Origin of the sequence: Apilactobacillus xinyiensis, from assembly GCF_019656235.1 — a bacterium.
GTDB lineage: Bacteria > Bacillota > Bacilli > Lactobacillales > Lactobacillaceae > Apilactobacillus > Apilactobacillus xinyiensis.
In genome coordinates this window covers 1-43,635 of sequence record NZ_BPLL01000012.1, presented here as the reverse complement: position 1 = coordinate 43,635, position 43,635 = coordinate 1, and the positions used below count along the sequence as shown (strand labels likewise).

The following is a 43,635-nucleotide window of genomic DNA, read 5'->3' as shown; positions in this document are numbered from 1 at the left end:
TTCCGGCATAGCTCAGTTGGTAGAGCACCTGACTGTTAATCAGGTTGTCGACGGTTCGAGCCCGCCTGCCGGAGTTATGTTTATAAAAGTGCTGACTTGTATAAGTTAGCACTTTTATAGTATTCAATTGCCGGCTTAGCTCAGTTGGTAGAGCATCGGTATCGTAAACCGAGGGTCACAGGTTCAAGTCCTGCAGCCGGCATAAATTATAAAAGCACTCATATTTTTAATATGAGTGCTTTTATTTTAATCTATTTATTATCAAATTGATAACAAATTAAAATGAGCGTATAATCATAATGTAATTGTATTAAAATGATTATTGTTTGGAGGAAATTTGTTTGGGTAAAGATTCTAAAAAAATGGATAGCTCATTCTTTGGTCAACCACAGGGTCTATCTACTTTATTTTTCACAGAAATGTGGGAAAGATTTAGTTATTATGGAATGAGAGCCATTCTCATTTACTATATGTATTATTCTATTAAAGATGGTGGACTAGGATTTAGTCAAGCCAACGCATTATCTATTATGTCAATATATGGTTCTTTAGTTTATTTATCTTCCGTTTTTGGTGGTTATTTAAGTGATAGAATTTTTGGAAGTAGAAAAACTGTTTTCTATGGAGGAATCTTGATAATGTTAGGGCATATAGCATTATCAATTCCAATGGGTGGAATTACACTGTTTATGTCGATAGTACTTATAACTTTTGGTACTGGTTTATTAAAGCCTAATGTTTCAGATATGGTGGGTGATTTATATTCTAAAACCGATCGACGAAGAGATTCTGGTTTCACTATCTTTGTGTTTGGAATTAACTTAGGATCTTTAGTTTCGCCTTGGTTAGTAGGAAGTCTAGGTTTACAAGTTAATTTTCATTTAGGATTTTCATTAGCTGCGGTTGGCATGTTTTTTGGCTTAGTTCAATATTATGTTGAAGGTAAAAAAACATTAAGTGCTGATAGTATGTATCCAAGTAATCCTTTAGAGCCTAGTGATTTAAAAAAATTGTTTATTAGATGCTTAATTGGACTATTTGGTTTTGGATTAGTATTAGGTTTAATGTTTGTGATGGGATCACTTAATATTGATAATTTTATAACCTTACTAAGTATAATTGCTATTTTAACACCTATAGTTTACTTCATTACCATGTTAACAAGTAGTAAGGTAAATAGTGTTGAAAAATCTAGAGTTTGGGCATACATACCATTATTTATAGCTGCAGTAGTTTTTTGGGCCATAGAAGAACAGGGTGCTGTTGTTCTTGCAATGTTTGCTGGAACACAAACAAAAAATGATATTTTCTTAAGCAAAGGTTTAATTATATCTATTTTGTTAGTTCTTGCAGTTATGATTTTAATTGGCTATGTTTATGGAAATAAACGAGTTCAGAATAAAAAAGTTTTTAATTTAAGTTTATCTATACCTTTTATAGTTTTAGTATTGAGTTCATTGTTTATTGGACTACAAAGCAAAAGCATTTTTCATATTAATATTTTGCCTTCTTGGTATCAATCCTTGAATCCTTTATTTATAATGATATACACACCAATTTTTGCGTTTATATGGAATAAGTTAAAAGATTCTCAACCTAGTTCACCTTCAAAATTTGTAATGGGTATGATCATATCAGGTCTATCTTACTTATTTATGGTAATACCAGTTTCATTGTTTGGAACTAGTAAAGTTAGTCCTTTTTGGTTAATAGGTAGTTGGGCAATCATTGAAATTGCTGAGATGTTAATTTCTCCAATTGGACTTTCTGTAACCACTAAATTGGCACCTAAAGCTTTCTCATCTCAAATGATGAGTATGTGGTTTTTAGCAGATGCAGCTGCTCAAGCTATTAACTCTCAAATCGTAAAATATTATACTGGTAATGAAGTTAAATATTTTGCGTTTGTTGGATTGTTTGCAATTGTATTTGGATTAATTTTAATTTTATTTGTTAAACCAGTTAAACGTTTAATGAAAGGTGTAAATTAATAAAAAAAATAATTTATAATTATAAAAAAATGTTGACAATCTATTAATTATATTATATTATATTATTTGTTGATTGGTTGTTAGTTAATTCAAGTAAATAAATTAATTAAAAAAACTTCTTGACAAAAAACAATTTGATATGTATAATATTTAATTGTTAATTCGTTATAATTATGAATTATTTCGGAGGGGTAGCGAAGTCTGGCTAAACGCGGCGGACTGTAAATCCGCTCCTTCGGGTTCGGTGGTTCGAATCCACTCCCCTCCATTATTATTGGGCTATGGCCAAGTGGTAAGGCAACAGGTTTTGATCCTGTCATGCGCTGGTTCGAACCCAGCTAGCCCAACTAAATAAAAGCTGATTAATTGTTTACAGTTAATCAGCTTTTTTATTAACAAAATTTATGGAGATGTTATTATGAATATAGGTTTTATTGGCGTTGGTAACATGGCTAAAGCAATTATAAAGGGTATGGTTGCTTCAAAATCTTTTGATAGTAAGAATATATTTGTTCACAGTAGAAATAAGCAAAAATATGAAAAATTTGCAAATGAATATAATTTAACATCAGTTGATAATAATGTTGAAGTTGTAGATAAAAGTGATTTTGTATTTCTAGCTGTCACTCCTAATGCTGTACAAGATATTTTATCGGAAGTTAGAGAACATCTTAGCAATGATAAAGTTTTGATTTCAATTGTTTCTGGATTAACAATTGATAGATTGGAAGAACTTACTAGTTATGATCAACCAATTTTAAGAACTTTGCCTAATATCAATTCTTCAATTTGTGAAGGCTTAACAGTTTACAAAAATAATAAAAACTTATCTGGCGATTTAAGAGATAAAAGTATTGAAATTTTGAATAGTTTTGGAAGTTCTTTAGAATTACCTGAAACTAATTTTGATATTGCAGGTATTTTGGGTGGTTGTACCCCAGCATATGCTTATTTATTTGTTGATTCTTTAAGCAGAGTAGGAGTAAAATATGGTTTAACTAAAGACCAAGCTACTAAAATAGCGGCTAAAGCTGTTTTAGGTTCTTCTAAAATGGTTATGGAATCAGATGAAACTCCATATAGTTTAATTGATGATGTTTGTTCACCTGGTGGAGACACTATTAAAGGACTTCTTTCCATGGAAGAACATGGTTTTCAAAAATCTATAACTAAGGGAATAGATTCTATAATTAAAGATGATTAATTTCAGTTAAGGAGCTTTTCAATGGGTGTGCCAATTTATATTAAAATACACAATTCAATCAGAAAAAAAGTTGAAAATGGTGAATGGAATGTTGGCAGTCGTCTTCCATCTGAAAGAAAGCTCGCTGTTAAGTTTGGAGTTAGTAGAATGACATTACGTCAAGCTATCCAAACATTAGTAGATGAAGGCATTTTAGAACAACGTGTGGGTTCAGGTACATTTGTATCTAATCAAAAAGTTCAAGAAAAGATGTCTGGCATTACTAGCTTTACTGATATAATGATTAGTCAAGGTAAAAATCCATCTAGTAAAACTATTTCATATCATACGCTTGAACCTTCTTTAAGCGAGATGGAAAAATTAAAAATAAATCAAGACGATAAAGTTCTTAGAATGGAAAGAATTCGTTATGGTGACGATATTCCAATATGTTTTGAAGTTGCAACGATTCCTAGTAAGTTTATTAGAGGATTAAGTAAAAAAGATGTTACTAGTTCTTTATATGGGGCTTTGGAACAAAAGAAGAGTTTAGTGCCTATTAAAGCTAAACAAACGGTGTCAGCTAAATTAGCGTCTGAACAGATTTCTGATTATTTAGATATTAAAAAGGGCGATCCCATTTTATTACTTAGACAGGTAACTTCTTTTCATAATAATCAACCATTTGAATATGTTAGAACTCAATATGTTAGTGAGCGATTTGAATTTTATCTAGAAAAATAAAAAAGATTGTAATTTATAAATTACAATCTTTTTTGTTTTTTAATTAATCTCAAAAATTTAGGGATAGCTATCATTCTACCAATACGGCTGGGTTGTTTAATTAATCTATATAGCCATTCTATATGGTGATTTATCCAAAACTGAGGTGCTCGCTTAACTTCTCCTGATAAAACATCAAAACTTCCACCTAGTCCAATCCATATACCATTATTAACTTCTCTATATTTATTAATAAAATATTCTTGCTTAGGAGATCCAAGTGCTATGAATACCATATCTGAATTTGATTTTTGAATTGACTTAGCTACTTTGAGTTCATCTTTAAAATAGCCATCTTGAATTCCAGCTATTTTTAAATTAGGATAAGTTTTTTTAATGACATCTTTCATTTTGCTCATTATTGCTGGTTTAGCGCCAACAAAGTAAGCTGACTTGTGATTTTTGTTGCCCCAATCAAGCATATGCAAAAAGATATCATATCCAGATATTCTTTCTTTCATGGGAAGATCTAACATTTTAGCACCTTTCACAATTCCGATACCATCTGGAACTACAAAATCAGCTTGCTTTACTATTTCTAAAAACGACTCATCTTGATAAGCATTAAGAGCTATTTCAGGATTAGCAGTTACTATAAAAGTGTTTTGTCTGTTACTAGCTTTAATTTCTATTTCTTTACAGAAATTATTAAAAGAATTATTGTAGAAATCGATTCCTAAAATCTTACTTGTATTACTCATTTTATTTCCTTTCAATATGATTATTTATTTAATTAATGATAAAATAAAAGACAATAAAAAGCGATACATTAGGAGGAATTAATTATCTTGAGTTCGTCTAACTGTGATAATTTAACAATGCATACTGATGCTTATGAAATTAATATGATGCAAACTTATTTTGAAAAGGGAATTCAAAATAGGCGTGCGGTTTTTGAAATGTTTTTTAGAAAAATGCCTTTTGAAAATGGTTACGCAATATTTGCCGGTTTAGAACGAGTTATTAATTATGTTCAAAATCTTAATTTTACAGATGAAGATATTGAATTTTTGCGTTCAACTGGTAACTATTCAGAAAAATTTTTGCAATATTTGCATGATTTTACTTTTAATGGAAATATTAAGTCGGCTTTAGAAGGAGAGTTAGTTTTTAATAACGAGCCTATTATGCAAATTGAAGGGACTGTTGCCGAATGTCAATTGATTGAGACAGCATTACTTAATATGGTTAATTATCAAACTCTAATTGCAACTAAGGCTTCTAGAATTAGAATGGCTGCTAATAATGACCCACTCTTGGAATTTGGTAGTCGTCGTGCCCAAGAAACATCAGCTGCTATTTGGGGAACTCGTGCAGCTTACATTGGTGGATTTGATTCAACTTCAAATGTATTAGCTGGTAAAAAGTTTGGCATTCCAATTAGTGGAACGCATGCGCATTCATTAGTAGAATTGTATGGGGATGACTATGATGCGTTTAAAGCTTATGCAGAAACACATAAGGAGTGTGTTTTTTTAGTTGATACTTACGACACTATTAAAAGTGGCGTACCGAGTGCCATTAAAGTTGCAAATGAGATGGGTGATAAAATCCATTTTGCAGGAGTTAGAATTGATTCTGGTGATATGGCATACTTATCTAAACGAGTTAGAGAAATGCTAGATAATGCAGGATATAAAGATGCTAAAATAATTGCTTCTAATGATTTAGATGAAAAAACAATTACTAGTTTGAAAATGCAGGACGCTAAAATTGACGTATGGGGCGTCGGAACTCAAGTCATTACAGCATTTGACCAACCAGCTTTAGGAGCTGTATATAAGATGGTTTCTGTGGAAAATAAAGACGGTCAAATGATTGATACCATCAAAATATCTAACAACGCTGAAAAAGTATCTACTCCTGGTAAAAAGCAAGTTTGGCGTATTACTGAAAGTGCAGATGGAAAATCTGAAGGCGATTATATTGCCTTAAGTGATGAAAATCCACAAAATCAAGATAGTATATACATGTTCCATCCACAATTTACTTATATCAACAAAACTATTACTGATTTTGAAGCTAAACCGTTATTGAAAGATATTTTTGAAAACGGAAAATTAGTATACCAACAGCCACAATTATCTGAAATTAAAAAGTATTCAGCTAATGCATTAGCTTCATTGTGGCCAGAGTACAAGCGTGAATTAAATCCACAAGATTATCCAGTCGATTTATCTCAAAAATGTTGGGATAACAAAATGGCTATCATTAAAAAAGTGCATAAATTTATTCAAAATTTGGATTATTAAAGAGATGATTAAAATGCGTAAATTACAAAAAGAAATTATTGAAACTCTAAAAGTTAAACCAGAAATAGATGCAAAAACTGAAATTCGCAATAGTATTGATTTTTTAAAAAGTTATCTTAAGAAAAATAGCTTTTTAAAATCTTTAGTGCTAGGCATTTCTGGGGGACAAGATTCAACTTTAGTTGGAAAATTATCACAAATGGCAATTCAAGAATTAAGGGATGAAACTGGCGATAATGATTATAAATTTATTGCTGTACGTTTACCTTATGGAACTCAAGCAGATGAATCAGATGCCATGGATGCCATTTCATTTATGCAAGCTGATAAAGTTTTAAGAGTTGACATTAAACCGATGGCTGATGCTGCTGTTAAAGCTTTAGAAGTAGCTGGTGAAAATATTTCTGATTTCAACAAAGGGAATATAAAAGCTCGTGAACGTATGATAGTTCAATATGCAGTAGCAGGTGAAGAAAAAGGGGCTGTTTTAGGTACTGATCATGCTGCTGAAGCTATTACAGGTTTTTATACCAAGTATGGTGATGGTGCAGCTGATATTACCCCAATTTGGCGTTTAGATAAACGTCAAGGCAAGGAAATGCTGGAAGTGTTAAATGCACCTAAACATCTTTATCAAAAGACTCCTACAGCTGATTTAGAAGATGATAGACCAGCTTTACCAGATGAAGTAGCTCTTGGTGTTACTTATGATGACATTGATAATTACCTAGAGGGTAGAGAAATAGCTAATGATTCAGCAGAGAAAATAGAAAATTGGTATATTAAAACTGAGCATAAACGTCATTTACCAATCAATATTTACGACGATTTTTGGAAATAATCGTTTGATGCAAGCAATTTTATTGCTTGCATTTTTCATTTTTATAGTCTTATTTTACGTAATTTATTTAAATAACTATGAAAGAAATGATTGCATGACTGATGAGCAGCTTAATGAACTTGTAAAAAAAATATCTATAAAGTATTTTGATAGAAAATTTTTACATAAAGCTTTTTTTAATTATCGACTTAAGACTACTGGAGGTAGATATAATTTAAAATCACATTGTATTGATATAAACCCAAAAATTTTAGAAAAGTATTCTTATGATATATTATTAGGGGTTATTAAACATGAACTATGCCATTACCACTTACACCTTTTAGGATATTCAGGACGTCATAATACCAAAAAGTTTATTGATTTATTGAACCAAGTAGAAGGTATCCGATATGTACCCATCTTAGAACGTCAAAAAAATTTAAAATATGTTTGTCAAAAATGTGGTTGTGTTTATATTAGACATAGAAAGATTAATTCTTTAAAATATGTATGTAGTAAATGCCACGGTAATATAAAATTATCATGACAAATGGAGATGAAAAAATTGGGCAAGATTATTGTTCGCATTCCAGCTACTTCGGCCAATTTAGGTCCAGGAGTTAATTCAATTGGAATTGCTTTGAAATTATATTATACCGTTATTGTTGAAGAACCCACTAGTGAGTGGCGAGTTAATCATGCTTTAGGTGAAAATATTCCACATGATGAAAATAATTTGATTGTAAAAACTATTTTAAAAGTAAATCATAATATAAAACCACATCAATTAACTGTTATGTCAGATATACCAGTAATGCATGGTTTAGGATCAAGTACAACAGCGATTGTTGCCGGAATAAAAATTGCTAATGCTTTAGGTAAAATGAACTTATCATTAGATGAGCAAATAAACATAGGCTCTCGTATGGAAAAACATTCTAATAATATTGCTTCAGCTATTTTAGGTGATTTAACTATTTCTACTTTTGATGGCAATTTAGCCACAACGGTAAAAACTACAATTCCTAAAAATATTAAAGCCTTGATTTCCATTAAAAATAGTGACGTTTATGAACAATTATCCCATAACGATGACAAAATTAGCTATAGAGATGCTGTAAATGCCAGCAGCTTTTCAAATGTTTTCGTAGCTGCAATTATGTCAAATGAATGGAGTAAGGCTACATCTATGATGGAATTGGATCACTTTTACAAATACATTTCATCAGATGATGGAAATAGCCTAAACTTAATTAGAAAGATTGCACATCGGGTAGGAGTACACAGTACTTACCTTAGTGGCTTTGGCTCTACAGTCGTTACTTTAGGTACAGAATCTGAACTTAATCAAATTAGAGATGCTTTAAGTGATCAAGATTTTCAAGGTAGTTTAAGAATTATAGATGTTGCTAGCGATGGTGCTCAGGTGAGAGGCGAATAAATTAATAATTATATTATTGCCAATACAAATTAAATTTGTTATTATATAATTACAGTACGTAATGCGGCTATGGCGGAATTGGCAGACGCGCAAGATTAAGGATCTTGTCGGGAATTATCTCGGTGGAAGTTCGAATCTTCTTGGCCGCATAAAAAAGACTTCTAAAACTAATGTTTTAGAAGTCTTTTTTATTTTAACTATAATCAATAAAAAACAGCCTAAGTAGCTGATATAACTACTTAGGCTGTTTTTTTAATATGCATTTTGACTGCTATAAGCATTAGAAGAGCTATATCCATTAGAATTGGTTGAAGAAGAACCATTATTACTACCATTTCCATTATCATCGGTTTGATTTTGAGCTTCTGATAATGAACTGAATGTGTTTAGTCCTAAACTACCTCTAATGTTATTGGTTATTTTTAGTAATTCATCATCTGAAGGAACTTCATAATCAATTCCATCAAAAACAGCATTTTGTCCTTGTAGCGTTTCTGATTTGATATGATGTGTAGCGTTTCCATAACGTTCTCTAATAGCTAACATGTCATTGAATTTCATATCAGTTTTTAGATTTCCAGAAATAGAATTCAATATTTCTTTATATCTTGGTAATGAAGAAATATTCATACCCTTCATAACTAGTTTTTGAAGAACTTCTCTTTGACGCGCTTGGCGTCCATAATCTCCCAAAGGATCATCGTGGCGCATACGAGAATAATCTAAAGCTTGTTTTCCATTTAATAATACTTTTTGTCCTTTAACCACATTTGCAGCTCCATAATGGAAAGTTAACTTAGGATTAACCTCGACACCACCAACAGCATTAACCATTTTTTCTAAACCACCCATGTTTACAATTGCATAGAAATCAATAGGGACGTTTAATAAGTTTTGTACAGTTTGTACAGCTGATGATGGCCCTCCAATTGTATAAGCAGCATTGATTTTTTCATATGGTTGAGAATCACCAGGAACAGTTACTTTAGTATCTCTAGGAATACTAGTTAAATGAATAGTTTCTTTTTTAGGATTTACAGTCGCTAAAATTAAAGTATCAGTTCTACCAGTATCATGTCTTCCTAAAGCTCCAGTATCAGTTCCTAGCAATAAGATTGATAGAGGCTTGTTTTGAGATATAACATTTGAAACATTTCTAAGTTTATTTGTATCTCCAGCTTCATAGGCTTTGTTAAAAGTTTTTTCAGCTTTTTGATAAGCACCATAACCTTTGAACAATCCAAATACAATTGCAGCTAGTACAATAAAAAATATAATCCATAATGCTTTATGGTTACGTTTCTTATAGTGTGTGGAATTACTTCGCTTAGTTATATTATTCTTATCATTATTTTGATTTTGCATATACATTCCTCGTTCTTATTTATATATTGTATGTACTTTAATACAATAATAACAGTAAAGTACGTTATGTTATAATTCAAATGCTACTAACTTTATTATTATATATCAATAAAAAATAATATTATTTATTCTTTTTTTAATTATAACAAATATTTAGTAGCTTTCAGATACACTATATTATCATTTTTTTATTATTTTTGCACAATTTTATTTGGAAAAGGAGATTTTTTATTTTGCGAAAAACTTTTTTATACATAATAATTTCAACCTTTATGTTTAGTTCTATGGAAATAGCACTTAAAAGTGCAGGTGGTGCTTTCAATCCCATTCAGTTAAATTTAATTCGTTTTTTTATAGGTGGATTAGTCTTAATTCCATTTACCCTTAGTGATCATGCTAAAATTGGCTTTAAGATAAAGAATATACTAATTTTTATGTTAACTGGATTTTTATGTGTTGTTGTAAGTATGACGCTTTTTCAATTTGCAGTCGTGTATGATAAGGCATCTACCGTAGCGGTGTTGTTTAGCTGCAATCCTATTTTTGCTATTTTATTTGCACTTTTAATTCTAAGAGAAAAGATTACTAGAGTTAGTTTTATATCACTTGTTGTATCGGTTATTGGTTTGCTAGTAATTGTTAATCCGGTTAATTTAACTAATCCGTTAGGACTTTCATTGGCAATTGGTTCAGCGATAACGTTTGGACTTTATAGTATTGTTACTAGATGGGGTTCTTTCGTGACAGGATATAGTGGCTTAAAAATGACTTGTTATACTTTTCTAATAGGTTCAATTGAACTACTTATACTAATTTCATTGTCACATGTTCCATTTATATCCAATAAAATGGCTTCAATTAATTGGTTGAAAGATTTTGCTAGTATGCCCATAATACAAAATGTTAATTTGAATTATTTTTGGATTCTATTTTTTGTTAGTGTATGTGTCACAGGTGGGGGATTTGCTTTTTATTTCTTAGCTATGGACCTGTCTGGAGTTTCAATGGCATCATTAGTATTTTTCATTAAACCAGGATTGGCCCCCATTTTAGCTATGATATTGATTGGTGAGCATATTACTTTAAATACAATCATTGGAATAATTATAATTCTAATTGGTTCTGTAATTACTTTTGTTGGTAATCAAATTGAAACTAAAAATTCTGGAATGAAGGCATAAAAACAATTAAAGAAGATGATAAGTTGGTTAAGCTAGTTATTATGCGTCATGGACAAAGTTTGGCTAATAAAAATAATATATTTACTGGTTGGAATGATGTTCCTTTAACTAATGCTGGAGAAGAACAAGCTCACTTAGCTGGGCAGAAATTATTTTCTGAAAATTTACATTTTTCAGATGTGCACACATCGCTTTTACTAAGAGCAATTAAGACAGCTAATATTGTTTTGGAAGAAATTAATCAATTATATATTGATGAGCACAAGTCATGGCGTTTAAATGAAAGACATTATGGAGCCTTACGTGGTAAAAATAAACAATTAATAAAAGAAAAATACGGTATTGAAAAGTTTAATACTTGGCGACGAGGTTTTTATGGTTTACCACCACTATTGAATCCTTCAGATGCTATTTTTAATTATTGTAACTGTGGGATATTAGAACCGTTAGGCGAAAGCTTATCAATGGCCTATAAAAGGTTAATTCCATATTGGGTTAATTATATAGCTCCTAATCTAATCAATAATAAGAATCAGTTAGTAGTAGCTCATGGATCTACTTTACGAGTTTTAATTAAATTTTTAGAAAAAATTTCTGATGATGAACTTAATGCAGTTGAAGTACCTAATGCTCAACCTATAATTTATACATTGAATAGTCGAATGGAGATAATAGATAAAAAAATAATATAGCAAAGTAAAAAAGCGTGGATATTAATCCACGCTTTTTACTGCTTGATAAACTACAGATACAATTATAAATTATTTTTCGTTAAATGCCAAAGTTCCCATTGGATCCCAAGGGTCTAAAACGACTGGCTTTTCGCTTTGTGCCTTTTGTAGAGCATCTGATAAATATTTTTTATTGATAACAACTTGGTATGCAAATTTCTTAAACCATGAATGACTCATTACAAAATATCCTTTAGTACCAACTTTGTTACCCCAACTGTTTTCAACTTTCCATTTAGTTGGTTGACCATCAACAATGTCCACACCAGTTAATACCATAGCGTGGTCCATAACACTTTGACCATAGTCAAGTTGTTCAGCTTTAGTTAATGATAAATCTACGTCAAATAGTTCATCTTCCACAAATAAGTTATCATCTAAGATACCGTTTTTGCGATCTGATTTTTGGACAACATCGCTACCAAACCAAACACTTTCACCGTTTTCAAGTTGTTTAACTGCTAATTTAGTAAATTCATCAATGTCTAAGTTTAAATGTTTTACTTGTCTGCCATCGACAACATTTCCTAACATTTCGACAGTGTATGTCTTGTTGTATGGTTTGTCATCGGTAGGTGAGTTGATAATTGAAACATAGTCATCTAAATTAACATTAACGTATTTATCAAAGAATGATTTTGGAGTTAAATTTTTGTCAATGTGATAGTTTTTATCTTTATCACGATATTCAAAATTAAATTCCTTAACTGGTTCACCTAGAGAATAAACTAGCATACGGTAGATTTCATTAAGCATTTCATCTTTTTTAGCTGAAATTGCTGATTCATTTTCATTATCTGCAACCATTTTTCTCAAAATAGAAGCATCTTTTCTTAATTTTAAGTTTAAAACAGCGTTTAATGAGCTTGAGTCACTGCTGTTGGCAGTTTCTGGCATAGCAGCTTTAGGTGCTACTCCATACTTATTGACAATGGCACACAACATATCCCATTGACCACCATCTTGTTGAGGTGTTTCCATTAACCAAGCAACTTTTCTAGAAGTAAGAGGTTGATCAGCAGTTTTTAAAACATTTTCTAAAAACCAATTTGATTTTTCAAATTTATCCCAGAAGAAAGTATAACTTTGTGATAATTCAAAGTCGCCTTTAATGTTAAACACATCAGCCAAGTGGTGTCTCATTGTGTTTAAAGCGGCGAAAATCCAACAACGGCCACTACGTTTTTGGTTAGCAACTTCACCAGTATCTAATTCTACTGAAAATACGGGATCCATTTTTCCTTGAGCTTTTAAGTCGGTTGCTGCATTTGAAATTCCATCATTACTAATGGATCTTTGCATTACCTTAGCTTCTTTTCTTTCGTTAAGATTATTTTGATATTTTTGTACATCATCTAAACTAATACTTTTTCCCATGAAAATTCCTCCCTTATTATTTTAATATTGTACATCATATTTCTAATATTACCAACCAAAAAAGCACCTTAGTATAGATATACTAGGTGCTTTTTTATTAGAAAAAAATTAAAATTATCTTGCTTTGAAAGTTTTTGGACCTTCACTAGTACCAGCAATTACAACATCAACAATGTCTAAAAATAGACCGTGTTCTACAATCCCAGTCATATTGTTCAATACTTTTTCTAGTTGATGGGGATGTTCAATATATCCTAAATTTAAATCAATAATGTAGTTATCAGCATGTGTTAAAACGTGCTGGCCCTTTGCGTTAGTTCTAAACTTAGGATTAAATCCCATTGAATCTAATCTTTTTAGTAAATGTGTACTTCCGTAAGGAGTAACTTCTAAGGGAAGTGGAAAAGAGCCTAAATTTTTAGCCATTTTGGTGTCATCAACGATCCATAAATTTTTATCAGAATTAATTGCAACAATTTTTTCTCGTAAATGAGCAATTCCGCCACCCTTAATTCCTTGGAAATTTTCGTCGATTTGGTCTGCTCCATCGATAGTTAAATCAATATGGTCAACATCATCAATACTTCTAACTTCAATTCCTAAGTCGCGAGCTCTTTTAGCTGAACGGTTAGAAGTGGGAACACCAATTATTCTTAAATTTTCATTTACAACTCTTGCACCCAGTGCATCTAAAAGATATTTAACAGTGGAACCAGTGCCTAAACCAACGGTCATTCCATCTTGTATATATTTAACAGCCTCTTGACCAGCTATTTTTTTCATTGATTCTTTATCCATAGCATAAATTTCTCCTCTATATATTTTAAATACTCTGAGTGTGTTATAAATTAAATGTTAGACATAGTATAAATAAATTCGTTAATTTAGTATAATCCTTAATAATTAAAACATATATTTAAACCCATTACTATAATTTTCTATGCTTAATAAGTGTTTGTCAAATAAAAAAACGTATTTATGTAGCATGATATTTGTTTTAAAATAGCATATGATATTATTAAAATTTATTTTAGGATGTGGATTATGAAACGTGGATTTGAAATAGTTTCAAAGTATAAAGATAAAAACATTAATTTACCTCGCAGAGCAACTCAACAATCTGCTGGTTATGATTTTGAGAGTGCAAGTGATTTCGTCTTGCCTTCAATTTGGAAGTTAGGATTTTTAAAAGTTTTATGGGCTTTAAAACATGAAAAATCAATTTCTAATGATAATATGGAAAAAGCTCACCAAATTATAAAACCTTTGCTGGTGCCTACAGGTATAAAGGCATATATGCAATCTGATGAAGTATTGATTATTGCTAATCGTTCTAGTGGACCACTTAAGAGAAATATGATTTTACCTAATGGAATTGGAGTTATTGATGCTGATTATTATAATAACGAAAAAAATGAAGGTGAAATTTATATTCAGTTAATGAATTTTGGCTTAACTGATCGAAAAATAAAAAAAGGTGAACGTATAGGACAAGGTATATTTATGCCATTTTTAACTGTAGACAATGAAGATGCTATCACAACAAAACGTAATGGTGGTTTTGGATCTTCAGGAAAATAATAAGGGGGAATTTAATTGGCAAAATTAAAGACCCAATTTGTTTGTCAAGATTGTGGATATATTTCACCAAAATATTTAGGGCGTTGTCCTAATTGTTCAAAGTGGAATACATTTGTAGAAGAAAAAGTACAAAGTACTAGTAGTAAAACACGCGTTAGTAGTTTTAACTCAGCTAGCAATAGTAATCATACCAAGCCAGAACTAATTGGTGAAATAAAAGCACAAGATGAACCTAGAATAGAAACTGAATCTGAAGAATTTAACCGCGTATTGGGTGGTGGTGTCGTTCCGAGTTCACTAGTTTTAATTGGTGGTGACCCGGGGATTGGTAAATCAACACTGCTATTACAAATTTCAGGACAATTAAGTCAAAGAAAACAAAAGGTATTATATGTTTCAGGCGAAGAAAGTGCTAATCAAATTAAAATGCGAGCTGATCGCCTAATAGTGGACAACTCACAGGTTTATATTTATCCAGAAACTGATATGCAGTTGATTCGTTCAGCTATTAACGATATTAATCCGGATATTGTAGTTGTTGATTCAATTCAAACCATTCAAGAACCAGAAGTAGATTCAAATGTCGGTTCCATTGGACAAGTAAGGGCGATTACAGCGGAATTAATGAATATAGCTAAAAGTAATGGAATTACAGTATTTGTAGTTGGCCATGTTACTAAAGGTGGAGCTATTGCTGGTCCAAAAACTTTAGAACATATGGTTGATACAGTTTTATATTTTGAAGGTGATATGCATCATTCATATCGTATTTTACGTGCCGTAAAAAATCGTTTTGGTTCTACTGATGAGCTAGGAATATTTGAAATGCGTGGTGAAGGGTTAAAAGAAGTATCTAATCCTTCGGAAGTGTTTTTAGAAGAACGTTTAAAAAATGCTACCGGTTCAGCAATTGTGGTCTCTATGGAGGGAACTCGACCGATTTTAGTTGAAATTCAAGCGCTAATCACACAGTCAGTATTTGGTAATGCGCAAAGAACTGCAACTGGACTGGATCGTAACCGGGTTGCTCTATTAATGGCAGTTTTAGAAAAAAGAGCAGGTTTAATGTTGCAAAATCAAGACGCTTATTTAAAAGCTGCAGGTGGTGTAAAATTGAATGAGCCAGCAATTGATTTAGCAATTGCGGTAAGTATAGCTTCTAGTTATAAAAACATAGGCACTAATGCAACTGATTGCTATATTGGTGAGATTGGTTTGACCGGTGAAATTAGAAGAGTTAGTCGAATCGAATCTAGGGTAGCTGAAGCAAAAAAATTAGGCTTTAAAAGAGTATTGTTGCCTAAAAATAATTTAAATGGATGGAATTATCCTAAAGATATTGAAATTGTAGGAGTTTCTACATTATCTGAAGCTCTAAAAATTGCAATAGGATAGAAAGGAGTTCAAATGGGAATGAAATCTTTAAATCGAACCAGAATTATTCAATCTATTTTAACCATAATTGGTGGAGCCATTGGAATTGTTTATCTACCTGACCTTTGGTTTGTAGTCAATTTTTACAACGTAAAATTTTTAAATAATATTTTTACTGACTTTATCTTAGGATGTTTAATTTTTCTAGGACTATCATTTTTATTAACAAATCAGATTAAAAATATGTTAGACCGAACAGAAAAATATCTTTCAAGAAAAAGTCCATTATATTTATTAATGGGTGTAATTGGAATGATATTGGGATTAGTTTTAGCAATTTTAGTTTCTATCGTTTTATTTAGATCCCAGACATTCTTAATTAACACTATTATTCCAATTGTTTTAATGCTTTTCTTAGGATATTTTGGATTTATTTTGGGAACTACTAGAATTAATGATTGGGGTAAACTTTTTCATTTTAGTATTAAACGTAATAATTCTAGTAGTAGCTCAAATGTTAAAAATAATAACTATAAAATATTGGATACTAATATTTTAATTGATGGGCGTATTTATGATTTAGTAAAAACTGGTTTTTTGGAAGGAACATTAGTAGTTCCAAACTTCGTTTTATATGAATTGCAATATATTGCTGATTCTAGTGATAGTGTTAAACGTGTTAGAGGACGTAGAGGACTCGACATCTTAAATAAATTGCAAAGTGAAAAAATTATGCCGATTGAAATGTATGATAAAGATTACAAACAAATATCTGAAGTAGACAGTAAACTAATTCAACTGGCTAAGGACATTAATGGGGTAATCGTTACTAATGATTACAACCTAAATAAGGTTATTTCATTTCAAAAAGTTAATGTTTTGAACATTAACGTATTATCTAATGCTCTAAAACAAAAAGTTTTACCTGGTGAATCTATGCAAGTTACTGTAGTTAAAAAGGGAACTGAAAGAAGACAAGGAGTGGCCTACTTAGATGACGGAACTATGGTGGTTGTCGAAGAAGGTCGTGATCATATGAATCAATTATTAAATGTTACAGTTACTAGTGCCCTACAAACTGATGCTGGTAAAATGATATTTGCTAAAATTGATAAATAATAGTTTGTGAGCACTTTATTTTTACTTTTTTTCATTGTAAACTTATATTGATATTAAAGATTAAATTTTATTATAAAGAGGAGAATACGCATTGGCTAAGAACTCTATTCGTGTTAGATATGCACCAAGTCCTACAGGACATTTACATATCGGTAACGCAAGAACTGCTATTTTTAATTACTTATTTGCAAGACATAATAAGGGAAAGTTCATAATTCGTATAGAAGATACCGATACTAAACGAAATGTAGCTGATGGTGAAAAAAGTCAACTAGATAATCTAAAATGGTTAGGTTTAGATTGGGATGAAGGTCCAGATAAGCCTGGTGAATATGGACCATATAGACAATCTGAAAGAAAATCTATTTACACTCCATTAATTCAAAAGTTATTAGATGAAGATAAAGCTTACTACTCATACCGTACAGAAGAAGAATTAACTGCTGATCGTGAAGAACAACGTGCACGCGGCGTTATGCCTCATTATGAATATGAATATGCTGGTATGACTGATGAAGAAATTAAACAATCAATGGCTGAATCGGAAGCTAAAGGTTTAAAACCAGTTATTCGTTTTAGAGTACCTAAAAATACTGAATATGCATGGGATGATATTGTAAAAGGACATGTTTCCTTTAACTCAGATACCATCGGTGGTGACTTTGTCATTGTTAAACGTGATGGAATGCCTACTTATAATTTTGCGGTTATTGTTGATGACCACGAAATGAAAATATCACATGTTTTCCGTGGTGATGACCATGTTGCTAATACACCTAAACAATTAATGATGTATGAAGCATTTGGTTGGGAAGCTCCTAAATTTGGTCATATGAGTTTAATCACTAGTGCTGATACTGGTAAAAAATTGAGTAAACGTGATGAATCAATTATTCAATTTATTGAACAATATAGAGACTTAGGATACTTACCAGATGCAATGTTTAACTTTATTACATTACTAGGTTGGTCTCCAAAGGGTGAAGATGAAATCTTCTCTAAACAACAATTTATCAAGATGTATGATGAAAACCGTTTGAGTAAGTCACCTGCTAATTTTGATAATAAAAAATTAGAATGGATCAATAATCAATATGTTAAATCTAGTGATGAAGATGTAGTTATGGATTTAGCATTACGTCAATTGATTGCTAAGGGTAACTTACCTAAACAACCTGATGCTAAAACAATTGAATGGGCACGTAAGTTAATTAATGTTTATAAACAACAAATGAGCTACATGGCTCAAATTAATGAAATGGCCAGTGTTTTCTTTAATGAACCAGAACAAATAGATGGTGAATCCTTAGAAGAAATTAATAATGATACTGCTCCAGTAGTTCTAAAAGAATTTGCTGAACGTATTAGTAAAATTGACATTTTTGATAAGGTAGAAATCCTAAGCACTATTAAATCTATTCAAAAAGATACCGGTATTAAAGGTCGTAAATTATGGATGCCAATTAGAATTGCGGTAACTCATGAAATGCATGGACCAGAACTACCAGAATCAATTGAATTAATTGGTAGAGAAAAAGCTTTAGAACATATTGATCAAACTTTAAAGCAAATTAATAAATAATAATTTATAAATATGGTAATTGGACTGGTTAATTATGGCCAGTCCTTTTATTATTGCTTAAAATAAATATTCAAATTATGATAAAATAAAGTGAATTGTAACATTAACAGAATTAGAGGTGCCCAATTTGCTACGTATATATAATACATTAACTAGAAAAAAAGAAACTTTTGAACCAATTCATCAAAGAATTGTTAATATGTATGTTTGTGGGCCCACAGTCTACAACTATATTCATATTGGTAATGCCAGAAGTGTTGTCGCATTTGATACTATTAGAAAATATTTGGAATATTGTGGATATCAAGTAAACTATGTTTCTAATTTTACCGATGTAGACGATAAAATTATAAAAGCTGCTAATGAACAAGGTACTGATGTTAAGACTTTAACTGATAAATACATTGATGCTTATAATGAAGATGTTAAAGCCTTGAATGTGGAACCAGCTACTAAAAACCCTAAAGCTACTGATAACATTGAAGATATTATTAAATTTATTCAAGTGCTTATTAAAGATGGCTTTGCATATGAAAATAGTGGAAATGTTTACTATCGCGCTAGAAAATTTAAATCTTATGGATTATTAGCTCATGAAAGTATTGATGATTTAGAATCTGGAGCTAGTGAACATGTTAATGATGCCGAGCTTGCTTTAAAAGAAGATCCTATTGATTTCGTTTTATGGAAACCCGCCAAACCAGGTGAAATTTCTTGGTCATCTCCTTGGGGTAAAGGTCGTCCTGGATGGCATATTGAATGCTCGGTAATGGCTACTAAATATTTAGGCAGTACGATTGATATCCATGGTGGTGGTGAAGATTTGGAATTTCCACATCATGAAAATGAACGTGCGCAAAGTGAAGCTAAAACTGGTGAACCTTTTGTTAAGTATTGGATGCATAATGGATTTGTAACTGTTGGTGATGAAAACGAAAAAATGAGTAAATCCCTTGGCAATTTCGTAACCGTACATGAACTGGTTAAGAAAGTAGATCCACAAGTAATTAGGTTCTTAATGTCAACCACTCAGTACCGTCGACCTATTCAATATAATCAAAAAAATTTAGAAGTAGCATCTAATAATTTGAAAAAAATTCAAACTGCATATAATAATTTATCATATCGTTTGAATAATGCTGATGAGTTTAATGATCCTAAAATAGATCAAGAGATAAGACAAATCCAAGCAGACTTTCAAGATGCTATGGATGATGATTTTAATGTTCAAAATGGAATTGCTAAAGTTTATGAACTGGCAAAGTTGGGTAACGTTTATTCAGAAAGAGAATATGTATTCAAAGATACTATAAATTTAATTTTGAAAAAGTTATCTAATATGGCTAGTATTTTTGGGGTTAAATTACAATTAGAAACTTTAAATGACGCGAAAATTGAAAGTCTGATTGAAGAACGTAATAATGCACGTAAAGAACGTAATTTTGCACGTAGTGACGAGATTAGAGAAGACTTGAAATCAAAGGGAATAATTCTTGAAGATACAGCTCAAGGAACTCGCTTCAGAAGGGAATAATCAATGATAAAAGAACAAGAAGTTGACTATAATCAACTAAATGCAATTGCTTTAGCTTATTTAGGCGATTCTATATATGAAGTATATGTTAGAAAACATTTGTTAGGGATTGGTTTAACTAAACCTAATCATTTACAAAAAACGGCCCGTAAATATGTTTCGGCAAAAGCACAAGCTGCACTAATTGATTTGATGTTAAATGACGATAAATTATCTGCAGATGAAATATCAGTCTTTAAACGCGGTCGTAACGCTAAAAGTTATACACATGCTAAGAATACTAGTGTAATTACTTATCGTATATCTACTGGTTTTGAGGCTTTAATGGGTTATTTATCATTAAGCCATCAACAAGAACGTTTAGATGAATTATGTGATTGGTGTATTGAACAAATAGATGCAGGGAGAACTAAATATGAAAAATAGTGATCAAAGTGATTTTATAATTGGTCGTCATCCGGTAGTATCAGCATTACGTGGAAAGCAAGAAATAAATAAAGTTTTCTTGCAAAATGGTATAAAAAAAGATGAAAAATCTATTTCAGAAATAATTAAATTAGCCAAGCAAAAAAGGTTAGTTATTTCAGTAGTACCTAAACAAAAGCTAGACTTGTTATCTGATAATCAAAATCATCAAGGAGTAGTATTATCAGTTTCTCCATACAACTATGCTAGTTTAGAAGATATCTTTGAGAACGCTAAAAAGAGAGAAGAAGCGCCTTTCTTCTTGATTTTAGATAACATTGAAGATCCTCATAATTTAGGTTCCATTATTAGAACTGCTGATGCTAGTGGAGTTAATGGGGTAATAATTCCTAAACATCGAGCTGTAGGAATTACTTCAACAGTAGCTAAGACATCTGCCGGAGCAATTGAAAGAGTACCTGTAGTGAGAGTTACTAATTTAATTAACACGGTAAAATATTTAAAAGAAAATGGTGTCTGGATTTTTGGTACTGATATGAACGGAACTGATTATCGTAGATGGGATGGTAAAGGAGCATCAGCCATCGTTATTGGAAATGAAGGAAAAGGCATATCACCCTTGCTTAAAAAGAATGTTGATCAAATGTTAACCATTCCAATGGTAGGAGAGCTTCAAAGTTTAAACGCAAGTGTTGCAGCTAGCCTATTAATGTACCAAGGTTATAGTTCTAGACACCCACTATAGTTAGGTGGTGTGTATCTTTGAAAAAACAATTATTAGTTATTGATGGATATAATGTAATTGGAAACTGGCCCAATTTAAACCAAATGAAACTAGAAAATCGTTTAGCTGATGCACGTGATGAACTGTTAAAAGAAATTTCCGAATACAAAAAGTATCGGGAGTTAAATGTAATTGTTATTTTTGACGCTATGTATGTACCAGGTTTGTCTAAAAAAGATAAACATTATAATTTAGATATTATTTGGACTAGCAAAAATGAAACTGCTGATTCTTATATAGAGGCATTTGTTAGAAAAAAGCAATCTCGTTTTTTACAAGTTATCGTGGTAACCTCTGATCAAGCTGAACAGTGGACTGTGTTTTCTGCTGGTGCTTTAAGATTACCAGCAAGAGAATTATTGCGTGATATAAAACGAGCTAAAACCGAAATAAAACATGAGGTTAAAAGTTATAAAAATCAGATTAAAGCGATAAGAAATACAATTACACCTGACCAAATGATGATTTTAGAAAAGTTAAGAGATGACTTATCAAAGTAATTTATAAATATATTTATACAAATAAATTGGTATATATAAATTGTTGACATCTAGAACGTATGTTCGCTTGAATGAGTATGCTTATTCATTTAATTTATAGCCTTATAACAATTTATGAGGTGAATGATGTACTATAAAAGCGATTCCTACTTACAAGATTTAGAACTAATAAGAAAAATTAACTCTCGTGATGAATGTGCAGTAAGAGAACTATTTGTTAAATATAAACCGTTAGTAAATAAACTTTGGAAAACTTATTATTTACATAACATTGATATTGATGATTGGTTTCAGGAAGCAACATTAGTAATGTTAAATTCTGTGCAAAAATATGATTGTGAAAAAATGATTAACTTTGGCGTGTTTTTCAAAATGGGGCTTAAAAATAAATGCTTTGATATGATACGTAAAAGTAATGCTCAAAAAAGAGTCCCAATTTCGATGCAAACATCTTTTAATAGTGATGAACAATTTTTGTCAGATACGATTGCTGATAGTTTAGCGGTGTGTCCGGAAGAACGATTAATCTTGCAAGAAAAATTTATTAGATTAATTTCAGTTTGTTCAGAATTTGAAAAAAACATTTTAATTGCATTATTTAATCGAAAAAGATTTTCTGAAATTGCTTTAGAACAGCATTGTGATGAATCTAAAGTTAATAACGCTTTTGAAAGATGCCGAGTAAAATTTAATAAATTGACGTTTTGAGTATTTTAATGGTAATATTTTGATGATTAGGTGGGTAATTTTATGGCTCAACAAAAAATAGTTTTGGCATGTTCTAAATGTGGTTCTAGAAACTACAATACGTCTGCTAAAACAGATAGAGAAAAACGTTTTGCTATAAAAAAGTTTTGTAAAAAGTGTGGAGAATCTACTTTACATTTGGAAACAAAATGATTTTAAAGGAGAAATGAAATGAAATTATTTGGATTTTTTAGAAATGTTAAATCTGAAATGAAAAAAGTTGTTTGGCCAAATGCTAAACAAACTAAAACTGATACATCTACTGTTATAGGTATGTCAATTATGTTTGCAATCTTTTTTGCAGTTGTTGACTTCTTAGTTCAATACGCATTGCACTTAGTTTAATATTGATAAATATAATAAATTAATATAATATGTAGTTACAGACATAGGAACTTCGTTAATTACGAAGTTTTTTTATTTTGGATTTTAAAGGGGAGTAAATGACATAATGGTAGAATCAAATGAAAAACAATGGTATGTAATTCATACTTATTCAGGATATGAAAATAAAGTTAAAATGAACCTAGAATCTAGAAAAGAATCTATGGGTATGCAAGATTACATTTTTAGCGTTGTAGTTCCTGAAACTGAAGAACATGAAGTTAAAAATGGTAAAGATAAAGTTAAAATGGATAAAACTTTTCCTGGATATGTATTAGTTGAAATGGTAATGACTGATCAAGCATGGTACATTGTTAGAAATACACCTGGAGTTACTGGTTTTATTGGTTCACATGGTCAAGGGAGTAAACCAACTCCATTATTACCAGATGAAGTAGAACTTATTTTAAGTCGTTTAGGTGTTGCTAAAAAACGTCAAAAATTAGATGCTGAAGTAGGTGACTCTGTTACAGTTACTGAAGGTGCATTTGCTGGTTTAGTTGGTAAAATTACCGAAAAGAATGATGAAAAAGGTAAGCTAAAAGTAATTGTTGATATGTTTGGTAGAGAAACAAGTGCAGAACTAGATTTTGATCAAGTTCAAACAATTCAATAAAATGGTTGTGCATTTTAATATAAAATGATATATTATATTAGTATGTTTGTGCATACTAAGTGGGAGGAGAAATATTAATCTCCAATTTTTACCACACACAGACTTAAGGAGGTATATCTCGTGGCTAAAAAAGTAGCTAACGTAGTTAAATTACAAATCCCTGCGGCTAAAGCAACACCCGCTCCTCCAGTTGGACCTGCATTGGGTCAAGCTGGTATTAACATTATGGGATTTACAAAAGAATTTAATGCTCGTACTGCAGATCAAGCAGGAATGCTTATCCCAGTTGTAATTACCGTATACGAAGATCGTTCATTTGATTTCATTACTAAGACACCACCTGCTTCAATTCTATTGAAGAAGGCTGCCGGTGTAGAACATGGTTCCGGTGAACCTAACACTAAGAAGGTTGCTAGTGTAACTAAAGACCAAGTTAAGGAAATTGCCGAAACTAAAATGAAAGATCTAAACGCAGCTGATGTTGAAGCCGCAATGCGTATGATCGAAGGTACTGCACGTAGTATGGGATTCACTGTTGAAGGTTAATCTTATATTTTTCTAAAGTAGTACCATAATGTACGTTTCTCGTACATTATGTGGGAGGTTTATCCGTTACAACCACAATTGCAAGGAGGAAAAAACACAGATGGCTCAAAAAAGAGGTAAAAAATACCAAGATGCTCTTAAACAAGTAGACCGTACAAAGGAATACTCTGTTGAAGAAGCAGTTGAACTAGTAAAAAAAATTGATTACGCTAAGTTTGATTCAACTGTAGAAGTTGTTTTTAACTTAAACGTTGATACTAAACAAGCTGACCAACAATTACGTGGTGCCGTTGTTTTACCAAATGGTACAGGTAAAGACCAAAAGGTAATTGTTTTTGCTAAAGGTGACAAAGCCAAAGAAGCAGAAGCAGCCGGTGCGGATGTTGTTGGTGAAGCAGATTTAGCTCAAAAAATCCAAGATGGATGGTTAGACTTTGACGTTGCTGTTGCAACTCCAGACATGATGGCTCAAGTTGGACGTTTAGGACGTGTACTTGGACCAAAAGGTTTAATGCCTAACCCTAAGACTGGAACAGTAACTATGGATGTAGCTAAAGCTGTTTCAGATTCAAAATCAGGTAAGGTTACTTACCGTACTGACCGTGATGGTAACGTTGCAGTTATCATTGGTAAATCATCATTTGATGCTGACAAATTAGTTGGTAACTTCAAAGCAATTGAAGAATTGATTGTTAAGAATCGTCCAGCTTCAGTACGTGGTACTTACATTTCTAACTTATCAATCTCTACAACATTTGGCCCTGGGGTTAAAGTTGCTTTAGATTCATTTTAGAGATAATTGATTAAACTTGGAATTTAATTAATATAAAAATCCCTAATTGACCATATTAAAATTATATGGTAAATTAATACTGCTAATTAAATATGCGATTTAGTCTACCTAAGACTCAGGTGAGTTTACTCTTAATATCCTGACGAGGAGAATTTTTAAAGTTCTCTCTATGTTTTGGTAGGCATAGGGATTTTTTATTAAATCCCAAAAAATTTGGGAGGTGAAACTAATGCCAAAAAAAGATGTAATTGATGCTAAAGCAAAAAAAGTTGATGTAGTTACTAAACAATTCGAAGAAGCTGTTTCAGCTATTGTTGTTAACTACCGTGGTTTAAGTGTTGCCGAAGTAACTGATTTACGTAAACAATTGCGTGATGCAGGTGTTCAATTCAGTGTTATTAAAAACAACATTGTAAAACGTGCTGCTGATGCAACTGGTTACGAAGGTCTTGACGAAGTATTCAGTGGTCCTACTGCTGTTGCTTTCTCAAACGAAGACCCTGTTGCTCCTGCAAAGATCTTAAAGAAATTTGCTGATAATACTGATGCCGTTGAAATCAAGGGTGGTATTATCGAAGACAAGATTGCTACATTGGATGAAATTAATACATTCGCTACATTACCTAGTCGTGAAGAATTACTTTCAACTCTTGCAAACATCTTACAAGACCCTGTCCGCAAGTTTGCTCTTGCTGTTAAGGCTGTTTCAGAAAAAGATAACGATGGCGATGCTGCCTAAATAAAAAATTATTCCAAATTGGAGGAAATTAAAATGGCTTTTGATAAAGATAACATTATTGAACAAATTAAAGACGCTTCAATTACTGACTTAAACGACTTAGTTAAGGCAATTGAAGAAGAATTCGACGTTTCAGCTGCAGCTGCTGCTCCAGTTGCTGGTGGTGCTGATGCAGGTGCTGCTAAAGATTCATTCACTGTTGAATTAACAGCTTCAGGTGACCAAAAGGTTAAAGCAATCAAGGTTGTTCGTGAAATCACTGGTTTAGGATTAAAAGATTCTAAAGACCTTGTTGACAAAGCACCTTCAGTTATCAAAGAAGACGTTAAAGAAGACGAAGCTAACGACATCAAAGAAAAACTTGAAGCAGTTGGCGCAACTGTTACAGTTAAATAATTGTAACTTTAAAAAAGGTATGTGGCTATTTAGCTACATGCCTTTTTTCTTTTGTTTTAAGTATTAGTTCAATGGGTTGTTTATTACAATGTAAATTGAGATAATTAAACTATTATTTAAATACATGGAGGATGTTATTTTGAAAGCTTTATTTCAAAAAATATGGGATTTTTTTAATAGACATATAAATGTCTTTAAAGTTCTATTTGTTATATTTGTTTTAGGAATTGTAATCCATGTTGGCATTAGTGAGGGAAGCGAGATTAGCGGGCCTAAAATGGCTAAAAGTTTTGCTACTCAAACTCCATTATCACTAATAAGTATGACTATATTAGGTTTCATAGCCGTAACGCCAATGTTGATTTACGACTTCACGATTGTTGACTTTTTACCAGGTAAATTTAGCCCTTGGTATATAGTTAAAACTGGTTGGATAACTAACACTTTAACTAATATTGCTGGATTTGGCGGAGTTTTAGGAGCTAGTTTAAGAGCTAATTTTTATAGCAAAAATGCTAATCGTAAACAGATTTTATATGCTATATCAAAAATTGTAATATTTTTAGAAGCTGGTCTTTCTAGTTATTGTTGGATTGCCTTAATTATGATGTGGATTTTCGGTTTTGGAGCCAACAGTAATGACTGGTGGTGGTGGTTTGTATTATTAGCAGGTGGATTATATTTTCCAATTTTATTTATTTTCATTCGTAAAACAAACACCGATTTTTTCAAAGATATGACTAAAAAATTAGAGCTTCAATTAATTATCGGATCTTTGCTTGAATGGGCTGGATGTGCTTCATTATTTATAATAATTGGTGCATTTATGCATCAACCTGTAAATCTTTTAGCGGTATTACCGGTATTTATTGTTGCAAATGTAGTGGGAGTCTTTACATTAATTCCTGGAGGTGTTGGTACTTTTGATGGTACCATGATGATTGGTTTAGCATTTCTAGGCGTTGGTGGTAATGAAGCTTTAGTTTGGTTGTTACTATATCGAGCTTTTTACTATATTTTCCCTGTAATTTTAGGAATAATATTTTTTGTTTTTGATTTACTACAAAGATTTAATAAATTTTTGGATAACATTCCTAAGGCTATTTTCCAAAAGATATCGCATTGGTTTATAACAACTTTTATGTATTTTACTGGAATAATGATGATTCTATTAGTTGTTATGCCAAATCAAGTTCTATTTAATCGTTTTTATTTATTCTTAGAACCATACAGTTTTTACTTTTTAAGCCAATTATCAAATATTATATTTGCATTTTTACTAATTGGTTTAGCTAGAGGTTTTGCTTCTAAAGTAAAAAAAGTATATTGGCCAGCTACTGTTGTAATTTTAATTTCTATGTTTAATACACTTTGGAAAGAAGATTTTCCAATTAATATGTGTATTTTCTTTGGAATTGTTATAGTTGCTCTTTGGCTTTCATATGGTGTATTATACCGAGAAAAATTATCTTATCCTTGGGGACAAATGATCTTTGATATATTCATCTTTGGTTTTACATTTATAATGTATGGAATTGTTGGAATTTACACTAGCTTCAAGTTTAGAGCATTTCACTTCTTTAACGCTTATACATTTCCATCCACTCAAGTATGGTTTTCTGGTTTCTTAGCTTTAATTTTATCATTGTTAATTTCAATATTAATATATCGATATTTATCGTATAAGAAAGTTGAGTGGTTAGATCAACCATTCGATGCTAGCAGGGTACATGATGTTATAACTCAGTTTGGTGGAAATGAAGTTAGTCATTTAGCTTATGTTAGAGATAAAAGTATTTACTTTTATAGTGAAAATGGTCAAGATCAAATTTTCTTTATGTATAAAAAACGTGCTAATAAAATTATTATCATGGGTGAACCTATTGGAAACCAAGACAAATTAGAACCGGCAATCGATGATTTTATTACACACGCTGATAACATTGGATTATCATTAGTTTTCTATGAAGTCGGCGAAAAATTGACGATGATTCTACACGAAAAAGGTTTTAGCTTTACCAAAGCCGGTGAAGAAGGTCATGTTAATATTCAAGATTTTTCTTTAGTTGGTAAAAAGCATCGTGGTGAAAGAGCGCTAATGCATAAATTTGAACGTGATCAATATGAATTTGAGATTATAAACCCACCTTTTTCAGATAACTTTTTAAACAAACTAAAAAGTGTTTCTGATGAATGGTTGAAAGGTAATCCTGAAAAAGGATTTTCTCTTGGTTATTTTGATAAGTATTACTTAAGTCAAGCACCTATAGCTATTATGAAAGATAAAGATGCTAAAATAATTGCTTTTGCAAATATTATGCCTACAGGTGATTATGAAATGACTTCTATTGATTTAATGCGTTCAAGTAAAGATGCTCCTTCTGGAATTATGGATGGTTTATTTATAAATCTATTTAATCATGTTAAAGAGCAAGGTTATAAGTACTTTAATTTAGGAATGGCACCATTATCGAATGTTGGAGAATCTAAGTATAGTTTCATCGATGAAAAAATTGCTAACTTAATCTATAAATATGGTACTTCATTTTATAGTTTTCAGGGTTTAAGAACATATAAAGAAAAATATGTTGATTCTTGGGCACCTAAGTATATTGCTTACAGAAGAGGTAACTCATTAGTATTTACGATGTTACAATTACTTAGATTAGTTAACGAAAAGATGGAATTAAAAAACGAGAAAAAAAGTAAATTGAGATTTATGTTAAACAAATTAAAACGATAAATAAAAAAGGTTGTTGATAAAAATCAACAACCTTTTTTTATTTATTTACTTACCTATATTGTAATCATCATTATTCATAGCTTCTACTTCGCCTAATCGATAACCGTTACCAACTTGTGAGAAGAAGTCATGATTTGCGGTTGAAGTAGAGATACCATTCATTACGATTGGATCGACATCTTCATGGGTATCAGCAAACATAGGGTCTTGGCCCAAGTTCATTAATGCTTTATTTGCGTTATATCTAATAAACGTTAAAACATTGTCTGTCCAGCCAACTTTGTCGTACAACAAGTGAGTATATTTTTCTTCATTTTCATACAATTCGTATAAGAAGTTGTACATCCAGTCTTTCAAATCTTGTTGTTCATTACTGCCTAATTTGTTAAATGCAATTTGAAATTTATATCCAATATAAGTTCCGTGAACTGATTCATCACGTAAAATTAATTTTATAATTTCAGCAACATTAGGTAATTTATTGTGACCTAAGTACCATAGAGGAGTAAAGAATCCAGAGTAAAATAAGAAAGTTTCTAAAAATACACTAGAAATCTTTTTCTTTAGTGGATTTCCATCATCATGATATAACGTATAAATTTTCTTAGCTTTGTTTTGTAAAAATTCTTCAGAGTCACTCCATTTAAAAATTTCTTCAATTTCATCTGGAGTGTTTAAAGTAGAAAAAATGGAAGAGTAACTTTTAGCATGAACTGATTCCATAAATTGAATGTTATTTAAAACCGCAGTTTCATGTGGAGTAATAACATCCTTACGTAATGCAGCCATTCCATCTTGAGATTGTAAGGTATCTAATAGAGTTAATCCTCCAAAAACATGCCCTACTACCCATTTATGATCATCATCTAATGAACGCCAATCATGTAAATCATTAGACAAGGGGATACGGGTATCTAGCCAAAATTGTTCGGTTAACTTTTCCCAAGTCGCTTTGTCTATTTCATCGTTAATAGAATTCCAATTAATTGCTTTATAATTATCCATTAATTTAACTCCTAACTAATTAGTTTAAATTGAACAACTTTCACATTCGTTGACACCGACTTCTTGGTTATCATCAGTATAAGTTCTAACGTAGTATAGTGATTTAATACCCTTATAATGTGCATAGTTTCTTAGAATAGTTAAATCACGGGTAGTCATTTTATCTGTACGACCATTTTTCCATTCGTATAAATTATCTTTGATAGTTGAACGCATGAATAAAGTTAAACTCATACTTTGGTCTACATGTTTCTGAGCTGCTGCGTATGTGTCAATTACTTTACGCATGTCAGTATCGTATGCTGATTTGTAGTAAGGAATTGTTTTATTAGATAGATAAGGAGCTGGATAGTAAATTTTACCAGTTTTAGCTTCATAACGTTCTTCAATTCGACTAATAATAGGGTGCAAACTAGCAGTAGTATCGTTAATGTATGAAATAGAACCGTTTGGTGCAACTGCTAATCTATTTTGATTATATAAACCATATTGCATAACATTTTCTTTTAATTGTTCCCAGTCTTTTTGTTCAGGAATAAAAATGTTTTTAAACAGTTCTTGTACTTTACTATTTTCAGGTGCCCAATTTTGTTGGATGTATTTATCAAAATAAGATCCATCAGCATACTTACTGTTCTCAAAGTTATGGAAAGTTTCTTTACGTTCTTTAGCGATTTCGTTAGATGTTTTTAATGTCCAATAGTTTAGTAACATAAAGTAAACACCGGTGAATTCGATAGCTTCTTTTGAACCATATTCAATTTGATTTTTAGCTAAGAAACTGTGTAGTCCCATACCACCCAAACCAATACTGTGTGCTAGATGATTACCATGTTGAATAGATGGTACTACATCAATGTTAGAGTTATCAGAAACAAAGGTTAGCGCTCTAACCATAGCATCTACAGACTTACCGAAGTCAGGTGAATCCATTAAGTTCACAATATTAGTTGAACCTAAGTTACATGAAACGTCGGTACCTAATTCAGAATAATTTTGTTGGTTATCTACAGTTGATGGAGTTTGTACCTGCATTATTTCTGAACATAGATTACTCATAACGATTTTACCATCAATTGGATTTACTTTGTTAGCAGTATCAATATTTATAATGTATGGATAGCCAGATTCTTGTTGCAATTTTGAAATTTCAGTTTCTAATTCTCTAGCCTTAATTGTTGTTTTTTTGATATTTGGATTATTAACCATGTTGTCATATTCCTTAGTTATGTCAACATATGAAAATGGCTTACCATAAATTGCTTCTACATCGTATGGACTAAATAGGTACATGTCATCATTGTTTTTACATAATTCATAGAATTTATCTGGAACCGTAATCCCTAATGAAAGGGTTTTAACCCTAATTTTTTCATCAGCATTTTCTTTTTTAGCTGCTAAAAAGTCAATAATATCAGGATGGAAAACACTTAAATAAACTACTCCAGCTCCTTGACGTTGTCCTAATTGATTAGAATATGAAAAACTATCTTCTAGTAGTTTCATAACAGGAACGACACCAGAAGCAGCACCTTCAATGTGCTTAATAGGATCGCCAGCAGCGCGTAAATTAGAAAGATTAATTCCAACACCACCACCAATTCTAGACAGTTGTAATGCCGAGTTAATAGTTCTACCAATTGTATTCATGTTATCAGTAGTTTGAATTAAAAAGCATGACACAAATTCACCACGTCTTTTTCGACCGGCATTTAAAAAACTTGGGGTAGCAGGTTGATATCTTTGATGAACAATTTCATCAGCTAAATTCATAGCTAATTCTTCATTACCATTAGCGAAATAAAGTGCATTCATAGCAACGCGGTCAATGAATTGTTCCAAGTAGTAATTATTGTCATTAGTTTTAAGTGCATATTGAGCATAAAATTTATATGCTGCCATAAAAGACTTAAAATGAAAATTTTGATTTTTTAAATATTCATATAACTTTTCAATAAAGCTAAAATTATATTTATTGATAAATTCAGATTCAATGTAGTCATTTTCAATTAGAAAATCGATTCGTTCTCTTAATGATGAAAAAGTTTTAAGATTAGCTTTTACGTTTTCTTTTAAAAATGCTTCTAATGCTTCTGCATCTTTATTTAATTGTATTTTACCGTTTTTTGGGATGTTAATTTCATTATTTAAATCATAATAAGTTACATTTTTTAAGTCTTTTAATGACATTAATTCACACTCTCCTAACAATAATTGTCAATAAAATTGGCGAGACCATATTAAAAGGTTTCGCCAAAGTGATAAGATATATAGTATAATTAATTCCTTTAATAAACGATTATGCTAATTGAGATAATTTATCTGGTCTAAAACCTGAAATTTCAAATTCATTAGTTTCAACAACTGGCAAGGACATGAAACCTTTTTCTTTTAAGTATTCAATATATTCAGGTTCTTCGTTAATGTTTTTTTCGATAAATTCAACGTTGTGTTCTTCAAGGAATTTTTTAGTCATTTTGCATTGAATGCAATTATTTTTTGAATAAACAGTAACTTTTTCCATGGTTAAATCTTCCTCTTTTATTTAAAATGTATATATAAGTTTACACCACAAAAATAAAAAATCAAATAAAAATACACTACATTTTGTGTTTGAAATTCTTCTAAACACTATCAGTAGTGTATATGAAAATATTTTAAAAATTTAAAAAAGCGAGTGATTAAAAATGAACGACTTTTATTATACACCGAACCCAGATGTTGTCCATAAAATTCAGCAGTGGGATTTTGAATTATTAGGTAATAAAATTGCTTTTACAACTGATAATGGAGTTTTCTCAAAAAAACGTGTTGACTACGGATCAGTTGTTTTGATGAATGCATTTAATATATCTAAAATTCCCAGTGGAAAAATTCTGGATTTGGGATGTGGATATGGACCTGTAGGTATTGCTTTAGCTAAAAAATATACTGATCGAGAATTTGATTTGGTAGATGTTAACAATCGAGCACTATCTTTGGCCCAAACTAATGCTAAAAATAATGGTGTAGATAATAGACTTACTATATATAATTCAAACATTTATGAGAATATCCAAAGTAAGTATGCAGCTATTGTAGTCAATCCGCCTATTAGGGCAGGAAAAATGGTGGTAAATACAATGTTAAGCAAAGCGAAAAATCATTTATTACCATCAGGGACTTTAACTGCTGTATTACAAAAAAAGCAAGGAGCACCATCTGCCAAAAAACTTATGAAGAGCACTTTTGGCAACTGTGAGATTATAAAAAAAGATAAAGGCTATTACATACTGGAAAGTATTTATAATGGTGATAAATAAATGACATTTTCTAAATTTGATTATAATTGTATGCAACAAGCACTTTTTGAAGCTCAAAAAGCTTATGCAATTGGTGAGGTACCCATTGGAGCAGTTATTACTAAAGATAATGAAATTATAGCTACTGGCTTTAATCTTAGGGAACATAGTCAAACTGCAATTGATCATGCTGAAGTTATAGCAATTAATCAAGCTTGTAATCACTTAAATAGTTGGCGATTAGAAGATTGTACACTTTATGTAACTATTGAGCCTTGCTTAATGTGTGCAGGTGCTATTTTGAATTCTCGAGTTAAGCGTGTAGTTTATGGGGCATCAGACTTAAAAGCAGGAGGAGTTCATAGTCTTTATAATGTTTTAAATGATAAGCGACTTAATCATCAAGTGATTGTAGAATCTGGATTAATGGATGCTGAAGCTGCGAATACTATGAAATCTTTTTTTAGAGCTGCTCGTAAGAGAAATAAAAAACGTTCTAAGCACTAGACATATTTGTCTAAATGAGTTAGTATAGTTGTTGCCGAAAGGTCTTGAAGCAAAGAGATGCTTACGAACCGTGTCAGATTCGAAAGAAAGCAGCACTAAGTATTCTATTTCTTGTGCTTCTCGTAATTAGACGTTTAACTCTTAGTCAATTGTTGGCTAAGAGTTTTTTATTTTTAATGGAAAATGTTTAATATTGACGATATAATTATATGTATTAATAAATAATAATTGAAAGGAATTTTTACATGAGTTATCAGGCTTTGTATCGGGTTTGGCGTCCTCAAAAGTTTAATGATTTGATTGGTCAAGGCATTATAACTAAAACTCTAAAGAATGCTTTAATTACTAATCAAATTAGTCATGCTTATTTGTTTGCTGGTCCGCGTGGAACCGGTAAAACTTCAGCGGCTAAAATTTTTGCTAAAGCAATAAATTGTCCAAATCAACAAGATGGTGAACCATGTAACGATTGTTTTATCTGTAAAAGCATTACTGAAGGTAATTTAAATGATGTAATTGAAATTGATGCAGCTTCTAATAATGGAGTTGAAGAAATAAGAAATATTAGAGATAAGGCTAAATATGCGCCTACAGAATCTAAGTATAAAGTTTACATCATTGATGAAGTTCATATGCTTTCCACAGGTGCATTTAATGCACTTTTAAAAACATTGGAAGAACCACCAGAACATGTCATATTTATTTTGGCCACAACTGAACCTCAAAAAATTCCTGCAACCATTATTTCTAGAGTTCAACGATTTGATTTTAAAAGAATCAAAGCCAGTGACATACTTAATCGTATGGAATATATTCTAAATGAAAAGCACCTATCTTATGATGATAAGGCTTTGAAGTTAATTGCTAAATCTGCTGAAGGTGGTATGCGTGATGCACTAAGCATTCTAGATCAAGCGCTTTCTTTTGGAATGAATAAAGTCACTTATGAAAACGCTTTGGAAGTAACGGGAAGCGTTGATAAAAAGTTAATTAACCAGTATCTAAATCAAGTAGTAGCTGATGATATAAAGTCTGCTTTACTTAGTGTTAGGGAGTTAGTTGAAAATGGTAAAGATGCCAATCGATTTATCGAAGACATTTTAGACTATTGTCAGAATATTTTACTTTATAAACAAGTCCCTGAAATGTTAAAATCAATTGAGTTAGATATTTTAGATAATAATTTTGAAGATACTGCTAAAAGTATAAATTCAGATATGTTGTATAAAATGATTATTGAATTAAATAATGTTCAAAATCAAATGCGTTTTTCATCGCATCCAGATATATACTTAGAGGTACTAACTGTAAAGTTAGCTTCAATAGGTCAAACAAAGCATCTATCAAGTGACAACAGTCAAAGTGATGAGTCTATCAATGATCTTTTATCTAAAATTAAACACCTACAACAAGAAATAGACCGTTTAAAATCTAACAAGTCTAAACAATTTTCCACCTCAAAAGTTATTTCTGAAGATAGTCAGGTTACAGAAAAGTCTAATAAAATTAATACTAAGCCTGCTAAATTTAAGGTTAATCTTAATGATGTGTATGCAGTTTTAGATAATGCTACTAGAAAAGATTTAAACAATTTAAATGATGCTTGGACTGAATTGTTGCAATCATTAGATGTAACGCAAAGAGCAGTTATGCATGTTTCAAAACCCGTTGCTGCTAGTCCTGAGGGTTCAGTTATAGCTTTTGAATATGCATTTTTATGTCAAAGAGCTAATTCTGATTCAAGCTTATTAGATGCCTTAGAGAATGGTTTAGATCGAATTGTAGGATATGTACCTAAAATGATTTTTGTTCCGAAAGATGAATGGCCAAAAATTAGAAGCAATTACATTAAACAAAATAAATCAAATCAATCTGAGATGATTAAAGATAATCAACCAGCAGAAACACAATCAACATTGGTTGATAAAGCTGCTAAAATGTTTGGTAAGGATATCTTGAACATCAAAGAAGATTAATAAAGGAGATATGTATTATGATGAATGGTATGAATATGAACAAAATGATGAAACAAGTTAAACAAATGCAAAAGAAAATGGGTGCTGACCAAGAAGAGTTAAATAAAAAAGAATTTACTGGAGTTTCACCCGAAGATATGGTTAAAGTAGTCTTTACTGGTGACCGTAAGATGAAAGATATGCAAATTAATAGTGAAGCTATTGATCCAGATGATCCAGACATGCTTTCAGACTTGGTAATTAGTGCTGTAAATGATGCATTAACTAAGGTTGATAAAGAAACTTCAGAAACAATGGGTAAATACACTAAAGGTATTCCAGGCATGTAATTTACTTTTTTAAATTAAAGAAGGAAAAAATCTATGCAATATCCAGAACCGATTGCAAAACTTATCGACAGCTACATGCGATTACCAGGTATTGGCCGTAAAACAGCTATTAGATTAGCTTATTTTACGGTTACTATGAATAAAGAAGATGTTATTGCATTTGCTAGTGCTTTAAAAGAAACCAAGCAACGTCTTAAATATTGTTCTATTTGTGGTGATTTAACTGCCGAAGACCCATGTAATATCTGTCAAGATAAGCAAAGAAATCAATCCGAATTACTAGTTGTTGAACAACCTAAAGATGTTATGGTAATGGAAAATATGCAAAATTATCATGGCTTATACCATGTTTTGCATGGAGTACTTTCACCTATGGATGGCAAAGGCCCTGAAGAATTGAATATCAAATCTTTATTAAAAAGACTACAAAACAACGAAAATATTAAAGAAGTTATTGTAGCCACTAATGCTACTCCTGAAGGTGAAGCCACAGCGATGTATCTGGCTAAGTTAATTAAACCAGCTGGCATAAAAGTTACACGTCTAGCACATGGATTATCAGTTGGTAGTGATATTGAATACGCTGATGAAATGACTCTTTCTAGGGCTGTTTCTGGTCGTACGGAAATGTAGGAGCGGTCATAATGCTAGGAATTATTAAAAAAAAGAATAATTTTAGAAAACAGTATGATGAATTTTTATTGAATTCAATAGATAGAGCTAAGTCTAATTGGGATCATGCACGCGAAACTGAAGAGGCCATTTCAGAAACCGATGGTGAAATTACTTCACAAACACAATTAGCTAGACAAAAATATTTATTCTTATATCAAGAAGCTAGGGTTAGAGATGTTAAAAATAACCATTTTCAATCATCTGTTTTTGACTATTAGCTAGTTAAATAGTGTCTTAATTCTTTGAGAATTTTGACACTTTTTATTTATACTGTTAAAAATTTGATAGGAGACTAACATGCAAGGAAAATTTGTTACTTTTGAGGGCCCCGATGGAGCTGGAAAAACTACAGTTATGAATGAAGTTTTAGAAGTTTTAAAAAAAGATTTGCCTGAAAATTTGGTTTTAAGTCGTGAACCTGGCGGAAATAATATTTCTGAGCAAATTCGTAATATTATTTTAAACCCTGACAATACGGCAATGGATTATCGAACTGAAGCTTTATTATATGCGGCTTCTAGGAGACAAAATATTACTCAAACTATTTTACCAGCTATCAAACAAGGTAAATTGGTTTTGTGTGATCGATTTTTAGATAGTTCCATTGCCTATCAAGGTGGTGGACGTGAAATTGGTGATGATTTAATTTTAAAAATGAATCAGTTTGCTACAGAAGGATTTGAACCTGATTTGACTTTGTACTTTGACATACCAGTATCTGTAGGCTTAGCAAGAATTGCCAAAAATCGTAGTGATAGTGAAATTGATCGATTAGATCAAGAAACAAAATCGTTTCATGAACGTGTTCATACTGCCTACAAGAAGATTATAAGTAATGATTCTGGTAGAATAAAAGTAATTGATGCTACTCAACCAATTGATAAGGTGGTAGCTGAAACGTTAAAAATCATTCAAGATTTTTATAAAAAATATTTTGACTAGGAGTGATCATAATGAAATTAATTATCGCAATTGTTCAAAATAAAGACGCATCCAAATTGCAAAATGAATTTGTTAAAAATAATATTCCTGAAACTAAACTTTCTACTACTGGTGGTTTTTTACGATCAGGTAACACTACTTATATGATTGGGATTAAAGATGAGCGTGTTTCAGAAGTTTTAGATATTATTAAAAATATTTCTAGAACCAGAGAGCAATACATGACACCACCAGTTAATCTGGATGGAGGCGTTTCAGATGCTTCTTATCCTGTTAAAGTTCAAGTGGGTGGAGCTACAGTTATGGTGCTACCAATGGACAATTTTTATCAATTTTAGTGGAGTATAAAATGTCTGATAACATTTTCTTAAATGAAGCAATAAACAAACAACCTAACATAGTTAATCATTTCTTTAATATGGTTAATAATCATGATTTATCCCACGCCTATTTACTAAATGGTAATTCTGGAGTAGGTAAAAAATCTGTAGCAATGAGTTCTACAATGGCTTTATTTTGTAAAAATAAAATGAACAAACAGCCTTGTGGTAAATGTAATGAATGTCGCAGAATTACCGATGGCCAACATCCAGATGTGGTATTTATCCAACCAGATGGTCAAAGTATTAAGGTTGAACAAGTTAGAACTTTGAAAGCAGAATTTTCTAAACGCGGAGTTGAAGGTCGACTCAAGGTTTTTATTATTATTGATGCGGAAAAAATGACTGAAAATGCTGCTAACAGTCTTTTGAAGTTTATTGAAGAACCAAGTGGTGATGTCGTTTCCTTTCTAATTACTACTAATAAAAATATGATTTTGCCAACAATTATTTCTAGAACTCAAGTGATTGATTTTCCAACTTTAAGCAATCGTTTTTTTGATGACGAACTAAAAAAAATAAAAACTAATCCTAATGACTATAATTTGTTAAAATCATTAACTAACAGTTTGGAAACAGCTAAGAATCTGATGAATGATGATTGGTTCAACAAAGCTAAATCAGCAGTTGAAAATTGGTTCAATTACATTTGCAAAAAAGACTATTGTGCTTTTACTACGATTCAAATTGAAATAATGCCATTAATTACAGATAAAAATAGTAAACAACAAATCATAAATATGATGCTTCAAATATGGCGTGATATGCTTAGTGTTAAGTATTTGAATTTTCAAAAAAATGAAATTGATTTTGTAGACGATTTTAATAATATTGACAGTTTTGTTATTGAGATTAGTTCTATAAAATTTATTTCGATTATCCAGATTATGTTAGAATGTAACAATAAAATGTCCATTAATCTTAACTTTCAAAATATTTTAGAATCGACTACTTTAGAAATATTGTCCGAATTAAGATAATATTTAGTTTTGTAAATTGGGGTGAATTTGATTGGATAAACGTGAATTGTATGATGGTTTTAAAAATATGGAAGCACAAACCCAATTAATGTTGAGCAAATTTTCTGAGCTTAGAGAAGGCATGACTGAGATTATGGAAAAAAACTCTGAATTAGAAATTGAAAATCAACATTTAAGAGAGTTAATAAACGAACAAAAAGATAGTGAAAATGATAATGACGGTGAACCACATTTATCTAAATCGCGAAAAAATCTTGAAAAATTGTATAACGAAGGGTTTCATGTTTGTAATCAGTTTTATGGAAAACATCGTGATGAAAATGACAGTTGCATTTTTTGTACAGAGATAATATATAGAGAAGGATAGTTGAGGTGGAAAATTAATTTGAAAACACAAAGTAGCTTTGCTAAAAGTGTCGATAGTGGGAAGCTGTATTTGGTACCAACACCCATTGGAAATCTTGATGACATGACTTTTCGTGCAATTAAGACATTGAAAGCCGTAGATTTAATTGCAGCTGAAGATACTAGGCACACTCAACAACTACTCAATCATTTTGAAATTGAAAACAAAAAAATAAGTTTTCATGAACATAATACACAAGAAAGAATACCGCTTTTAGTCGACAAGTTAAAAAATGGTGAAAACATAGCCCAAGTTAGTGATGCGGGAATGCCTTCCATTAGTGACCCAGGAAAAGAATTAGTTAGGGCATGTATTGATGCTAATATTCCGGTGATTCCATTGCCTGGGGCCAATGCAGGTTTAACAGCGTTAATCGCTTCTGGACTAGCTCCACAACCCTTTTATTTTTATGGGTTTTTAAAGCGTAAAAAGAATGAACAAATAGATGAATTAAAGAACTTAAATCATTTAAAAAGTACGTTTATAATTTATGAATCTCCATATCGACTAAAAAAAACGTTATCAAATATGTGTGAAGTATTAGGAAATTCAAGACAAGCAGTCGTTTGTAGAGAACTAACTAAAAAATTTGAAGAATTTAATCGAGGTAAACTGTCTGAATTATTAAATTGGGCAACTGAAAATACACCTAGAGGAGAATTTTTAATAATAGTTGATGGAAATTCCGAAGATGTTAATGATAACGAAACTGATATTTTCTTAACTAAAATGTCAATAAATAAACAAGTTGATTATTTTATTTCAAAAGACATGAAAACTAACGATGCTATAAAAAAAGTAGCTAAAATGCATGATGTTAAAAAACAAGAGATATATAATCTTTATCATCAAATTTAGCATTATAAAGAAGGTTTTAAATTGAATACTCCTGATAAATATAGTGAAAAACATCGAGTAACTTACTATGAAGCAGATTTTACTAGGAGAATGACGTTAGCGATGATGCTAGATATTGTCATTTTAGCTTCTGAAGACCAAAGTGAAAAATTAAGAGTAGGTTCAGATACAGTAAAAAAATTAAATATGGGTTGGGTAGTCATTCAATACTCTATTGATATTCAAAAAATGCCCAGAGTTAACGAAACGATAACGTTAGTTACAGAGTCTAAATATTATAATAAATTTTTTGCATATCGTGAATTTTGGATTAAAGACGATTCAGGTAATACCTATGTTCATATGACTAGCAGATGGGTTGTTATGGATTACAAAACTAGAAAGATGACTAAAATTCCCAATGAAATTGTTGAACCATATAGGGCTGAAAAAGTTGTTAACATTCCTAAATTACCTCGTCCTGTTAAAATTGACGAAAGTTCTGAACAAGTAACTAGCAACCAATATCGAGTTAGATACTTAGATATTGATTCAAATCAACATGTCAATAATGCACACTATCTAGATTGGATGGTTGATGTATTGTCCCCTGAATTTCTGAATACTCATACTGCTAAGCATATTGATCTTAGATATGAAAATGAAGTTAAGTATGGTTATGATGTAAATAGTAAGGTTTCATTTTCAAAAAATGGTAATGATTTAATTTCTAAACATGAAATTTACAGTAATGGAAAACGTTCAGCCAGTGCTAATATTACATGGTAAATAGTGAAACTATCCTTTAGTTTCACTATTTTTTTGTTATAATTTAGAAGTTAATAAATTTCATTTTAGGGAGATATCAAAAAATATGAAAGTTTTGGCATTGGACACATCAAACCGGCCATTAACAGTTGCTATCGTTGAAGACAATCAAATTCTAGCTACTGAAACTACAACAGTGCATCAAAAACACGCTGAATTTTTAATGCCAATCATTGAAAATTTATTTAATAAGTGTGATTTGAAACCTAATGATATTGACAGAATTGTAGTTTCTAGCGGACCGGGATCTTATACTGGAATTAGAATTGCAACAGCGACGGCAAAGACGTTAGCATTTACTTTAAATAAAGAACTAGTCGGAATTTCTAGTCTACTAGCTTTAGCTCTAAATTGTGAAACAGAAAATATGCTCGTAATGCCTATTTTTAATGCTAGAAATAATAATGCATTTACTGGTCTTTATAAAATAAAAAATGGTCAGCCAACAGTTTTATTAGAAGATTGTCATACTGATTTTGATAGATGGATTGAAAAAGTAAAAGCTGAATTTAGTGGTGAAAAAATATGTTTAGCAGGAGATTATTCTGTTTTTTTAGATAAAATTAAAGCAGAATTATCTAATAACTATTACACACTTAGTTTTGATAACAACTTGCCTAAAGCAGCTAAAATTGCTAAATATGGTCAAAATTTAAATCCAATCAAGGATATTGATACGTTTGTTCCACAATATCTACGATTAACAAAGGCTGAATCTGACTGGCAAAAATTACATCCAGAAGAGGTAAATCAATCATATGTTCAAAAAAATGATTAATTGGTTTAAAAATCGATTATTTAGTAATCAAAATAAGTTAAGGATTAGTGACTTAGATGTTAAAAATCATACGGTTATGATAAATAAACAACACTATTTCCTAGCTAAAGCAATGGTTACAGATATCCCAGAAATTTTAGATATAGAAAAAAGAGTATATAACGGTGATACACCATGGACTGCAGAAGCTTTTATTAGTGAGTTTCAAAGAATGACTGATCGATATTATTTAGTTATTCGTTATCATGATAGGCTGGTAGCCTTTGCGGGATGCTCATTCAATGACCATACCTTAGATTGTCATGTTACGAATGTTGCGGTTGATCCAGATTTTCAAAGTCGAGGACTAGGGTATTTCTTAATTACTAAGATTATTAAGAAAGCTCGCCAAATGGAGTTTAAGAGTATGTCATTGGAAGTTAGAGTTTCTAATATTCATGCCCAAAGACTTTATGAAGATTTAGGCTTTAAAAAACAAGAAATAAAAAAATCCTATTATGATGGAGATCATGAGGATGCTATCGATATGAAATTAGATTTAATATCTTTAGATTCTTCACCAACTAATTTTGGAATGTAGTAATTTTTATAGAAATGAAGTGTTTTTTTGAAAAGAAATTTAATAATGTCTTTTGAATCTAGTTGTGATGAAACTAGTGTTGCAATTATCGAAGACGGTCATAAAATTTTATCGAATATCGTTGCTACTCAAATCAATAGTCATAAAAGATTTGGTGGAGTAGTTCCTGAAGTAGCAAGTCGTCATCATATTGAAGAAATTACAATTTGTATCGGCGATGCTATGAAAAAAGCAAATGTTACTTATGATGATTTGACAGCGGTCGCAGTTACTTATGGACCAGGACTAGTTGGAGCTTTATTAATTGGAGTAACAGCTGCTAAGACGGTTGCTTGGGCACATAATTTACCATTGATTCCAGTAAATCATATTGCTGGTCATATTAGTGCAGCTGCATTTGTGGAACCTATTCAATACCCAGCGTTAGCATTAGTTGTTTCTGGTGGTCATACCGAGTTAGTTTTAATGCCTAAAGAAGGTGAATTTAAAATTGTTGGTGAGACCAGAGACGATGCTGCTGGGGAAGCCTATGATAAAGTAGGACGTGTGTTAGGATTGTCATATCCTGCTGGACCAGTGGTTGATCAAATGGCTGCTAAGGGCAAAGATACTTTTAATTTTCCACGAGCTATGGAAAAAGATGATAACTACGATTTTAGTTTTAGTGGTTTAAAGAGTGCTTTTATAAATACAGTTCATCATGCAGACCAAATCAATGAAACTTTAGACAAAGATGATTTAGCAGCTAGTTTTCAAAGCGCAGTGGTAGATGTTTTAGTAAACAAAACTCTAAAAGCTTTAGCAGAATTTCCAGTTAAACAATTAATTTTGGCAGGGGGAGTAGCTGCTAATAAAGGTTTACGTGATGCTTTAGAAAAACATATTAAGCAGACTAAATTGGTTAAAGCCCCACTTAATCTTTGTGGTGATAATGCCGCTATGATTGGTGCAGCAGCTTATGTTTTAAATAAAGAACACAAATATGCTGGAACTGACTTGAATGCTGATCCAAGTTTAGAATTTGATTGGTTAGATAGCGTTGAAAAATAAAAAAGCAGAATGATTAATGTACCGCCTTAAAAAAGTTAGACATAATATCTAATTTTTTAAGGCGGTTTTTTTATGTCAAAATATTCAACT

At 31.2% G+C, this 43,635-nt stretch carries 48 protein-coding genes, 5 tRNA genes, 1 other RNA gene and 1 other annotated feature; of the genes, 47 read left to right on the top strand and 7 right to left on the bottom strand.

The window, feature by feature from the left end; translation table 11 throughout:
• Position 1: 1 nt before the first annotated feature.
• From K5Q11_RS04095 to K5Q11_RS04065, 7 genes are all read left to right on the top strand, one after another.
• A tRNA-Asn gene (locus K5Q11_RS04095) sits at positions 2 to 74 on the top strand.
• Positions 75 to 129: 55 nt separating this feature from the next.
• Positions 130 to 202 (top strand) — tRNA-Thr (locus tag K5Q11_RS04090).
• A 160-nt stretch (positions 203 to 362) separates the two neighbouring features.
• On the top strand, positions 363 to 1,991 hold the full coding sequence (locus K5Q11_RS07490) for a peptide MFS transporter (protein WP_251067908.1): 1,629 nt from the start codon (positions 363 to 365) through the stop codon (positions 1,989 to 1,991).
• A gap of 185 nt (positions 1,992 to 2,176) precedes the next feature.
• Positions 2,177 to 2,259, top strand: a tRNA-Tyr gene (locus K5Q11_RS04080).
• 7 nt (positions 2,260 to 2,266) lie between these two features.
• Positions 2,267 to 2,338 (top strand) — tRNA-Gln (locus K5Q11_RS04075).
• A gap of 71 nt (positions 2,339 to 2,409) precedes the next feature.
• Positions 2,410 to 3,195 carry a pyrroline-5-carboxylate reductase gene (gene proC / locus K5Q11_RS04070; RefSeq protein WP_220751322.1) on the top strand — a complete coding sequence of 262 codons (786 nt, stop codon included), beginning with the start codon at positions 2,410 to 2,412 and terminating at the stop codon, positions 3,193 to 3,195.
• Between the two features lie 21 nt (positions 3,196 to 3,216).
• Entirely contained in the window at positions 3,217 to 3,918 is a 702-nt protein-coding gene (locus K5Q11_RS04065; RefSeq protein WP_220727970.1) for a GntR family transcriptional regulator, read from the top strand.
• Positions 3,919 to 3,938: 20 nt separating this feature from the next.
• Here the strand turns inward: K5Q11_RS04065 and K5Q11_RS04060 are convergent, their stop codons facing one another.
• A complete protein-coding gene (locus K5Q11_RS04060; protein ID WP_220751321.1) occupies positions 3,939 to 4,658 on the bottom strand; it encodes a WecB/TagA/CpsF family glycosyltransferase in 720 nt (239 codons plus the stop codon).
• A gap of 87 nt (positions 4,659 to 4,745) precedes the next feature.
• Between K5Q11_RS04060 and K5Q11_RS04055 the strand changes: the two genes are divergently transcribed.
• From K5Q11_RS04055 to K5Q11_RS04035, 5 genes are all read left to right on the top strand, one after another.
• A complete protein-coding gene (locus K5Q11_RS04055; RefSeq protein ID WP_285289891.1) occupies positions 4,746 to 6,209 on the top strand; it encodes a nicotinate phosphoribosyltransferase in 1,464 nt (487 codons plus the stop codon).
• Between the two features lie 13 nt (positions 6,210 to 6,222).
• Entirely contained in the window at positions 6,223 to 7,050 is an 828-nt protein-coding gene (gene nadE / locus K5Q11_RS04050; protein WP_220751320.1) for an NAD(+) synthase, read from the top strand.
• A 94-nt stretch (positions 7,051 to 7,144) separates the two neighbouring features.
• On the top strand, positions 7,145 to 7,579 hold the full coding sequence (locus K5Q11_RS04045) for a SprT family protein (protein ID WP_220751319.1): 435 nt from the start codon (positions 7,145 to 7,147) through the stop codon (positions 7,577 to 7,579).
• A gap of 9 nt (positions 7,580 to 7,588) precedes the next feature.
• Positions 7,589 to 8,473 (top strand): homoserine kinase, encoded by an 885-nt coding sequence (locus K5Q11_RS04040; protein ID WP_251067907.1) that lies wholly within the window; start codon positions 7,589 to 7,591, stop codon positions 8,471 to 8,473.
• A 63-nt stretch (positions 8,474 to 8,536) separates the two neighbouring features.
• Positions 8,537 to 8,622, top strand: a tRNA-Leu gene (locus K5Q11_RS04035).
• Between the two features lie 103 nt (positions 8,623 to 8,725).
• Here the strand turns inward: K5Q11_RS04035 and K5Q11_RS04030 are convergent.
• Positions 8,726 to 9,838, bottom strand: a complete 1,113-nt coding sequence (locus K5Q11_RS04030) for an LCP family protein (RefSeq protein ID WP_251067906.1) — start codon at positions 9,836 to 9,838, stop codon at positions 8,726 to 8,728.
• 233 nt (positions 9,839 to 10,071) lie between these two features.
• Here K5Q11_RS04030 and K5Q11_RS04025 point away from each other — a divergent pair, with 233 nt between their 5' ends.
• The gene (locus K5Q11_RS04025; protein WP_220751316.1) at positions 10,072 to 11,019 is read left to right on the top strand and encodes a DMT family transporter; all 948 of its coding nucleotides are present in this window, start codon (positions 10,072 to 10,074) and stop codon (positions 11,017 to 11,019) included.
• 23 nt (positions 11,020 to 11,042) lie between these two features.
• On the top strand, positions 11,043 to 11,711 hold the full coding sequence (locus K5Q11_RS04020) for a 2,3-bisphosphoglycerate-dependent phosphoglycerate mutase (protein ID WP_220751315.1): 669 nt from the start codon (positions 11,043 to 11,045) through the stop codon (positions 11,709 to 11,711).
• Between the two features lie 69 nt (positions 11,712 to 11,780).
• Here K5Q11_RS04020 and K5Q11_RS04015 read toward each other — a convergent pair whose 3' ends face one another.
• Together K5Q11_RS04015 and rpiA are read right to left on the bottom strand one after the other, a co-directional pair.
• Complete coding sequence (locus tag K5Q11_RS04015) at positions 11,781 to 13,127, bottom strand: C1 family peptidase (protein WP_220751314.1); 1,347 nt, start codon at positions 13,125 to 13,127, stop codon at positions 11,781 to 11,783.
• A 114-nt stretch (positions 13,128 to 13,241) separates the two neighbouring features.
• Complete coding sequence (gene rpiA / locus K5Q11_RS04010; protein WP_220727962.1) at positions 13,242 to 13,925, bottom strand: ribose-5-phosphate isomerase RpiA; 684 nt, start codon at positions 13,923 to 13,925, stop codon at positions 13,242 to 13,244.
• Between the two features lie 246 nt (positions 13,926 to 14,171).
• Here rpiA and K5Q11_RS04005 point away from each other — a divergent pair, with 246 nt between their 5' ends.
• The 17 genes from K5Q11_RS04005 to mprF all read left to right on the top strand — a co-directional run bounded on the left by K5Q11_RS04005 (position 14,172) and on the right by mprF (position 28,991).
• Positions 14,172 to 14,708, top strand: a complete 537-nt coding sequence (locus tag K5Q11_RS04005) for a dCTP deaminase/dUTPase family protein (protein WP_220751313.1) — start codon at positions 14,172 to 14,174, stop codon at positions 14,706 to 14,708.
• A gap of 15 nt (positions 14,709 to 14,723) precedes the next feature.
• Positions 14,724 to 16,103 (top strand): DNA repair protein RadA, encoded by a 1,380-nt coding sequence (radA, locus tag K5Q11_RS04000; protein WP_220751312.1) that lies wholly within the window; start codon positions 14,724 to 14,726, stop codon positions 16,101 to 16,103.
• A gap of 18 nt (positions 16,104 to 16,121) precedes the next feature.
• The gene (locus K5Q11_RS03995) at positions 16,122 to 17,201 is read left to right on the top strand and encodes a PIN/TRAM domain-containing protein (protein ID WP_220751324.1); all 1,080 of its coding nucleotides are present in this window, start codon (positions 16,122 to 16,124) and stop codon (positions 17,199 to 17,201) included.
• A 91-nt stretch (positions 17,202 to 17,292) separates the two neighbouring features.
• Entirely contained in the window at positions 17,293 to 18,783 is a 1,491-nt protein-coding gene (gene gltX, locus K5Q11_RS03990; RefSeq protein ID WP_220727959.1) for a glutamate--tRNA ligase, read from the top strand.
• Positions 18,784 to 18,910: 127 nt separating this feature from the next.
• Positions 18,911 to 20,317: a cysteine--tRNA ligase gene (cysS, locus tag K5Q11_RS03985; RefSeq protein ID WP_220751311.1), complete on the top strand. Its 1,407-nt coding sequence runs from the start codon at positions 18,911 to 18,913 to the stop codon at positions 20,315 to 20,317.
• 3 nt (positions 20,318 to 20,320) lie between these two features.
• Positions 20,321 to 20,743, top strand: coding sequence for a Mini-ribonuclease 3 (locus K5Q11_RS03980; protein WP_220727957.1), 423 nt, complete (start codon positions 20,321 to 20,323; stop codon positions 20,741 to 20,743).
• On the top strand, positions 20,733 to 21,488 hold the full coding sequence (gene rlmB, locus K5Q11_RS03975) for a 23S rRNA (guanosine(2251)-2'-O)-methyltransferase RlmB (protein WP_220751310.1): 756 nt from the start codon (positions 20,733 to 20,735) through the stop codon (positions 21,486 to 21,488). The genes K5Q11_RS03980 and rlmB overlap by 11 nt, the downstream gene beginning before the upstream one ends.
• A gap of 17 nt (positions 21,489 to 21,505) precedes the next feature.
• Positions 21,506 to 22,027, top strand: coding sequence for an NYN domain-containing protein (locus K5Q11_RS03970; protein WP_220727955.1), 522 nt, complete (start codon positions 21,506 to 21,508; stop codon positions 22,025 to 22,027).
• A 123-nt stretch (positions 22,028 to 22,150) separates the two neighbouring features.
• Complete coding sequence (locus K5Q11_RS03965; RefSeq protein WP_220751309.1) at positions 22,151 to 22,735, top strand: sigma-70 family RNA polymerase sigma factor; 585 nt, start codon at positions 22,151 to 22,153, stop codon at positions 22,733 to 22,735.
• A gap of 42 nt (positions 22,736 to 22,777) precedes the next feature.
• Complete coding sequence (gene rpmG, locus K5Q11_RS03960; RefSeq protein WP_220751308.1) at positions 22,778 to 22,927, top strand: 50S ribosomal protein L33; 150 nt, start codon at positions 22,778 to 22,780, stop codon at positions 22,925 to 22,927.
• 18 nt (positions 22,928 to 22,945) lie between these two features.
• Positions 22,946 to 23,119 carry a preprotein translocase subunit SecE gene (secE, locus tag K5Q11_RS03955; RefSeq protein ID WP_220727952.1) on the top strand — a complete coding sequence of 58 codons (174 nt, stop codon included), beginning with the start codon at positions 22,946 to 22,948 and terminating at the stop codon, positions 23,117 to 23,119.
• A gap of 106 nt (positions 23,120 to 23,225) precedes the next feature.
• Entirely contained in the window at positions 23,226 to 23,774 is a 549-nt protein-coding gene (nusG, locus tag K5Q11_RS03950) for a transcription termination/antitermination protein NusG (protein ID WP_220727951.1), read from the top strand.
• 120 nt (positions 23,775 to 23,894) lie between these two features.
• The gene (gene rplK / locus K5Q11_RS03945) at positions 23,895 to 24,320 is read left to right on the top strand and encodes a 50S ribosomal protein L11 (RefSeq protein ID WP_054657955.1); all 426 of its coding nucleotides are present in this window, start codon (positions 23,895 to 23,897) and stop codon (positions 24,318 to 24,320) included.
• A gap of 100 nt (positions 24,321 to 24,420) precedes the next feature.
• Positions 24,421 to 25,113 carry a 50S ribosomal protein L1 gene (rplA, locus tag K5Q11_RS03940; protein WP_220751307.1) on the top strand — a complete coding sequence of 231 codons (693 nt, stop codon included), beginning with the start codon at positions 24,421 to 24,423 and terminating at the stop codon, positions 25,111 to 25,113.
• A gap of 89 nt (positions 25,114 to 25,202) precedes the next feature.
• Positions 25,203 to 25,318: a sequence feature (ribosomal protein L10 leader region), on the top strand.
• Positions 25,319 to 25,342: 24 nt separating this feature from the next.
• Positions 25,343 to 25,852 carry a 50S ribosomal protein L10 gene (gene rplJ, locus K5Q11_RS03935; protein ID WP_220727949.1) on the top strand — a complete coding sequence of 170 codons (510 nt, stop codon included), beginning with the start codon at positions 25,343 to 25,345 and terminating at the stop codon, positions 25,850 to 25,852.
• 33 nt (positions 25,853 to 25,885) lie between these two features.
• Entirely contained in the window at positions 25,886 to 26,248 is a 363-nt protein-coding gene (gene rplL, locus K5Q11_RS03930; RefSeq protein WP_054657949.1) for a 50S ribosomal protein L7/L12, read from the top strand.
• Positions 26,249 to 26,387: 139 nt separating this feature from the next.
• The gene (mprF, locus tag K5Q11_RS03925) at positions 26,388 to 28,991 is read left to right on the top strand and encodes a bifunctional lysylphosphatidylglycerol flippase/synthetase MprF (protein WP_251067905.1); all 2,604 of its coding nucleotides are present in this window, start codon (positions 26,388 to 26,390) and stop codon (positions 28,989 to 28,991) included.
• A gap of 45 nt (positions 28,992 to 29,036) precedes the next feature.
• Here the strand turns inward: mprF and nrdF are convergent, their stop codons facing one another.
• The 3 genes from nrdF to nrdH all read right to left on the bottom strand — a co-directional run bounded on the left by nrdF (position 29,037) and on the right by nrdH (position 32,520).
• Complete coding sequence (gene nrdF, locus K5Q11_RS03920; protein WP_220727946.1) at positions 29,037 to 29,996, bottom strand: class 1b ribonucleoside-diphosphate reductase subunit beta; 960 nt, start codon at positions 29,994 to 29,996, stop codon at positions 29,037 to 29,039.
• 24 nt (positions 29,997 to 30,020) lie between these two features.
• On the bottom strand, positions 30,021 to 32,186 hold the full coding sequence (nrdE, locus tag K5Q11_RS03915) for a class 1b ribonucleoside-diphosphate reductase subunit alpha (RefSeq protein ID WP_220751305.1): 2,166 nt from the start codon (positions 32,184 to 32,186) through the stop codon (positions 30,021 to 30,023).
• A gap of 109 nt (positions 32,187 to 32,295) precedes the next feature.
• Entirely contained in the window at positions 32,296 to 32,520 is a 225-nt protein-coding gene (nrdH, locus tag K5Q11_RS03910; RefSeq protein ID WP_220727944.1) for a glutaredoxin-like protein NrdH, read from the bottom strand.
• A 163-nt stretch (positions 32,521 to 32,683) separates the two neighbouring features.
• Between nrdH and K5Q11_RS03905 the strand changes: the two genes are divergently transcribed.
• The 16 genes from K5Q11_RS03905 (at position 32,684) to tsaD (ending at position 43,545) form a co-directional block, all read left to right on the top strand.
• Positions 32,684 to 33,298: a class I SAM-dependent methyltransferase gene (locus tag K5Q11_RS03905; protein ID WP_220751304.1), complete on the top strand. Its 615-nt coding sequence runs from the start codon at positions 32,684 to 32,686 to the stop codon at positions 33,296 to 33,298.
• Positions 33,299 to 33,784, top strand: a complete 486-nt coding sequence (gene tadA, locus K5Q11_RS03900) for a tRNA adenosine(34) deaminase TadA (protein WP_220751303.1) — start codon at positions 33,299 to 33,301, stop codon at positions 33,782 to 33,784.
• Between the two features lie 36 nt (positions 33,785 to 33,820).
• Positions 33,821 to 33,919, top strand: an RNA gene (gene ffs, locus K5Q11_RS03895) — signal recognition particle sRNA small type.
• 110 nt (positions 33,920 to 34,029) lie between these two features.
• Positions 34,030 to 35,760 (top strand): DNA polymerase III subunit gamma/tau, encoded by a 1,731-nt coding sequence (gene dnaX / locus K5Q11_RS03890; protein ID WP_220751302.1) that lies wholly within the window; start codon positions 34,030 to 34,032, stop codon positions 35,758 to 35,760.
• Positions 35,761 to 35,777: 17 nt separating this feature from the next.
• Positions 35,778 to 36,089, top strand: coding sequence for a YbaB/EbfC family nucleoid-associated protein (locus tag K5Q11_RS03885; protein ID WP_220751301.1), 312 nt, complete (start codon positions 35,778 to 35,780; stop codon positions 36,087 to 36,089).
• A 33-nt stretch (positions 36,090 to 36,122) separates the two neighbouring features.
• Positions 36,123 to 36,722 carry a recombination mediator RecR gene (recR, locus tag K5Q11_RS03880; protein ID WP_220727940.1) on the top strand — a complete coding sequence of 200 codons (600 nt, stop codon included), beginning with the start codon at positions 36,123 to 36,125 and terminating at the stop codon, positions 36,720 to 36,722.
• An 11-nt stretch (positions 36,723 to 36,733) separates the two neighbouring features.
• Positions 36,734 to 36,982: a YaaL family protein gene (locus K5Q11_RS03875; protein WP_220751300.1), complete on the top strand. Its 249-nt coding sequence runs from the start codon at positions 36,734 to 36,736 to the stop codon at positions 36,980 to 36,982.
• Between the two features lie 79 nt (positions 36,983 to 37,061).
• Positions 37,062 to 37,706: a dTMP kinase gene (gene tmk / locus K5Q11_RS03870; protein ID WP_220751299.1), complete on the top strand. Its 645-nt coding sequence runs from the start codon at positions 37,062 to 37,064 to the stop codon at positions 37,704 to 37,706.
• A gap of 11 nt (positions 37,707 to 37,717) precedes the next feature.
• A complete protein-coding gene (darA, locus tag K5Q11_RS03865) occupies positions 37,718 to 38,044 on the top strand; it encodes a cyclic di-AMP receptor DarA (protein ID WP_220751298.1) in 327 nt (108 codons plus the stop codon).
• Positions 38,045 to 38,055: 11 nt separating this feature from the next.
• Positions 38,056 to 39,066, top strand: a complete 1,011-nt coding sequence (holB, locus tag K5Q11_RS03860) for a DNA polymerase III subunit delta' (protein ID WP_220751297.1) — start codon at positions 38,056 to 38,058, stop codon at positions 39,064 to 39,066.
• A gap of 31 nt (positions 39,067 to 39,097) precedes the next feature.
• Positions 39,098 to 39,433, top strand: a complete 336-nt coding sequence (locus K5Q11_RS03855; RefSeq protein ID WP_220727935.1) for a DNA replication initiation control protein YabA — start codon at positions 39,098 to 39,100, stop codon at positions 39,431 to 39,433.
• Positions 39,434 to 39,451: 18 nt separating this feature from the next.
• Positions 39,452 to 40,330 carry a 16S rRNA (cytidine(1402)-2'-O)-methyltransferase gene (gene rsmI, locus K5Q11_RS03850; protein ID WP_220751296.1) on the top strand — a complete coding sequence of 293 codons (879 nt, stop codon included), beginning with the start codon at positions 39,452 to 39,454 and terminating at the stop codon, positions 40,328 to 40,330.
• A gap of 21 nt (positions 40,331 to 40,351) precedes the next feature.
• On the top strand, positions 40,352 to 41,098 hold the full coding sequence (locus tag K5Q11_RS03845) for an acyl-[acyl-carrier-protein] thioesterase (protein ID WP_220751295.1): 747 nt from the start codon (positions 40,352 to 40,354) through the stop codon (positions 41,096 to 41,098).
• 85 nt (positions 41,099 to 41,183) lie between these two features.
• A complete protein-coding gene (tsaB, locus tag K5Q11_RS03840) occupies positions 41,184 to 41,915 on the top strand; it encodes a tRNA (adenosine(37)-N6)-threonylcarbamoyltransferase complex dimerization subunit type 1 TsaB (protein ID WP_220751294.1) in 732 nt (243 codons plus the stop codon).
• Positions 41,896 to 42,495 carry a ribosomal protein S18-alanine N-acetyltransferase gene (gene rimI / locus K5Q11_RS03835; protein ID WP_220727931.1) on the top strand — a complete coding sequence of 200 codons (600 nt, stop codon included), beginning with the start codon at positions 41,896 to 41,898 and terminating at the stop codon, positions 42,493 to 42,495. The genes tsaB and rimI overlap by 20 nt, the downstream gene beginning before the upstream one ends.
• 45 nt (positions 42,496 to 42,540) lie before the next feature.
• On the top strand, positions 42,541 to 43,545 hold the full coding sequence (gene tsaD, locus K5Q11_RS03830) for a tRNA (adenosine(37)-N6)-threonylcarbamoyltransferase complex transferase subunit TsaD (RefSeq protein WP_220751323.1): 1,005 nt from the start codon (positions 42,541 to 42,543) through the stop codon (positions 43,543 to 43,545).
• Positions 43,546 to 43,635: the final 90 nt, after the last annotated feature.

Bases quoted from the DNA above. Each gene is read 5' to 3' on its own strand.
- rplL (WP_054657949.1), top strand. From the start codon at position 25,886: ATGGCTTTTGATAAAGATAACATTATTGAACAAATTAAAGACGCTTCA.
- tadA (WP_220751303.1), top strand. From the start codon at position 33,299: ATGACATTTTCTAAATTTGATTATAATTGTATGCAACAAGCACTTTTT.
- tsaB (WP_220751294.1), top strand. From the start codon at position 41,184: ATGAAAGTTTTGGCATTGGACACATCAAACCGGCCATTAACAGTTGCT.
- K5Q11_RS03905 (WP_220751304.1), top strand. From the start codon at position 32,684: ATGAACGACTTTTATTATACACCGAACCCAGATGTTGTCCATAAAATT.
- nrdE (WP_220751305.1), bottom strand. From the start codon at position 32,186: ATGTCATTAAAAGACTTAAAAAATGTAACTTATTATGATTTAAATAAT.
- K5Q11_RS03875 (WP_220751300.1), top strand. From the start codon at position 36,734: ATGCTAGGAATTATTAAAAAAAAGAATAATTTTAGAAAACAGTATGAT.
- K5Q11_RS04065 (WP_220727970.1), top strand. From the start codon at position 3,217: ATGGGTGTGCCAATTTATATTAAAATACACAATTCAATCAGAAAAAAA.
- rlmB (WP_220751310.1), top strand. From the start codon at position 20,733: ATGAAAAATAGTGATCAAAGTGATTTTATAATTGGTCGTCATCCGGTA.
- rplA (WP_220751307.1), top strand. From the start codon at position 24,421: ATGGCTCAAAAAAGAGGTAAAAAATACCAAGATGCTCTTAAACAAGTA.
- rpiA (WP_220727962.1), bottom strand. From the start codon at position 13,925: ATGGATAAAGAATCAATGAAAAAAATAGCTGGTCAAGAGGCTGTTAAA.
- nrdF (WP_220727946.1), bottom strand. From the start codon at position 29,996: ATGGATAATTATAAAGCAATTAATTGGAATTCTATTAACGATGAAATA.
- K5Q11_RS03885 (WP_220751301.1), top strand. From the start codon at position 35,778: ATGATGAATGGTATGAATATGAACAAAATGATGAAACAAGTTAAACAA.
- nadE (WP_220751320.1), top strand. From the start codon at position 6,223: ATGCGTAAATTACAAAAAGAAATTATTGAAACTCTAAAAGTTAAACCA.
- holB (WP_220751297.1), top strand. From the start codon at position 38,056: ATGTCTGATAACATTTTCTTAAATGAAGCAATAAACAAACAACCTAAC.
- K5Q11_RS04015 (WP_220751314.1), bottom strand. From the start codon at position 13,127: ATGGGAAAAAGTATTAGTTTAGATGATGTACAAAAATATCAAAATAAT.
- nusG (WP_220727951.1), top strand. From the start codon at position 23,226: ATGGTAGAATCAAATGAAAAACAATGGTATGTAATTCATACTTATTCA.
- nrdH (WP_220727944.1), bottom strand. From the start codon at position 32,520: ATGGAAAAAGTTACTGTTTATTCAAAAAATAATTGCATTCAATGCAAA.
- K5Q11_RS03995 (WP_220751324.1), top strand. From the start codon at position 16,122: ATGAAATCTTTAAATCGAACCAGAATTATTCAATCTATTTTAACCATA.
- K5Q11_RS04060 (WP_220751321.1), bottom strand. From the start codon at position 4,658: ATGAGTAATACAAGTAAGATTTTAGGAATCGATTTCTACAATAATTCT.
- tsaD (WP_220751323.1), top strand. From the start codon at position 42,541: ATGTCTTTTGAATCTAGTTGTGATGAAACTAGTGTTGCAATTATCGAA.
- recR (WP_220727940.1), top strand. From the start codon at position 36,123: ATGCAATATCCAGAACCGATTGCAAAACTTATCGACAGCTACATGCGA.
- K5Q11_RS04040 (WP_251067907.1), top strand. From the start codon at position 7,589: ATGAAAAAATTGGGCAAGATTATTGTTCGCATTCCAGCTACTTCGGCC.
- rpmG (WP_220751308.1), top strand. From the start codon at position 22,778: ATGGCTCAACAAAAAATAGTTTTGGCATGTTCTAAATGTGGTTCTAGA.
- K5Q11_RS04030 (WP_251067906.1), bottom strand. From the start codon at position 9,838: ATGCAAAATCAAAATAATGATAAGAATAATATAACTAAGCGAAGTAAT.
- rimI (WP_220727931.1), top strand. From the start codon at position 41,896: ATGTTCAAAAAAATGATTAATTGGTTTAAAAATCGATTATTTAGTAAT.
- proC (WP_220751322.1), top strand. From the start codon at position 2,410: ATGAATATAGGTTTTATTGGCGTTGGTAACATGGCTAAAGCAATTATA.
- tmk (WP_220751299.1), top strand. From the start codon at position 37,062: ATGCAAGGAAAATTTGTTACTTTTGAGGGCCCCGATGGAGCTGGAAAA.
- darA (WP_220751298.1), top strand. From the start codon at position 37,718: ATGAAATTAATTATCGCAATTGTTCAAAATAAAGACGCATCCAAATTG.
- K5Q11_RS03965 (WP_220751309.1), top strand. From the start codon at position 22,151: ATGATGTACTATAAAAGCGATTCCTACTTACAAGATTTAGAACTAATA.
- K5Q11_RS03980 (WP_220727957.1), top strand. From the start codon at position 20,321: ATGATAAAAGAACAAGAAGTTGACTATAATCAACTAAATGCAATTGCT.
- K5Q11_RS07490 (WP_251067908.1), top strand. From the start codon at position 363: ATGGATAGCTCATTCTTTGGTCAACCACAGGGTCTATCTACTTTATTT.
- secE (WP_220727952.1), top strand. From the start codon at position 22,946: ATGAAATTATTTGGATTTTTTAGAAATGTTAAATCTGAAATGAAAAAA.
- K5Q11_RS04005 (WP_220751313.1), top strand. From the start codon at position 14,172: ATGAAACGTGGATTTGAAATAGTTTCAAAGTATAAAGATAAAAACATT.
- dnaX (WP_220751302.1), top strand. From the start codon at position 34,030: ATGAGTTATCAGGCTTTGTATCGGGTTTGGCGTCCTCAAAAGTTTAAT.
- rplJ (WP_220727949.1), top strand. From the start codon at position 25,343: ATGCCAAAAAAAGATGTAATTGATGCTAAAGCAAAAAAAGTTGATGTA.
- K5Q11_RS04045 (WP_220751319.1), top strand. From the start codon at position 7,145: ATGACTGATGAGCAGCTTAATGAACTTGTAAAAAAAATATCTATAAAG.